This is a genomic window from Nocardiopsis deserti (assembly GCF_008638355.1).
Classification (GTDB): Bacteria; Actinomycetota; Actinomycetes; order Streptosporangiales; family Streptosporangiaceae; genus Nocardiopsis; species Nocardiopsis alborubida.
In genome coordinates this window covers 1-55,752 of record NZ_VWVS01000021.1, presented here as the reverse complement: position 1 = coordinate 55,752, position 55,752 = coordinate 1, and the positions used below count along the sequence as shown (strand labels likewise).

The 55,752-nt window shown below is 72.6% G+C and carries 53 protein-coding genes and 1 tRNA gene (1 of these 54 only partly in view); 27 read left to right on the top strand and 27 right to left on the bottom strand.

The window, feature by feature from the left end; translation table 11 throughout:
* The 4 genes from FYW99_RS26050 to FYW99_RS26040 form a co-directional block, all read left to right on the top strand.
* Positions 1-1,626, top strand: partial view of a CRISPR-associated protein gene (locus FYW99_RS26050; protein WP_150254677.1) — the 3' portion only. 684 nt of this gene lie to the left of the window's left edge; only the last 1,626 of its 2,310 coding nucleotides appear in the window; its start codon lies beyond the left edge, outside the window; its stop codon occupies positions 1,624-1,626.
* Between the two features lie 176 nt (positions 1,627-1,802).
* Positions 1,803-3,458: an alpha/beta hydrolase gene (locus FYW99_RS26045; protein WP_150254676.1), complete on the top strand. Its 1,656-nt coding sequence runs from the start codon at positions 1,803-1,805 to the stop codon at positions 3,456-3,458.
* A gap of 69 nt (positions 3,459-3,527) precedes the next feature.
* A complete protein-coding gene (locus FYW99_RS31975) occupies positions 3,528-3,680 on the top strand; it encodes a hypothetical protein (protein ID WP_190394813.1) in 153 nt (50 codons plus the stop codon).
* Positions 3,681-3,927: 247 nt separating this feature from the next.
* Positions 3,928-5,403 carry a UDP-N-acetylmuramoyl-L-alanyl-D-glutamate--2,6-diaminopimelate ligase gene (locus FYW99_RS26040; protein ID WP_150254675.1) on the top strand — a complete coding sequence of 492 codons (1,476 nt, stop codon included), beginning with the start codon at positions 3,928-3,930 and terminating at the stop codon, positions 5,401-5,403.
* A gap of 193 nt (positions 5,404-5,596) precedes the next feature.
* Here FYW99_RS26040 and pgl read toward each other — a convergent pair whose 3' ends face one another.
* The 5 genes from pgl to tkt all read right to left on the bottom strand — a co-directional run bounded on the left by pgl (position 5,597) and on the right by tkt (position 12,281).
* Positions 5,597-6,343: a 6-phosphogluconolactonase gene (gene pgl / locus FYW99_RS26035; protein ID WP_150254674.1), complete on the bottom strand. Its 747-nt coding sequence runs from the start codon at positions 6,341-6,343 to the stop codon at positions 5,597-5,599.
* Entirely contained in the window at positions 6,340-7,266 is a 927-nt protein-coding gene (locus FYW99_RS26030; RefSeq protein WP_150254673.1) for a glucose-6-phosphate dehydrogenase assembly protein OpcA, read from the bottom strand. The genes pgl and FYW99_RS26030 overlap by 4 nt, the downstream gene beginning before the upstream one ends.
* A 28-nt stretch (positions 7,267-7,294) precedes the next feature.
* A complete protein-coding gene (gene zwf / locus FYW99_RS26025) occupies positions 7,295-8,848 on the bottom strand; it encodes a glucose-6-phosphate dehydrogenase (protein WP_150254672.1) in 1,554 nt (517 codons plus the stop codon).
* 133 nt (positions 8,849-8,981) lie between these two features.
* Complete coding sequence (gene tal / locus FYW99_RS26020; protein WP_150254671.1) at positions 8,982-10,088, bottom strand: transaldolase; 1,107 nt, start codon at positions 10,086-10,088, stop codon at positions 8,982-8,984.
* A 99-nt stretch (positions 10,089-10,187) separates the two neighbouring features.
* Entirely contained in the window at positions 10,188-12,281 is a 2,094-nt protein-coding gene (gene tkt / locus FYW99_RS26015) for a transketolase (protein WP_150254670.1), read from the bottom strand.
* Positions 12,282-12,961: 680 nt separating this feature from the next.
* On the opposite strand from tkt, the gene FYW99_RS26010 reads away from it, so the two are divergent.
* The gene (locus FYW99_RS26010; protein WP_017567602.1) at positions 12,962-13,927 is read left to right on the top strand and encodes a heme o synthase; all 966 of its coding nucleotides are present in this window, start codon (positions 12,962-12,964) and stop codon (positions 13,925-13,927) included.
* A 66-nt stretch (positions 13,928-13,993) separates the two neighbouring features.
* On the opposite strand, the gene FYW99_RS26005 is transcribed toward FYW99_RS26010, so the two are convergent.
* Positions 13,994-14,494: a DUF1203 domain-containing protein gene (locus FYW99_RS26005; RefSeq protein WP_150254669.1), complete on the bottom strand. Its 501-nt coding sequence runs from the start codon at positions 14,492-14,494 to the stop codon at positions 13,994-13,996.
* A 410-nt stretch (positions 14,495-14,904) separates the two neighbouring features.
* Positions 14,905-15,303 (bottom strand): hypothetical protein, encoded by a 399-nt coding sequence (locus tag FYW99_RS26000; protein WP_150254668.1) that lies wholly within the window; start codon positions 15,301-15,303, stop codon positions 14,905-14,907.
* A 223-nt stretch (positions 15,304-15,526) separates the two neighbouring features.
* Here FYW99_RS26000 and FYW99_RS25995 point away from each other — a divergent pair, with 223 nt between their 5' ends.
* Complete coding sequence (locus FYW99_RS25995; RefSeq protein WP_150254667.1) at positions 15,527-16,813, top strand: PrsW family intramembrane metalloprotease; 1,287 nt, start codon at positions 15,527-15,529, stop codon at positions 16,811-16,813.
* On the opposite strand, the gene FYW99_RS25990 is transcribed toward FYW99_RS25995, so the two are convergent.
* The 4 genes from FYW99_RS25990 to FYW99_RS25975 all read right to left on the bottom strand — a co-directional run bounded on the left by FYW99_RS25990 (position 16,749) and on the right by FYW99_RS25975 (position 19,789).
* Positions 16,749-17,861, bottom strand: coding sequence for a COX15/CtaA family protein (locus tag FYW99_RS25990; RefSeq protein ID WP_150254666.1), 1,113 nt, complete (start codon positions 17,859-17,861; stop codon positions 16,749-16,751). The genes FYW99_RS25995 and FYW99_RS25990 overlap by 65 nt on opposite strands.
* Before the next feature lie 211 nt (positions 17,862-18,072).
* Complete coding sequence (locus tag FYW99_RS25985; protein ID WP_150254665.1) at positions 18,073-18,267, bottom strand: hypothetical protein; 195 nt, start codon at positions 18,265-18,267, stop codon at positions 18,073-18,075.
* Between the two features lie 169 nt (positions 18,268-18,436).
* Positions 18,437-19,384 (bottom strand): EamA family transporter, encoded by a 948-nt coding sequence (locus tag FYW99_RS25980; RefSeq protein ID WP_150254664.1) that lies wholly within the window; start codon positions 19,382-19,384, stop codon positions 18,437-18,439.
* A 6-nt stretch (positions 19,385-19,390) separates the two neighbouring features.
* Positions 19,391-19,789, bottom strand: a complete 399-nt coding sequence (locus tag FYW99_RS25975) for a hypothetical protein (RefSeq protein ID WP_150254663.1) — start codon at positions 19,787-19,789, stop codon at positions 19,391-19,393.
* 125 nt (positions 19,790-19,914) lie between these two features.
* Between FYW99_RS25975 and FYW99_RS25970 the strand changes: the two genes are divergently transcribed.
* Entirely contained in the window at positions 19,915-20,607 is a 693-nt protein-coding gene (locus tag FYW99_RS25970) for an RICIN domain-containing protein (RefSeq protein ID WP_150254662.1), read from the top strand.
* A 14-nt stretch (positions 20,608-20,621) separates the two neighbouring features.
* Here FYW99_RS25970 and FYW99_RS25965 read toward each other — a convergent pair whose 3' ends face one another.
* Together FYW99_RS25965 and FYW99_RS25960 are read right to left on the bottom strand one after the other, a co-directional pair.
* Complete coding sequence (locus FYW99_RS25965; RefSeq protein WP_150254661.1) at positions 20,622-21,458, bottom strand: ABC transporter permease; 837 nt, start codon at positions 21,456-21,458, stop codon at positions 20,622-20,624.
* The gene (locus FYW99_RS25960) at positions 21,458-22,399 is read right to left on the bottom strand and encodes an ABC transporter ATP-binding protein (RefSeq protein WP_150254660.1); all 942 of its coding nucleotides are present in this window, start codon (positions 22,397-22,399) and stop codon (positions 21,458-21,460) included. The genes FYW99_RS25965 and FYW99_RS25960 overlap by 1 nt, the downstream gene beginning before the upstream one ends.
* Positions 22,400-22,706: 307 nt before the next feature.
* On the opposite strand from FYW99_RS25960, the gene FYW99_RS25955 reads away from it, so the two are divergent.
* Genes FYW99_RS25955 through FYW99_RS25920 form a run of 8 tightly spaced genes read left to right on the top strand, consistent with a single transcriptional unit; the run spans position 22,707 to position 29,352 of the window.
* Positions 22,707-23,483, top strand: coding sequence for a helix-turn-helix transcriptional regulator (locus tag FYW99_RS25955; RefSeq protein ID WP_150254659.1), 777 nt, complete (start codon positions 22,707-22,709; stop codon positions 23,481-23,483).
* 19 nt (positions 23,484-23,502) lie between these two features.
* Entirely contained in the window at positions 23,503-24,915 is a 1,413-nt protein-coding gene (gene sufB, locus FYW99_RS25950; protein ID WP_097634272.1) for a Fe-S cluster assembly protein SufB, read from the top strand.
* 1 nt (position 24,916) lies between these two features.
* On the top strand, positions 24,917-26,077 hold the full coding sequence (gene sufD, locus FYW99_RS25945; protein WP_150254658.1) for a Fe-S cluster assembly protein SufD: 1,161 nt from the start codon (positions 24,917-24,919) through the stop codon (positions 26,075-26,077).
* Positions 26,070-26,405, top strand: a complete 336-nt coding sequence (locus FYW99_RS25940; RefSeq protein ID WP_150254657.1) for a non-heme iron oxygenase ferredoxin subunit — start codon at positions 26,070-26,072, stop codon at positions 26,403-26,405. The genes sufD and FYW99_RS25940 overlap by 8 nt, the downstream gene beginning before the upstream one ends.
* A 7-nt stretch (positions 26,406-26,412) precedes the next feature.
* Entirely contained in the window at positions 26,413-27,174 is a 762-nt protein-coding gene (sufC, locus tag FYW99_RS25935) for a Fe-S cluster assembly ATPase SufC (protein ID WP_150254656.1), read from the top strand.
* 3 nt (positions 27,175-27,177) lie between these two features.
* A complete protein-coding gene (locus FYW99_RS25930; RefSeq protein WP_150254655.1) occupies positions 27,178-28,479 on the top strand; it encodes a cysteine desulfurase in 1,302 nt (433 codons plus the stop codon).
* Between the two features lie 19 nt (positions 28,480-28,498).
* On the top strand, positions 28,499-28,975 hold the full coding sequence (sufU, locus tag FYW99_RS25925) for a Fe-S cluster assembly sulfur transfer protein SufU (RefSeq protein WP_150254654.1): 477 nt from the start codon (positions 28,499-28,501) through the stop codon (positions 28,973-28,975).
* Positions 28,975-29,352 (top strand): metal-sulfur cluster assembly factor, encoded by a 378-nt coding sequence (locus FYW99_RS25920; RefSeq protein WP_150254653.1) that lies wholly within the window; start codon positions 28,975-28,977, stop codon positions 29,350-29,352. The genes sufU and FYW99_RS25920 overlap by 1 nt, the downstream gene beginning before the upstream one ends.
* Positions 29,353-29,502: 150 nt before the next feature.
* On the opposite strand, the gene FYW99_RS25915 is transcribed toward FYW99_RS25920, so the two are convergent.
* Together FYW99_RS25915 and FYW99_RS25910 are read right to left on the bottom strand one after the other, a co-directional pair.
* Positions 29,503-29,877 carry a hypothetical protein gene (locus tag FYW99_RS25915; RefSeq protein ID WP_150254652.1) on the bottom strand — a complete coding sequence of 125 codons (375 nt, stop codon included), beginning with the start codon at positions 29,875-29,877 and terminating at the stop codon, positions 29,503-29,505.
* Positions 29,878-30,258: 381 nt separating this feature from the next.
* Positions 30,259-32,583 carry a hypothetical protein gene (locus FYW99_RS25910; RefSeq protein WP_150254651.1) on the bottom strand — a complete coding sequence of 775 codons (2,325 nt, stop codon included), beginning with the start codon at positions 32,581-32,583 and terminating at the stop codon, positions 30,259-30,261.
* Positions 32,584-33,329: 746 nt separating this feature from the next.
* Here FYW99_RS25910 and FYW99_RS25905 point away from each other — a divergent pair.
* On the top strand, positions 33,330-34,220 hold the full coding sequence (locus tag FYW99_RS25905) for an SGNH/GDSL hydrolase family protein (protein WP_150254650.1): 891 nt from the start codon (positions 33,330-33,332) through the stop codon (positions 34,218-34,220).
* 70 nt (positions 34,221-34,290) lie between these two features.
* Here FYW99_RS25905 and FYW99_RS25900 read toward each other — a convergent pair whose 3' ends face one another.
* The 5 genes from FYW99_RS25900 to FYW99_RS25880 form a co-directional block, all read right to left on the bottom strand.
* Positions 34,291-35,472 carry an EAL domain-containing protein gene (locus tag FYW99_RS25900; protein ID WP_394350378.1) on the bottom strand — a complete coding sequence of 394 codons (1,182 nt, stop codon included), beginning with the start codon at positions 35,470-35,472 and terminating at the stop codon, positions 34,291-34,293.
* Between the two features lie 276 nt (positions 35,473-35,748).
* A complete protein-coding gene (fabF, locus tag FYW99_RS25895) occupies positions 35,749-36,987 on the bottom strand; it encodes a beta-ketoacyl-ACP synthase II (RefSeq protein ID WP_150254648.1) in 1,239 nt (412 codons plus the stop codon).
* Positions 36,988-37,115: 128 nt separating this feature from the next.
* Entirely contained in the window at positions 37,116-37,358 is a 243-nt protein-coding gene (locus tag FYW99_RS25890) for an acyl carrier protein (RefSeq protein WP_017567578.1), read from the bottom strand.
* Between the two features lie 107 nt (positions 37,359-37,465).
* Positions 37,466-38,422, bottom strand: a complete 957-nt coding sequence (locus FYW99_RS25885) for a beta-ketoacyl-ACP synthase III (protein ID WP_150254647.1) — start codon at positions 38,420-38,422, stop codon at positions 37,466-37,468.
* Positions 38,423-38,424: 2 nt separating this feature from the next.
* On the bottom strand, positions 38,425-39,402 hold the full coding sequence (locus FYW99_RS25880; RefSeq protein WP_150254646.1) for an ACP S-malonyltransferase: 978 nt from the start codon (positions 39,400-39,402) through the stop codon (positions 38,425-38,427).
* 242 nt (positions 39,403-39,644) lie between these two features.
* On the opposite strand from FYW99_RS25880, the gene FYW99_RS25875 reads away from it, so the two are divergent.
* Entirely contained in the window at positions 39,645-40,907 is a 1,263-nt protein-coding gene (locus tag FYW99_RS25875) for a PucR family transcriptional regulator (protein WP_150254645.1), read from the top strand.
* A gap of 322 nt (positions 40,908-41,229) precedes the next feature.
* The gene (locus FYW99_RS25870; protein WP_150254644.1) at positions 41,230-42,273 is read left to right on the top strand and encodes a hypothetical protein; all 1,044 of its coding nucleotides are present in this window, start codon (positions 41,230-41,232) and stop codon (positions 42,271-42,273) included.
* Positions 42,274-42,390: 117 nt separating this feature from the next.
* Here FYW99_RS25870 and FYW99_RS25865 read toward each other — a convergent pair whose 3' ends face one another.
* On the bottom strand, positions 42,391-44,043 hold the full coding sequence (locus tag FYW99_RS25865) for an alkaline phosphatase D family protein (RefSeq protein WP_150254643.1): 1,653 nt from the start codon (positions 44,041-44,043) through the stop codon (positions 42,391-42,393).
* Positions 44,044-44,171: 128 nt separating this feature from the next.
* On the opposite strand from FYW99_RS25865, the gene FYW99_RS25860 reads away from it, so the two are divergent.
* The 4 genes from FYW99_RS25860 to FYW99_RS25845 all read left to right on the top strand — a co-directional run bounded on the left by FYW99_RS25860 (position 44,172) and on the right by FYW99_RS25845 (position 45,845).
* Positions 44,172-44,579: a secondary thiamine-phosphate synthase enzyme YjbQ gene (locus FYW99_RS25860; protein WP_150254642.1), complete on the top strand. Its 408-nt coding sequence runs from the start codon at positions 44,172-44,174 to the stop codon at positions 44,577-44,579.
* Between the two features lie 169 nt (positions 44,580-44,748).
* The gene (locus FYW99_RS25855) at positions 44,749-45,174 is read left to right on the top strand and encodes a DUF3052 domain-containing protein (RefSeq protein WP_017567571.1); all 426 of its coding nucleotides are present in this window, start codon (positions 44,749-44,751) and stop codon (positions 45,172-45,174) included.
* Positions 45,175-45,267: 93 nt separating this feature from the next.
* Positions 45,268-45,720: a peroxiredoxin gene (locus tag FYW99_RS25850; protein ID WP_150254641.1), complete on the top strand. Its 453-nt coding sequence runs from the start codon at positions 45,268-45,270 to the stop codon at positions 45,718-45,720.
* 51 nt (positions 45,721-45,771) lie between these two features.
* Positions 45,772-45,845: transfer RNA gene (locus FYW99_RS25845), tRNA-Val, on the top strand.
* Positions 45,846-46,005: 160 nt separating this feature from the next.
* Here FYW99_RS25845 and FYW99_RS25840 read toward each other — a convergent pair.
* Entirely contained in the window at positions 46,006-46,329 is a 324-nt protein-coding gene (locus FYW99_RS25840; protein ID WP_150254640.1) for a winged helix-turn-helix domain-containing protein, read from the bottom strand.
* Positions 46,326-46,757, bottom strand: a complete 432-nt coding sequence (locus FYW99_RS25835) for a hypothetical protein (protein ID WP_150254639.1) — start codon at positions 46,755-46,757, stop codon at positions 46,326-46,328. Before FYW99_RS25835 ends, FYW99_RS25840 begins: the two co-directional genes overlap by 4 nt.
* A 377-nt stretch (positions 46,758-47,134) precedes the next feature.
* Between FYW99_RS25835 and FYW99_RS25830 the strand changes: the two genes are divergently transcribed.
* Entirely contained in the window at positions 47,135-48,715 is a 1,581-nt protein-coding gene (locus tag FYW99_RS25830) for a pectate lyase family protein (protein ID WP_150254638.1), read from the top strand.
* A 135-nt stretch (positions 48,716-48,850) separates the two neighbouring features.
* Here FYW99_RS25830 and FYW99_RS25825 read toward each other — a convergent pair whose 3' ends face one another.
* Both FYW99_RS25825 and FYW99_RS25820 read right to left on the bottom strand, forming a co-directional pair.
* Positions 48,851-49,723, bottom strand: a complete 873-nt coding sequence (locus tag FYW99_RS25825; RefSeq protein ID WP_150254637.1) for an ABC transporter permease — start codon at positions 49,721-49,723, stop codon at positions 48,851-48,853.
* Positions 49,720-50,676: an ATP-binding cassette domain-containing protein gene (locus FYW99_RS25820; protein ID WP_190394812.1), complete on the bottom strand. Its 957-nt coding sequence runs from the start codon at positions 50,674-50,676 to the stop codon at positions 49,720-49,722. The genes FYW99_RS25825 and FYW99_RS25820 overlap by 4 nt, the downstream gene beginning before the upstream one ends.
* A gap of 91 nt (positions 50,677-50,767) precedes the next feature.
* On the opposite strand from FYW99_RS25820, the gene FYW99_RS25815 reads away from it, so the two are divergent.
* From FYW99_RS25815 to FYW99_RS25805, 3 genes are all read left to right on the top strand, one after another.
* Positions 50,768-51,508 (top strand): TetR/AcrR family transcriptional regulator, encoded by a 741-nt coding sequence (locus FYW99_RS25815; protein ID WP_150254635.1) that lies wholly within the window; start codon positions 50,768-50,770, stop codon positions 51,506-51,508.
* Between the two features lie 256 nt (positions 51,509-51,764).
* Positions 51,765-52,283: a 3'-5' exoribonuclease gene (locus FYW99_RS25810; RefSeq protein WP_150254634.1), complete on the top strand. Its 519-nt coding sequence runs from the start codon at positions 51,765-51,767 to the stop codon at positions 52,281-52,283.
* Positions 52,284-52,473: 190 nt separating this feature from the next.
* Positions 52,474-53,556, top strand: a complete 1,083-nt coding sequence (locus FYW99_RS25805) for a TetR/AcrR family transcriptional regulator (protein WP_150254722.1) — start codon at positions 52,474-52,476, stop codon at positions 53,554-53,556.
* Between the two features lie 23 nt (positions 53,557-53,579).
* Here the strand turns inward: FYW99_RS25805 and FYW99_RS25800 are convergent, their stop codons facing one another.
* Positions 53,580-54,350 carry a hypothetical protein gene (locus FYW99_RS25800; RefSeq protein WP_150254633.1) on the bottom strand — a complete coding sequence of 257 codons (771 nt, stop codon included), beginning with the start codon at positions 54,348-54,350 and terminating at the stop codon, positions 53,580-53,582.
* Complete coding sequence (locus FYW99_RS32555; RefSeq protein ID WP_150254632.1) at positions 54,347-55,138, bottom strand: VWA-like domain-containing protein; 792 nt, start codon at positions 55,136-55,138, stop codon at positions 54,347-54,349. Before FYW99_RS32555 ends, FYW99_RS25800 begins: the two co-directional genes overlap by 4 nt.
* Positions 55,139-55,449: 311 nt before the next feature.
* Between FYW99_RS32555 and FYW99_RS25790 the strand changes: the two genes are divergently transcribed.
* A partial coding sequence (locus FYW99_RS25790; protein WP_317847019.1) for a ClpX C4-type zinc finger protein occupies positions 55,450-55,752 on the top strand: 303 nt, incomplete at its 3' end.

Genomic DNA, 55,752 nt, shown 5'->3' with positions numbered 1-55,752 from the left:
GATCCCCGCCACTCCGGGGGTTCCGTCGCCGACTTCGACGCCGTCCTGCGCCACCGCCACCGCGTGCTGTGCGTGGAGGCCAAGACCCGACCCGAGGACGTCGTCGCCCGGGCCGGGTGGACGGTGGCCAAGGCCCGCCGGGTCTTCGGCACCGCCGTCCAGGTGCTGTTCGTCCACTCCGGACCCGCGGTCCCCGGGCTGCGCGAGCGCGTCACCGCCTACAACCCGGCGCTGACCGCCCGCAGCGTGCACGTGTGGAGCCTGGAGGACCTGCTGTCCCGGCTGACGTCGTTCGAGGACATCCGCGGGGCCTTCTTCCCGGGCCTGTCCTCCTCCGGTGCGGGTGGTCCGGAACCGGTCCGCACGCCCGGCCCGACGCCCGGGCCCGGTTCGACCGGTGCCCCGGACCCGACCGGGGAGCCCGGACCGGAACGGCTGCCTGATCCGACCGGGAGGCCCGGACCGAACGGAGCCCCCGCCCCCGGCCCCCTCCCCGCACCGCCGGAGGCCGCCGAGCCTCCGCCGCCCGAGCGCCACCCCGTACCCGGGGACGGCCCCGTCCTGGTCACCTCCCTGGGCGGCAGCCGCCTGGGCACCCTCACCGCCGTGCACGCCCACCGGCCCGCCCGCGCCCTGGTCCTGTCCTCCAGGCAGAGCGTGCGCGACCGGATGCGCGAGTCCGCCGCCCGGACCCTGCACGCCGCCGAGCACCCCGAAGCCCCGCCCGCCGACGCCGCCCTGCTCAAGGAGACCGGATACCGCGACCGGGTCCGCTTCACCCCCGACCCCGTGGACGGGTCCGACGCCGACGCGGTCGCCGCCGCCGCCCACGACTGGATCGTGCGCGAGCAGCGGGCCGACCCGCCGCCCCCGGTCGTCGCCGACATCACGACCGGCACCAAGGCGATGAGCCTGGGACTGGCCCTGGCCGCCCGCCGCACGGGCGCCTGCGCCACCTACCAGTTGGCGCGCAGGCGGACCGTGGTCTGCCTGACCCACGGCGAGCTGCCCCTGCGGGGCCGCGCCAGCGTCGACTGGCACCTGGTCCTGCCCGGGTACACGCCGCTGCCCGGCGACGGTGCGGGGGACGGGAACGGTTCGCTGACCGGGAACGCCTGCCGGGCGGCCCGTACCCAGGTGGACACCGCCCTGCTCGACGCCGCCCGCACCGCACTCGTACGCGCGGCCAGCGGTCCGGTCCAGGTGTGGATGGACTCCTCCCTCACCGACCCCGAGGAGTGCCTGACCGCCCAGGAGCGGTCCAGCCTGGTGCTCACCTTCGAGGACCGGGCGGTGGGCCTGACCGCGCCCGGCTGGCGGCGGCGCCGCGACCCCGGCGGGGAGTCGCGCGAGGTGGGCCGGGGCGCGTGGGCGCAGAGCGTGTTCGCCGCCACCGCCCACCTCAGCACGCGCTGCGACGTGGCGGGGACGGTGGTCGCCCTGACCCGGCCGGGAGGCGACGTCAGCCGCGCGGTCGAACTGGTGGACTGGATCGCCCACGCGGACCCGTCACTGGACGGGGAGCCCGGACGGATCGCGTTCGGCGACCCCCTGCGCCCCCTGGTGGCGGTCGCCTCCCCGGGCGCCCTGCCCGCGCTGTTGGACACCGACGTCAGCCTGCTCTGACGCGCCGGCAGCACCGCCCCGGGCGTTCGGCCTGACCGTCTTTTTGCACGTCGGCGAACCTGTTCCGGAGGTTGCACGCACCCCTTCCGGGCAGGATGGGAGGGCAGGCAGGCCGGGACGCGGGAACGGAGTCAGCGGTGCGGTGCGGGGTACGTGCCCCCGGACTCGGTGGGCTCATGGCGGTGGTGCTGGTCGCCGCCTGCTCTCCTCCCGCCGACGACCCCTTCCTCGGGCAGGACGTCGCCTGGCGGCCCTGTCACGGGGACGCGGAGACCGCCGGACCGGCGGACGGCAACGGCGAACCCTCCGCGCGGGAAGCCCCACCCACCGCACGCGACACCGAACCGGCCGCGCGCGCCACCGGCCCGGCCGACCGGAAATCCGACTCGGAGTGGCTGGAGAGCCTGGAGTGCGGCACGGTCACGGTACCCCTGGACCACGACGAGCCCGGCGGGAGGACCCTCGACATCGCCCTGGTCCGCGCGCCCGCCAGCGGCCCGCCGGAGGAGCGCCTGGGCTCCCTGGTCGTCAACCCGGGCGGCCCCGGCGCCTCCGGAGTCCGAGCCCTGGACTCGCCCCTGTTCGGCGACGACGTCCGCGCCGCCTTCGACCTCGTCTCCTTCGACCCGCGCGGAGTCGGAGGCAGCGGCGGCTTCGCCTGCGGGGACCGGTACGCCCTGGTCGAGGCACGCCAGGACGTGGCCGGTACCGACCCCGGCGACCTGGGCGCCGCCGAGCTCCAACCCCTGGAGGACGCCGCCCGCAGGTACGCCCGGGCCTGCGCGGAGACCGTGGGGGAGGAGTTCCTGACCCGCCTCGGCACCGTCCACGTCGCCCGCGACCTCGACATCGTCCGCGACGCCCTGGGCGAGGAACGGCTGAACTTCGTCGGCCACTCCTACGGCGCCCACCTCGGCGCCCTCTACGCCCACCTGTATCCCGACCGCGTCCGGGCGGTGGTCCTGGACGGCGCCGTGGCGAGCGGAACCTCCAACGCGCGGGCCGCCGTCGACCAGGTCGCCGCCCTCCAGAGCACCTGGAACACGTTCGTGGCCCACTGCGCCCGGGACGCCGCCTGCCCGTTCGCCGGAGCGGACCGCGCACCCGGCTCCGGCGGCTCGGGAACCCTCAGCGAGGCCGACGTCCGGGCGACCGCCCTCCTGCGCGGCCTCGACCGCCTCCCCGCCGAGGCCGAGGGGATTCCGGTGGACGGCCGCACACTGATGACCATGGTCGTCATGGAGCTGTACCGCGAGGACGGCTGGGACCTGCTCGCCGACCTGTTCACCGCCCTCGCCGAGGACGACGCCGAGGGGACCGGGCGCCACCTCGGGATGCTCTACGACCGCACCTTCGGCGCGTACGCGCGGGCGGGCTCCGGCGAGGTCGCCCCGGGAACGGAGCACCAGGACGCGAGCGCGGTGTTCACCGCCGTGAACTGCGCCGACCGCGCCGACCCGGTGACCGTGCAGGCCTACCGCGACGCCGCCGACGAGGCGGCCGACCTCGCCCCGCTGTTCGGACCCGACCCGGTGTGGGACCACCTGCCGTGCGCGTACTGGCCCGAGACGGGAGAGGTCCCCACGGCCACCGCGCCGGACGCGCCGCCGGTCGTGGTCGTGGGCGCCGTCGGCGACCCCGCCACCCCCTACTCCTGGGCCGAGGGCCTGGCCGAACGGATGGAGACGGCCACCCTGGTCACCTACGAGGGCGCGGGGCACACCGTCTACGGAACGGGTCTCAGCCCGTGCGTGGACGACGCGGTGGACGCCTACCTGCTCACCGGCGAGGCGCCCGAACCCGGGTTCACCTGCCCCGGCGCACTCGACTGAGGCGCCCCGGACCGGCGCTCACGCCCGCGCCCGAGCCCGTGTACGCGGCCCGGCGCGTACACTCCAGTCATGGCCTATACGCGCGCGGTGGAGCAGGGTCCGTTCCGGACCGCCCTCGTCCCGGGCTCGGCCGCCGCGGCTCCCCCGACCGTCAGCCTGTCGACCTCCGTCCTCCCGGCGACGCCCCGCACCGGCCTCACGGCCCTGCACGGCCACGGTTAGCGACCTCTCCACGTAGTCCCGGCCGCCCCCGGAGGCGGCCGCGCCCGCGACTTCCAGCGTCCCGCGGCTCGTCACTCTCCGCGCGCACCGCGCGCCTCTCCGCCTCCGTCCGAGCCCCTGCCGGGCTGGACCGGGGCTTTCTCCCCCAGTTCCGCACCACTCTCCACGCCAGTCGGCTCCGTCGGCTGCGTCCGCGGGTGCGGCCGTGCCCACGGTGCCGGCCGCGCCACTTCCGAAGGGACCTCCCATGAAGCTGAGCGAACTGCTGTACGGCCACGACCACCAGGTACTGCACGGGGACCAGGACACACCGATCACCTCGGGGCCGTGCCTGGACGCCGACCGCGTGACTCCCGGTTCGCTCTACATCGCCCTGCCCGGACACCGCGAGGGCGGTCCCGAGGCACTCGGGGAGGCGCTCGCCCGCGGAGCCGCCGCCGTGCTCGTCGAGGGTCCGCTCCCGGCCGTGGACCGGCCGACGGACACCGGCGCGTGCGTGGTCCGGGTGCCGGACGCGCGGATCGCGACAGCACTGGTCTCGGTGCGCTACCACGGTGAACCGGGACGCGCCATGGACGTGGTCGCCGTCACCGGCACCAACGGCAAGACGTCGGTGTCGTCCATGTACGAGTCGCTGCTGACGCTCTCCGAGGGCGCCCGGGTGGGGGTCATCGGGACCTCCGGGGCCCGGGTGGGCGGTGAACCGATCCCCATGCCGAGGTCCGTGCTGAGCACGCCGGAGTCACCGGACCTCCAGTACCTGCTGGCGTGTATGCGCGGCCGGGGCAGCGGCAGCGTCGTGCTGGAGGCGACGTCGATGGGACTGCTCAACCACAGGGTGGACGGTTCCTTCGTCGACGTCGGGGTCTTCACCAACCTGACCCAGGACCACCTGGACGACCACGGCACGATGGAGAGCTACACGAGGGCGAAGATGCTCCTGTTCCAGGGCATGTGCCGACGCGCCGTGGTCAACGCCGACGATCCCGTGGGCGCCGCGATCCCGGCCATGATGCCCGGCGCCGTGACCACCTACGCCATCGAGGCGGACGCGGACTACCGGGCGACCGACCTGGCCGTCGACGCCTCGGGAACGCGGTTCGTCCTGCACCACGACAACCGCAAGTACCCGGCGGCGATCCCCGTCCCGGGCCGCTTCTCGGTGTCCAACGCGCTGGCCGCGGTGGCGGCCTGCCACGTCCTGGGCCACAACCTGGGCGCACTGGTGGACGCCCTCGACCGGATGCCGCAGATCCCGGGCCGGTTCGAGCACTTCGCCACTCCCGAAGGGGTCTCCGTCATCGTGGACTACGCCCACTCGTCCGACTCCCTGGACAAGGTCCTGTGCACGATCCGCGGGTTCGCCCCGCGCCGGGTGCTCACCGTCTTCGGCTGCGGCGGAGACCGGGACACCACCAAGCGCGCCCGGATGGGTGAGATCGCGGGAACCTACTCCGACCTGTGCTTTCTCACCTCGGACAATCCCCGCTACGAGGACCCGGAGGCGATCATGGACCAGGTCGCCCCGGGCATCGAGGCGGCCGGCACACCCTTCGCGCGGGTGGGCGACCGGCGCGGCGCCATCGCCCTCGCCCTGTCCTCGGCCGAGTCGGGCGACGTCGTCCTGGTCGCGGGCAAGGGCAGCGAGACCCACCAGAGCGTCGGCGGCGACCTCATCCCCTTCGACGACATGACGGTCGTGCGCGAGCTCGCCGGCGCCTGAGGGCGCTCCCCTTCCGTGCGGACCTCCCGGAGGGGACGCCGCCCGACGGGGGAACGGGCGCCGCGCGCACGACCGCCCCGACCGGATCCGGCCGGGGCGGTCGTCGGTGTCGACCGGGCTCCTGTCGACTGACGGGAACGCCGCGAGAGTAGTAGCGCTGGGGCGCCGCGCCGCAGGGTGCGTGTGTGCCGGACTAGAGCTCGGAGGCCGCCGCCTCGTCCACCCAGAACACGGTGCGCTCGGAACCGCGCGCACCGGCCACGGGGGCCTCGTCCACGCTGCCCCCGGCCAGGCCCAGCCGCACGGCCTCGGCCTTGCCCTCGCCCGAGGCCAGCACCCACACCTCGCGGGCCGTCCGGATCGACGGCAGCGTCAGGGTGATCCGCTGGGGAGGGGGCTTGGGCGAGTCGTGCACCGCGGCCACCGACGCCTCGTCCTCGCGCACCCCCGGCAGCCCCGGGAAGAGCGAGGCCACGTGCGCGTCCGGACCCACGCCCAGCAGGCACACGTCGAACACGGGGACCGGTCCCTGGGCCCGCGCGGCCACCGCCAGCTCCCGGCCGTAGCGGGTGGCGGCGTGCTCGACGTGGTCGCCGTCCATCCCGTCGGAGGCGGGCATCGGGTGCACGTTGTGCGCGGGCACCGGGACCGCGTCGATCAGCGCCGCGCACGCCTGGGTCTCGTTGCGCTCGGGGTCCTTGTCCGGCAGGAAGCGCTCGTCACCCCACCACAGGTGCACGTGCGACCAGCTGATCCCGGCCTCCCGGGCGTGGTCGCGCACCGCCTCCAGGGTGCGGATGCCGATCCCGCCCCCGGTCAGCACCAGGTGGAAGTCGCGCCTGTCCGCCTCGGCCTGGACGATCATGTTCACCAGCTTCAACGCGACGCTGTCGGCCAGCGCCCCCGCGTCGGAGTGGCGGACGATCTCCGGTTCGCTCATCCTCGTGCTCCGCTTCCGGAGAGCAGCGGCTCCAGGTGCCTGGCCGCGCTCTCGTAGATCTCGTCGGGGTCCAGACGGCGCAGTTCCTCGGCCAGGGCCCCGGAGGCGGCGCGCCGCGCCAGGGCCACCGTCTGGTCGGGCTGCCCGAACCGCGACAGCGTGGCCACCCGGCCGTCCACCCGGGAGATCACGATGTCCCCCTGGTCGGTGGTCAGGCGGACCTCGGTCAGGCCGGGGCCGTGCGAGGTCTCGCGGGCCACCGGCACTTCCAGCCGGTCCGACAGCCACGCCGCCATCAGCTCGGCGCTCGGGTAGTGCGACTCGGCCGTCACGCTGGCCGAGGTCACCCACCCGCAGGGCTGGTCCATGGCGCTGGCCAGCAGCGAGCGCCACGGCGTCAGCCGGGTCCAGGTCAGGTCGGTGTCGCCCGGGCTGTAGTGGGACACCCGTTCCACCAGGTCGCGGACCGGGTCCGGGGCGCGCAGCGCGTCGGTGATCCGGCGCTGGGCCAGGCGGCCGATGGGGTCCGCGACCGGGTTGGCCGGGCCCACACCCGGCCACCACACCACCACCGGTGCCTCGGGCACCAGCAGCGGGGTGACCACCGAGTCCGCGTGCCCGCCCAGCGGCCCGTACAGCCGCAGCAGCACCGCCTCGCCGGGGCCCGAGGTGCCCGGGCGGCGGATCTCGGCGTCGATGGCCGGTTCGGCGTCGGGGTCGCGCCGCACCAGCGCCACCACGCGCGAGGGGTGCTCGCGGCCCGCCTCGGTGGCGGCGCGCACCGCGTCGTAGTGGTCGGCCTCGTCGGTGACGATGACCAGGGTCAGGACCATGTTCATGGCACCGCCGCCCACGCTGAGCCGCTCGGCCATGAGCGCCTCGGTGATCTGCGAGGTCGTGGTGCGCGGCAGGTAGAGCGTCATCGGTTCCTCCAGGCGGGGTCGTGGCTGGTCACGGGCGCCGCCACTGGCGGCCGTCCCTGGAGAGCAGCTGCTCGGCCGACTCCGGGCCCCAGGTGCCCGAGCCGTACTGCTCGGGCTGGCCCGCCTTGGCCCAGTACTCCTCGACCGGATCCAGGATCCGCCAGGACAGCTCGACCTCCTCCTGGCGCGGGAACAGCGGCGGGTCGCCGATGAGCACGTCCAGGATGAGCCGCTCGTAGGCCTCGGGGCTGGCCTCGGTGAAGGACTGCCCGTAGGCGAAGTCCATGCTCACGTCGCGGACCTCCATGCTGGCCCCCGGCACCTTGGAGCCGAAGCGCAGCGTCACGCCCTCGTCGGGCTGGATGCGCAGCACCAGGGCGTTCTGTCCCACCTCGCTGACGTCGGTGCGCGGGAACAGCTGCTGCGGTGCGGCCTGGAACACCAGCGCCACCTCCGTCACCCTGCGGCCCAGCCGCTTGCCGGTGCGCAGGTAGAAGGGCACGCCCGCCCAGCGCCGGGTGTCCACTGACAGCTTCAGCGCCGCGTAGGTCTCGGTCACCGAGTCGGAGGGGATGCCCTCCTCCTCCAGGTAGCCGCGCACCGCCGCGCCGCCCTGCCAGCCCGCCGCGTACTGGCCGCGCGCGGTGCCCGTGGACAGGTCCTCGGGCAGCGACACCGACGCCAGTACCTTCTCCTTCTCCGCGCGCAGCGCGTCCGCGCTGTAGGAGATGGGCTCCTCCATCGCCACCAGGGCCAGCAGCTGGAGGAGGTGGTTCTGGATGACGTCGCGGGCCGCGCCGATCCCGTCGTAGTAGCCCGCCCGGCCGCCCACGCCGATGTCCTCGGCCATGGTGATCTGCACGTGGTCCACGTAGCTGCGGTTCCACAGGGGCTCGAAGAGGGTGTTGGCGAAGCGCAGGGCCAGGATGTTCTGGACCGTCTCCTTGCCCAGGTAGTGGTCGATGCGGAACACCGACGAGGGCGGGAACACGTCGTCCACCACCGCGTTGAGGTCCTGGGCGCTCTCCAGGTCGTGGCCGAAGGGCTTCTCGATCACCACCCGCCGCCACGGCCGGACCCCGCCCGCCTGGACCTGGTCCTCCTCGGGCTCGGCCAGGCCGCACCGCTTGAGCTGCGTGACCACGGTGGGGAACAGCTTGGGCGGCAGCGACAGGTAGAACGCGTAGTTGCCGCCGGTGCCGCGCTCGGAGTCCAGGCTGCGCACGCAGTCGGCCAGGCGGTCGAACGCGTCGTCGTCGTGCAGCTCGCCCTGGACGAACCGGACGCCCTCGCTGAGCTGGCGCCACACGTCCTCGCGGAACGGGGTGCGCGCGTGCTCGCGCACCGCCTGGTAGGCCTCGTCGGCGAAGTCCTGGTCCTCCCAGTCCCGGCGGGCGAACCCCACCAGACCGAAGCCCGGCGGCAGCAGCCCCCGGTTGGCCAGGTCGTAGATGGCCGGCAGGAGCTTCTTGCGTGCCAGGTCGCCCGTGACGCCGAAGAGCACCAGCACGCTGGGTCCGGCGATGCGGGGCAGTCTGCGGTCCAGGGCGTTGCGGAGCGGGTTGGGTACCGCTCCCGGCATCACCGGTTCTTTCACGTTCCCGTCTTTCCTGTCGAGAGTGGCCGGTGGGACGCTGGGCGCCGTCCCCGCCGGGGGCGGGGGCGGGGGACGGGCGGGAGGGGCGGCCGTCCCGTCGCCGGGACGGCCGCGCGGTTCAGGACAGCTTGTCGAGCTTGGCCGAGAGCGCGTTCAGCAGGCTCTCCCAGGACTTGACGAACTTGTCCACGCCCTCGTCCTCCAGCACGGCGAACACGTCGGTCAGGTTGATCCCGGCGTTCTCCAGCGCGGCGAAGTCGGCGCGGGCCTGCTCGTAGGTGCCCAGCACGGTGTTGCCGGTGATCTCGCCGTGGTCGGCGGTGGCCTCCAGCGTGGCCTCCGGCATCGTGTTGACGGTGTCGCGCGCCACCAGCTGGGTGACGTAGAGGGTGTCCTCGTAGGAGGGGTCCTTCACGCCGGTGGACGCCCACAGCGGCCGCTGCGGCGTGGCGCCGTGCTCCTCCAGGGCCTTCCACTCGGGGGAGGAGAAGACCTCCTCGTGGGCCTCGTAGGCCAGGCGCGCGTTGGCCAGGGCGGCGCGGCCCAGCAGGGACAGCGCCTCGTCGGTGCCGATCTCCTTCAGGCGCTTGTCCACCTCGGTGTCCACGCGGCTGACGAAGAACGAGGCCACCGACTGGATGCGGGACAGGTCGTGGCCGTTGGCGCGGGCCAGCTCCATCCCCTCCAGGTAGGCGTCCATCACCTGGCGGTAGCGCTCCAGGGAGAAGATCAGCGTGACGTTGACGCTGATGCCCTGGCCCAGCGTCTGCGTGATCGCGGGCAGGCCCGCGGCCGTCGCCGGGATCTTGACCATCAGGTTGGGCCGGTCCACCATCCACCACAGCGCCTTGGCCTCGGCGGCCGTGCGCTCGGTCTCGTTGGCCAGGCGCGGGTCCACCTCCAGGGAGACGCGGCCGTCCACGCGGCCGGTGGAGTCGTAGACCGGGCGCAGGGTGTCCGCGGCCCAGCGGATGTCGTAGGTGGTGATCATGCGGACCGCCTCCTCCACCGACACGCCCCGCACGGCCAGCTCGTGGACCTGCTGGTCGTAGGCGTCGCCCTCGGAGAGGGCCTTGTCGAAGATGGTGGGGTTGGAGGTGATGCCGACCAGGTTGCGGGTCGACATCAGCTCGGCCAGGTTGCCGGAGCGCAGCCGCTCCCGGCTCAGGTCGTCCAGCCAGACGGACACGCCCGCCTGGGACAGGTCGCGGAGTGCGTTGCTCATGGGTTCTTCCGCCTTCCTGGGGGGCGGAGTGCCGCCCCCGGTCACACACGTCAAAGGAGGACGGGCCCCGCCGGGATCCTCCGGCGGGGCCCGCCGGGGTCAGCCGCCGGCCTTGGCGATGGTCTTGCGGGCCGCCTCGACGACCGCCTCGGTCGTGAAGCCGAACTTCTCGTACAGGACCTGGTACGGGGCGGAGGCTCCGTAGTGCTCCAGGCTCACCGACTCGCCGGCGTCGCCGACGTACTGGCGCCAGCCCAGGGCGATCCCGGCCTCCACCGACACGCGGGCGCGCACGGAGGAGGGCAGCACCTGCTCGCGGTACTCCTCGCTCTGGCGCTCGAACCACTCCACGCACGTCATGGAGACCACGCGGGTGGGCGTGCCCGCCTCCTGGAGCGCCTTGCGGGCGTCCAGGGCGATCTGCACCTCGCTGCCGGTGGCCATGATGATCACCTCGGGGGCGTCCCCGTCGGCCTCGGCCAGCACGTAGCCGCCCTTGACCGCGCCCTCGGCCGAGGCGTACTCCTCGCGGTCCAGGACGGGCAGGTTCTGGCGGGTCAGCGCCAGCGCGGACGGGCGGTCGCCCCGCTCGATGACCGAGCGCCACACCACGGCGGTCTCGTTGGCGTCGGCGGGACGGATCACGTCCAGGCCGTAGATGGCGCGCAGCGCCCACAGGTGCTCGACCGGCTGGTGGGTGGGGCCGTCCTCACCCAGGCCGATGGAGTCGTGCGTCCACACGTAGGTGACCGGCAGCTGCATGATCGCGGCCAGCCGGACCGCGGGGCGCATGTAGTCGCTGAAGACGAGGAACGTGCCGCCGTAGGGCCGGGTGGGGCCGTGCAGGGCCATGCCGTTGAGGATGGAGCCCATGCCGTGCTCGCGCACGCCGAAGTGCAGCACGCGCCCGTAGGGACTGCCCGGGAACGTCTCGCTGGCGCGGTCGAAGGGCAGGAAGGACGGCTCGCCCTTGGGCGTGGTGTTGTTGGACCCGGCCAGGTCGGCCGATCCGCCCCACAGTTCGGGCAGCAGCGGCGCGAGGGCCGAGAGCACCTCGCCGCTGGCCTTGCGGGTGGCTACGCCCTTCTCGCTGGGCTCGAAGGAGGGGATCGCCTTCTCCCAGCCCTCGGGCAGCCTCTTCTCGACCAGGCGGTCGAACAGCTCTGCGTGCTCCCCGGCGCTCTCGTGCCAGGCCCTGAACTCGACCTCCCAGGCGGCGCGGGCCTCGCGGCCCCGGTCCACGGCGCGGCGGGTGTGCTCGATGACCGCGTCCTCGACGCCGAAGGGCTCGTCGGGCAGTCCGAGGATCGCCTTGGTGGCGGAGATCTCGTCCTGGCCGATGGCCGCGCCGTGGATGGCGCCGGTGTTCTGCTTGTTGGGCGCGGGCCAGCCGATGACGGTGCGCAGGCGGATGAAGGTCGGGCGCTCGGTCTCGGCCTTGCCGCGCACGATCGCCTGGAACAGGGCCTCGACGTCCTCGACGTACTCGCCGGTGGCGCTCCAGTCGACCTCCTCCACGTGCCAGCCGTAGGCGCGGTAGCGCTCGGCCACGTCCTCGGAGTGCGCGATGCGGGTGTCGTCCTCGATGGAGATCCGGTTGTCGTCCCAGATCATGATGAGGTTGCCCAGCTGCTGCGTCCCGGCCAGGGCGCTGGCCTCGTGGCTCACGCCCTCCTGGACGTCGCCGTCGGAGCAGAACGCGTAGATGTGGTGGTCGAAGGGGCTGGCGCCCGGACCGGCCTCGGGGTTGAACAGGCCGCGCTCGCGGCGGGCGGCCATGGCCATGCCGACCGCGTTGCCCACGCCCTGGCCCAGCGGGCCGGTGGTGGTCTCCACCCCCGGCGTGTGGCTGAACTCGGGGTGGCCGGGCGTGCGGCTGCCCCACTGACGCAGGCTCTTGAGGTCGTCCAGCTCCAGCCCGTATCCGGCGAGGTAGAGCTGGATGTACAGGGTGAGGCTGGAGTGGCCGATCGACAGCACGAAGCGGTCCCGGCCCGTCCACTCGGGGTCCGAGGGGTCGTGCCGCATGATCTTCTGGAAGAGCAGGTAGGCGGCGGGCGCCAGGCTCATCGCGGTGCCGGGGTGTCCGTTACCCGACTTCTCGACCGCGTCCATCGCCAGCGCCCGGACCGTGTTGACGGCGCGGAGGTCGAGGTCCGACCACTCCAGGGTTTGCGGGGTGTGGGCGTTCACGGACTTTCGTTCTCCTTCTCGGGCACCCCCCGCGCCCGGCGGCCGGAGCGCGGGGTGTGTCGGTTGCGTTCGTTCTCGAACCGCCGCCGGGACCCGGGCGGCCCGCCGTGGGGGCGGGGCCGAGTACTGCGGGAACGCGTACCCGCGGCCGTTCAGGGCGCGGACGCGGCGTCCCCGGGCGACGGCCGCCGCGGGCTGGAGACCACGACGGGTTCGGCCACGATCGAGCCTATCGTCCGCTACCCAGGATGTCGTTGCCCGACACCTCTCATTACCGGCTGGTAGGGGCCTTGGCGCCGCCTCCCGCGCGCACACGGGTGGCTGCGGCCACGGGGGGTGCGCCGCGGGGCGGGTGGTCGCGGGCGGCGCGTGGCGGGCTGGAAGCGCGTCGGAGCGTGTGCGACCCTTCAGAGCACCCGGCGGACCCCCGCCCGCATCCCGGCCCGAGGACCAGCGGTTTTCCTTGTGAGGGGGCTGGTCTCAGGCGCGCGCGAGGAAGTACTACAGTATGTCGTTGACGGGGTTTCCGCCGATCCAGACGCTTTGTCGGTCCGCCGGCCCCCGCGTGGCGAGCAGTGTCGAAACCCCTAGAGTTGTCGAGGTATCCGCGTGTCTGAAACCGAGCCGGTGGCCCCCGGGGGGACGCGAGAGAACCGTCCGGCCGTGAGGACCGGGTACTGATGGCCCTCACCAACCGCGCTCCGCGGACGAATCCGGACGGCGACCGGCCCCAGGCCCCCCGCAGGGCCTCGCTGGGCGCCCACGTCCGCGCCTACGTCGCCCTTTCCAAGCCCCGCGTCATCGAGCTGCTGCTCATCACCACCATCCCGGTGATGTTCGTCGCGGCCGGGGGGGTGCCACCGCTGTGGACCGCGGTCGCCACCCTGGTCTTCGGCACCATGTCGGCGGCCAGCGCGAACGCGATGAACTGCTACATCGACCGCGACATCGACCGTGAGATGCGTCGCACCCGCCAACGCCCCGGCGCGATGGACCTGGTCACCCCGCGCGGAGCCCTCGTCTACGGCCTGGTGCTGGCCGTCGGCTCCACCGTCGGGTTCGCCCTCCTGGTGAACGTGCTCTCGGCCGTGCTGTCGGTCTTCGCGATCCTGTTCTACATCTTCGTGTACACGCTGCTGCTCAAGCGGCGCACCGCGCAGAACGTGGTGTGGGGCGGCATCGCCGGGTGCATGCCGGTGCTCATCGGCTGGGCCGCGGTGACCAACAGCCTGGACTGGGCGCCCTTCGTCCTGTTCCTGGTCGTGTTCTTCTGGACGCCGCCGCACACCTGGACGCTGGCCATGCGCTACAAGGAGGACTACGCGCAGGCCAAGGTGCCGATGCTGCCCGTGGTCGCCACCGACCGCCGGGTGCTGCTGGAGTGCGTGCTCTACAGCTGGGCCACCGCGATCGTGTCGGTGCTGTTCTGGCCGGTGGCGGGCACCACCTGGTTCTACGGCGCGGTCGCCGTCGCCCTGGGCGCGCTGCTGGTGGTCCAGGCGCACCGCCTGCTCAACCGCTCCCGCGCGGGCGTGACCGGCGCGCAGCTCAAGACGATGGGCTTCTTCCACCTGTCCAACGGCTACCTGGCGCTGCTGTTCGTGGCGGTCACCGTCGACCCCCTGATCGCCGGCGTCCTGGGCTGAGCCCGCCCGTACGTCCGCCTGTGGGCGGCGCCCCTCCCGGGGCGCCGCCCACAGGTCTTTCGGCCGTCACCGGCGGCGGACCTCCACCATGAAGCAGCCGAACTCCACCGCGCGTACGTGCACCAGGGCCACCTCGGGATCGGAGAGGACCTCGCCGAGGATCCCGTCCACCTCCGCCGCACGCGCGTGGGGAAGCTCGACCAGCCTTCCGCCCAGGATGCGGCCCCGGGAGTCGTAGGCGCGCAGGACCCGGCGGGGGCCGTGCAGCGCGACCGGATAGCCGGTCGCGTGGGAGGGTCCCCCGCACTCCCCGGCGTGGACGAAGACCGGTCCGCACTCGTCGTAGGGGCCGGGGTCCGCGCCGGTCCGCTCCGCCCATCGGCGCAGCGGCGCGTAGGAGACGAGCACGATCCGTTCGCCGGGCTCACTGGGGCGCAGGCAGCAGCGCAGCGGGGAACCGCCCTCGTGGTCGGTGCGGGGTGTGCGGGCCAGCCCGGCGTCGTCCTGTTCGCGCAACCGCCCCAGGACGTGCGCTTCGATGGGCCGGGCTTCGTGTGTCGTGGTCATGACACCAACCTCCACCATCCGGTCCCGGTGCGCTGGCGGTGAACGGACATCACGTTCGCGTACCGACCGGCCGGGGCGGAGAGGCGGCTCCGACGGACCCCGCCCGGCACCCGCCCTCGCCGACGCCGGCACGGGACGCCGCGCCCGCAGCGAGATCGGTTCCCTGCGGCTGTACGGGTTGTACGGGTTGTACGGGCTGGGCGGCGAGCGCGTCGCCACGGCCTCGGGGGAGGCGGATGTGGTCGCCCAGCGGGTGAGCGCCAGCGCGGCCGAGACGGGGGAGCGACGGCCCTGGAACGCGCCACAGCGCGTCCGCTCCCCGAGTGCCCGCGGACCCTGGCACCCGGCACGGGTCCTGCGCCCGGCCCGGCCGCCCGGACCTCTGCTGCGCCCGGACGGCGGCTCCGCCGTCAGGGCCTGCGCCAGGCCAGCACCGCGGACCACACCGCGACCCCGGTCAGGGCCAGGGCCAGGGGGACGTGTGCCTGGATCAGCCCGTAGCTGCCCAGCGCCGCCTGCGCGAAGCCGAGCGCCAGGGCCAGCAGGCTGATCAGCAGGACCAGCCCCGGCGTACCCGCGGCGCGGCCCGAACGCCGCCAGTACCAGAACGCGGCCACCGCCTGGAGCCCCGCCGCCACGTGCGTTCCGAGGGCGCCGTAGTAGTGCAGCGGCAGCGCGTCCGTGTCGAACGTCACCAGCTGCCCTGCCGTCGAGCCCTCCCACAGCAGGGCCGCCAGGTGCAGGAGTACGGCCACACGCAGGGCCCGCAGCGGGCCGGTGGTGTCGGGGGCCGTGGTCGACCGGTCCATGTGCGGCTCACCTTCGGTTCGGGGTCGGGGGCGGCTTCGGTCCCCCGATCCTCGCGCATGCCGGGCGCGGAGCACCACCGGAGGCCCGACGTGGGGCCCCTTCCCGGCCCGTCCACCCCCACAGCCCTCCCCACGGCCCGCCGATCCTCCCCCTCCGGCCCTCCCCGCGGTCGGCCGGGGGCGAAAGCCGTGGTCGGACCGGTTCCCGCTACGATCGGTGCCCATGCCCCGTCTCGACAGCAAGGCCATCCTCCAGGGCCGACGCTCGCGCTACTCGATGACCCTCATCCTGGGCACCACCGTCAGCGTGGTCTGCATGCTCGGGATGCTGGTCTACCTGTGGCTGCTCGCCCTGGCCGGGGGAGCGGCCGCCGGGATCGACGGAGGGCTCGGCTTCGCCGTCAGCCTCGTCGCCGCGGTCATCCCCGTGTGCATCCTCGTGCCGCTCATCCTCATGCTCGACCGGATCGAGCCCGAGCCCGGCTGGGTCCTGTTCTTCGCCTTCGCCTGGGGCGCGGGCGTGGCCGTGGTGGCCTCCCTGCTGCTCAACAGCTGGGGCCTGGCCCACGTCACGGTGCCGCTGTTCGGCCGGGACCTGGGCGACTTCCTGGGCACGTCGGCGGTGGCGCCGCTGGTGGAGGAGAGCGCCAAGGGCGTGGTGCTGCTGATCCTGCTCTGGCGGCGCCGCCACGAGCTGGACACCTTCACCGACGGGGTGATCTACGCGGGGATGGTCGCCACCGGCTTCGCCTTCACCGAGAACATCCTGTACTTCCTCAGCGCGTTCTTCGACGGCACCCTGGTGGCCACCTTCGCCATCCGCGGACTGATCGCCCCGTTCGGGCACCCGGTCTACACCGCGATGATCGGCATCGGCGTGGCCTACGCCGCCATGCGTTCCGGAGCACTGCGCCTGCTGGCCCCCGTCGCCGGGTGGGCCGCGGCGGTGCTGCTGCACGGCATGTGGAACGGGTCCACCTACTTCGGCTGGTCCGGCCTGGCCGTCGCCTACATGGTGCTCTTCGGCGTGCTCATGGCGATCCTGGCGCTGGCCGCCCGCGACCGCCACCGCCAGGTCGGCGCGATCGCCCGCCACCTGCCGCCCTACGTCTCCACCGGACTGGTCACCCAGGCCGACATCGCCATGCTCAGCTCCCTGCAGGGGCGCCGCCGGGCCCGCGAGTGGGCGGCGCGCAACGCCGGTCGCAGGGGCCGCGAGGCGATGCGTGAGTACCAGCTCGCCGCCACCGAGCTCGCACTGCTGCACCGCAGGCTGGACGCCGGACTGCCAGCTCCCGACTGGAAGGTGCACCGGGACTCGTTCCTGGCGCTGATGCACGTGGCCCGGGACACCTTCCTGGGACGGATGCCCCAGCCGGTCGCCCCGGGCTGGGCGGAGAACCCCACCGACTCCGGCTTCCTGCGCCGAGCCGACTTCGCCCACGTCATCGCCCAGACGCGGGCCCAACAGGACTACGTTCCCCGTCACGGTCAGCAGGGTCCTCGCTGAGCTCCTGCCCCGGCGGCACCAGACGCGTGGTGGAGAAGTACAGGCGGCAGATCGCGACCCAGGTCAGGGCCGAGCCGAGGACGTGCAGGACCACCAGGGCCTCGGGCAGTTCCAGGGCGTACTGGGTGTAGCCCAGGGCGCCCTGGAGGATGACGGTGACCAGCAGGAACAGGCTGCTCCTGCGGACCGGCCGCCGGGTGCCGCTCCGGAAGGCGATGACGGCGGCCAGCAGGGCCCCGGCCGTGGTGAGCCAGGCCAGCGCGGAGTGCAGGCGCGTGACCGCAGCCAGGTCGAACCCCCAGCGGGGGGCCGCGGCGTCGCCGCCGTGCGGGCCGGTGCCGGTGACGACGGTCCCGGCGACCAGCAGCACGAAGCCGACCACGACCAGCCCGATGCTCAGGGCGTGCAGCATCGGGCCCACGGACACCTGCGGCTTGCCCTCGGGCTCCTGGCAGCGCACGTACAGGGCGACCGTGATGAAGACCATCACCATGGACAGCAGGAAGTGCGCGGCCACCGAGGCGGGGTGCAGGTCGGTCCACACGGTGATGCCGCCGACCACGCCCTGTCCCAGGACGCCGAACGGCACGATGGCGGCCAGCCGGACCAGGTCGCGGCGGCGCGGGCCCATCCGCATGACCGCGACGAAGGTGATGACGGCGACCGCCAGCACGACGAAGGTGAGCGTCCGGTTGCCGAACTCGATGGCGGCGTTGAGCGCGGCGTGCCCGGTGTCGATGGGCACGAAGCTCTCCGGCGTGCACCTGGGCCACTCCGAGCAGCCCAGGCCCGAGGAGGTGACGCGCACGGTGGCGCCGGTGACGGCGATCCCGGCGTTGACGACGATGTTGCCGAGCGCCCAGGCCCGCAGCGACCGCTGGGTGGGCGTCCAGATCGTGCGCGCGAGCAGGACCAGCGCGAGCACTCCGGCGGTCGCGACCGCGATCTGCCAGCCCCAGAGGGGGAAACCGAGAAGGGAGATGTCCTCCGCCGCGAGCGGGGGGACCGAGTTCGCGGCCAGCACCGCGGAGGCCGGGGAAACAGACATACGACAGACTGTAGTACACCGCTCCGGGAGCCGGTGCCCACCCCCTGCGCAGTCTCCCACCTGCGCCGACGCCGTCGCTTCGGCACAGGGGGAGGGGGCGCCCACGCGTGGGCGCCCCCTCCGCGACGGTGGGACCCGTTCTCCCGATCGGTCCGATCCCGGGGATCGTCGGTTCGGGAGGGTCCGCCGTGCTCGACCGGTCGGCGCGGCCCTAGCCGGCGTGGTTGGAAATGCACTGGTTGAGCAGGTCCAGGTCCAGGTTGAGCAGACCGAGGAAGCCCTGCTCCTGCACGCACGCCTGGTAGGCGTCCGTGTCGTTCTCACCCGCGGAGGCGGTCCCGAGCCCCATGCCGAGCAGGCCGGCGGTGAACAGGGCGGTCATCATCATCTTGGCGGTGGTGCGCATGGCTTTCCCTTCGAGTGCGAGTGGTCGAGCCGTTTGGCTGACCCACCAGGACAGATAACCATTTGTATCCATTCGGAAACTCTGAGTAGCAAAACTCCTGCTCTCGACCTTCCGGACAGGCCGCCCCAACGGCCCCGCTTCGGACACGGCGGTTCCGGCCCTCGCCCGCCTACCGCTCCCCGGGACTCTCCCGCGGCGGTCCGGTGGGCGCGCCGTCGGCCTTGCGGCCGCCCTCGCCGTCGCGGGCCGAGGTGCGCGTGGAACCCGCGCTGGCCGCGATCACACAGGCCACCGCGAACCACTGCCACACGGTCAGCAGCTCACCCAGCACCACCAGGCCCACGAGCGCCGCGGCGGCGGGTTGGAGGCTCATCAGCACCCCGAAGACGCGCGGCGGCATCCGGCGCAGCGCGCTCAGCTCCAGCGTGTAGGGCACCACCGAGGACAGCACGCCGACCACCAGGCCGAACAGCAGCAGGCGCCAGTCCAGCAGGGCCGCGCCCCCCTCGTACACGCCGATCGGCGCCATGACGACCACGCCGACCACGCTGGCGATCGCCAGTCCGGACGCGCCGCTGAACCGCTGGCCCGTCGACGCGCTGAGCAGGATGTAGCCCGCCCACGCGACCGCCGCCAGTACGGCGAACAGGATGCCCAGCGGGTCCATCGAGCCCGACTCCAGCCCCAGCGCGACCACGCCCAGCCCGGCCATGCCCGCCCACAGCAGGTCGATCCGGCGCCGCGATCCCAGGATCGCGATGGTCAGCGGCCCCAGGTACTCGATGGTGACCGCGATCCCCAGCGGGATGCGGGCGAAGGCCTGGTAGATGAGGAAGTTCATCATCGCCAGCGCGACGCCGTAGCCGACCACCACCAGCCAGTCGCCGCGCGAGCGCGCCCTGAGCACCGGCCGCGCCACCAGGACCAGGAGCACCGCCGAGGTCAGCAGCCGCAGCCACACGACCGCGGCCGGGGGCAGCACGTCGAAGAGGTTCTTGGCCACCCCGGCGCCGGTCTGCACCGAGACGATGCCGACCATCACCAGCCAGACCGGTGGTACCGCCTCCACCGCGCGGAGCGGGGAGAACGCTGCCTGAGGGCGGGACGGAGTGCTCATGGGCATTCATCCTACGTTTTCGGGGGTCCTCTCCGTCTCCCCGGCCCGCGTCCGGCCCCGGTTCTCCCGCCTCCGGTTCCGGTCCTCCCGGTTCCGCGCCGTCCCCGGAGCCCGGGCCACGACCGCGGCCAGCAGCAGTCCCCAGGCCGCCATCGCCACCGCGGGCTGCGCCAGGGTCATGACCAGCCCGTGCACCGTCTGGTCCGCCCGACCGGTCAGGAGCTGCACCCCGATCCACAGGAACGGCAGCGCCGCCGCGAGCAGGTTCACCAGCAGCGCGGCCCACACCAGCCCGGGCCGCGCGGGCCGCCGCCACACCACCAGCGCGCCGCCCGCGACGAGCAGGAACAACGGCGGACCGAGGTAGCGGACCGCGATGAACCAGGGGACTCCGAACGCTTCCATGCCCGGACCCTATCGAGCCCGCGCCAGTGGCGGGCGAACGTGCACCAAACCGGCAAAGTGGTGTGAAATGGTCCGGGTCGCGGATCGACGCGGCCCCCCGCCCGCAGCCCGCTGGAGTGTCCTCGATGTCCCGACGCCGTGCCCGTTCCCCCCGTGCCCACGAACGGTACGTCCCCCGCTGGCCGCTTCTGGCCGGAGCCCTGGCACTGCTGTTGGTGGCCCTCGTCGGCGGCTACACCGGGGGCCTGCTCGTGTCCGGCGGCGACCAGTCCGAGGGGCCGGAGATGACCACGGCATCGGGCATCCTGGTCCAGCCGTCCGGCGCTCCCGAGGCCGAGGAGCCCGCGGAGGAGCCGTCGGAGGAGGAGGTCGTCCACCCCGCGGGTCTGGACCCCGCGCTCGTCTACGCGCTCCAGAACGTCCACGGCGGCCGCGTCATGGACGTCGCGGGCACCTCCACCGCCAACGGCGCGCCCGTCCACCTGTGGGACCGCCACGACCAGACCAACCAGCAGTGGCGCCTCATCCCCGTGGACGGGGGCTTCTACGAGATCGAGGGCGTGGGCAGCGGCAAGCTCCTGGAGATCCCCGCCGACCCGGCCGCCCAGCCCGGCGCCGCGCTGCTCACCCGCACCGGCTCGCCCAACCAGCACTGGTCGCTCATCGAGGTGGGGCCGGGCGTGGTCCGCCTGGTCAACCGGGCCACCGGCCAGGCCCTGGAGGCGCAGGGCGGCGCCCCCGACAACGGCACCAGGGTCGCCCAGGCGCCCGACGGCGGCCACGCACACCAGCAGTGGCGCCTGCTGCCCGTGGGCTGACCCCCGGCCGGGGCCTACTCCCAGCGGAAGAGGCGGCTGGCCAGGACGCCGCAGACCAGCGCCCACACAGCCAGCACGGCGAAGGCGCCCAGGCCCGGCAGGGAGCCGTCGGCGGCCGTCCGCAGCCCCGAGCTGAGCGCGGTGATCGGCAGCGCCGACGCCGCCTGCTCCAGCGGGCCGGGGAAGCTGCTGGTCGGGAAGAGCACCCCGCCCAGGCCCAGCAGCAGCACGTACACCAGGTTGGCCCCGGCCAGGGTCGCCTCGGCCCGCAGCGTGCCCGCCATCAGCAGGGCCAGCGAACTGAACGCGGCGGTGGCCATCAGCACCAGCGCCACGGCCGCCAGCACGCCCGCCGGGCTCACCGCGGGCGACCAGCCCAGCACCAGCGCCACCGAGCACAGCACCACCGCCTGGATCGCCTGCACGCCCAGCACGGCCAGGGTCTTGGCGGCCAGCAGACCGAAGCGCGACAGCGGGGTCGCCCCCAGCCGCTTGAGCACCCCGTAGCGGCGTTCGAAGCCGGTGCCGATGGCCAGGCCCGTGAACGACGTGGACATCACCGCCAGCGCCAGCACGCCGGGCGTGAGCGCGTCCACCCGCGCCCCCTCGCCCACGTCCAGCACCGAGGTGAGGCTGAAGCCCACCAGCAGCAGCACGGGGATCACCATGGTGAGCAGGAACTGCTCGCCGTGGCGCAGCATGACCCGCAGCTCCATCCCGGCCTGCGCGGCGACCATCCGCCACATCGGCGCGGCCCCGGGTGCGGGGGTGAACAGCGAGGCGTCGTCGCCTCCGGACGCGGGCGCGCCGGCGCTCACCCGTGCGGAGGCGGTGGAGGTGTGCTCGTGCATCAGTCGCGCAGTTCCCTGCCGGTGAGTTCGAGGAAGACGTCTTCGAGGGTACGCCGCCGCACGCGCAGGTCCTCGGCCAGGACTCCGGCCGAGGCGCACCAGGCGGTGACCGTGGCCAGGAACTCCGGCCCGGGCGCGCCCGCGCCGCCGGGGACGACCGCGTACTCGCGGCGGCCTTCGGCGGGCCCCTGGGCCTCCACCCGGCTGCCCTCGGGCAGTGCGGCCTCCAGCAGGGCGGTGTCCACCGGGGCCTCGGTGGAGAAGCAGACCTCGCGGCGCTCCCCGGTCAGCTCGGCGGGGGTGCCCTCGGCGACCACGGCGCCGCGGTCGATGATGACCACGTCGTCGGCCAGCCGCTCGGCCTCCTCCATGTAGTGCGTGGTCAGGATCACCGCCACGCCCGCCTCGCGCAGGGCCGTCACCAGGTCCCAGGTGGCCATGCGCGCCTGCGGGTCCAGGCCCGCGGTCGGCTCGTCCAGGAAGACCAGCTCGGGGCGGCCGACCACGGCGCAGGCCAGGGACAGGCGCTGTTGCTGGCCGCCGGACAGGCGGCGGAAGGGCGTGGTGGCCACCGAGGTCAGGCCCAGCCGCTCCAGCAGCAGGCGGGGCTCGATCGGCCGGGCGTGGAAGGAGGCCATCAGCCGCAGCCACTCGGCGGTGCGGGCGCCGGTGGGCACGCCCCCGGACTGGGGCATCACCCCGACGCGGGGCTTGAGGGCGCCGGAGTCGGCCACGGGGTCCAGCCCCAGTACCCGCACCCGCCCGCCGTCGGCCCGCCGGAAGCCCTCGCAGATCTCGATGGTGCTGGTCTTGCCCGCTCCGTTGGGACCGAGCAGCGCCGTCACCGCGCCCCGGCGCGCGCTGAAGGTGAGGCCGGTGACTGCGGTGGTGGCGCCGTAGCGCTTGACCAGGTCGACGACCTCGACCGCGGCTGTGTCCATGGGCCCTGAGTCTACGTGCGGCCCGGCGGAGGGCTTCACCGCCCCGGCCGGGGCGTCGGCGGCCCGGCGGCGCGCCGAACACCCCTGTCCGTATTCCGGTACGGCGGTCTCGGCATGCGGTCGTCGGGAAGGATCGCGGCCCCGTCCTTGTTCGTGTCCGGAGGGTGGCCGGTGCGTGAACCCCCTGTTAGGCAAGCCTGTCCTTCGTGACCAAGTCCATGGGGTCGGGTTTGCCTCGGCGGACTTATTTACGCCACACTGATGTTGTCAAAACCAGGAGCAGCGTCAGAGAGAGGGAGGGGAGACTGTGTCCGAGGCGTCCAGTGTGTCCCGCCCCCTGGCCGGACCGGAGCGCGGGGCCGAGACCGGCACCCGCGCACGGGTCGCGCGGCTGATCCTGGAGAAGGGCCCGGTCACCGCCTCCGCACTGGGAGAGCGGCTCGGGCTCACCCCGGCGGCCATCCGCCGCCATCTCGACACCCTGACCAGCGAGGGCATGGTCGAGGCCCGCGACGCCCGGCCCCACGGCGGGCGACGCCGCCGGGGCCGTCCGGCGCGCGTCTTCGCCATCACCGAGGCCGGACGCGACGCCTTCGTCCACGCCTACGACGACCTCGCCACCAGCGCGCTCCGCTTCCTGGCCGACACGGCCGGTCCCGGAGCCGTCGGCGAGTTCGCCCGCAGTCAGGTCGCCGACCTGGAGCGGCGCTACAAGCCCCTGCTGGACGCTGTTCCCGCGAAACAACGCGTCCGGTTGCTGGCCGAGGCCCTCTCCAACGACGGCTACGCCGCCACCGCGGGCCAGGCGCCCGCACCCGGCGGCGGTGATCAGCTGTGCCAGCACCACTGCCCCGTCGCGCACGTGGCCGCCGAGTTCCCGCAACTCTGTGAGGCCGAGATCGAGGCCTTCGCGCGGCTGCTGGGCACCCCGGTGCGCAGGCTGGCCACCATCGCCCACGGCGACGGTGTGTGCACCACCCACGTCACCCCCCGGGGCGACGTGGCGAGCGGGGAGGACGGCACCCCCGCGTCCAAGGCCATCCGCCAGGCGGCGGGCGGCCCAGTTCACCACAAGGACGTCTGAGTCCAGGAGGAGTCCGCGCATGACGTCTATCGCGCATCCCGAGCTCGAGGGGATCGGAACATACGAGTACGGCTGGGCCGACTCCGACGCGGCCGGGTCTTCGGCCCGCCGCGGTCTGAACGAAGAGGTCGTCCGCGACATCTCCGCCAAGAAGGACGAGCCGGAGTGGATGACCAAGCTCCGGCTCAAGTCCCTTCGGCTCTTCGACAAGAAGCCCATGCCCAACTGGGGCGCGGACCTGTCCAAGATCGACTTCGACAACATCAAGTACTTCGTGCGGTCCACGGAGAAGCAGGCCACCTCCTGGGAGGAACTGCCCGAGGACATCAAGAACACCTACGACAGGCTGGGCATCCCCGAGGCGGAGAAGCAGCGCCTGGTCGCCGGTGTCGCCGCGCAGTACGAGTCCGAGGTCGTCTACCACCAGATCCGCGAGGACCTGGAGGAGCAGGGTGTCATCTTCCTGGACACCGACACCGCCCTCAAGGAGCACCCGGAGATCTTCGAGGAGTACTTCGGCTCCGTGATCCCGGCCGGCGACAACAAGTTCGCCGCGCTCAACACCGCCGTGTGGAGCGGCGGGTCGTTCATCTACGTGCCCAAGAACGTGCACGTGGAGATCCCGCTCCAGGCCTACTTCCGGATCAACACCGAGAACATGGGCCAGTTCGAGCGGACCCTGATCATCGTCGACGAGGGCGCCTACGTCCACTACGTCGAGGGCTGCACCGCGCCGATCTACAAGTCGGACTCGCTGCACTCCGCGGTCGTGGAGATCATCGTCAAGAAGAACGCCCGCTGCCGTTACACGACCATCCAGAACTGGTCGAACAACGTCTTCAACCTGGTCACCAAGCGCGCCGTGGCCGAAGAGGGCGCGACCATGGAGTGGATCGACGGCAACATCGGCTCCCAGGTCACCATGAAGTACCCGGCCGTCTACCTGATGGGCGAGCACGCCAAGGGCGAGACCCTGTCCATCGCCTTCGCGGGCGAGGGCCAGCACCAGGACACCGGGTCCAAGATGGTGCACTGCGCGCCCAACACCTCCTCCACCATCATCTCCAAGTCGGTGGCACGCGGCGGGGGCCGCGCCTCCTACCGGGGACTGGTGCAGGTGCAGGAGGGCGCCGACCACGCCAAGTCCTCGGTCAAGTGCGACGCGCTGCTGATCGACACCATCAGCCGTTCCGACACCTACCCCTACAACGACCTGCGCGAGGACGACGCCGAACTCGCGCACGAGGCGACCGTCTCCAAGGTCAGCGAGGACCAGCTCTTCTACCTGATGAGCCGGGGTATGGACGAGGACGAGGCCATGGCCATGATCGTGCGCGGGTTCGTCGAGCCCATCGCGCGCGAGCTGCCCATGGAGTACGCGCTGGAACTGAACCGGCTGATCGAGCTTCAGATGGAAGGAGCGGTTGGTTAAGTTGACCAGCCCCAGCACCGAACCCAAGGCCCACAGCCACGGCCTCGGGGAGATCCCGTTCTCCAAGTTGGCCACCCACGGGTCCTTCGACGTGAACGACTTCCCCGTCCCGGGCGGCCGCGAGGAGGAGTGGCGCTTCACTCCGATCCGCCGCCTCAAGGGCCTGCACGACGGCAGCGCCGTCGCCGACGGCACCGACAAGCTCGACGTGGACGCCCCCGAGGGCGCCACCGTCGAGACGGTCGGCCGCGGCGACGCGCGGCTCGGCACCGCCGGGTTCCCCGCCGACCGCGTCACCGCCCAGGCCTACACCTCCTTCGAGGAGGCCACGGTCATCACGGTCGCGCAGGGCGCGGCCCTGGAGCGGCCGGTCGTCGTCAACCGCCAGGCCCAGGGCGGCACGCGCTACGACCAGTTCGTCCTGGACGTCAAGCCGCTGGCCGAGGCGGTCGTGGTCCTCAACCAGACCGGCACGGGCGTGCGCGCGGGCAGCGTGGACATCCACGTCGGCGAGGGCGCGCGCCTGACGCTGATCAGCGTCCAGGACTGGGACGGCGACGCCGTCGACGTCTCGCAGCACAACGCCCAGGTGGCCAAGGACGCCACGTTCAAGTCGATCGTGATCACCCTGGGCGGCGACCTGGTCCGGCTCTCCCCGAAGGTGGCCTACAAGGGGCGCGGCGCCAACGCCGAGCTCCACGGGCTGTACTTCACCGGCGACGGCCAGCACCACGAGCACCGCTCGCTCATCGACCACAACATGTCCAACACCCGCTCGCGGGTGGAGTACAAGGGCGCGCTGAGCGGCAAGGACGCCCACGGTGTGTGGATCGGCGACGTGATCATCGGTGAGGGCACCACCGGCACCGACTCCTACGAGCACAACCGCAACCTCCAGCTCACCGACGACACCCGCGTGGACTCGGTGCCCAACCTGGAGATCTTCACCGGTGAGGTGGAGGGCGCCGGACACGCCGCCGCCAGCGGACGCCTGGACGACATCCACCTGTTCTACCTGCGCTCCCGGGGCATCCCGGAGGACGAGGCCCGGCGCCTGGTCATCCGCGGCTACTTCCTGGAGCTCATCAACCGGATCCCGGTCGAGGAGCTGCGTGAGGAGATCATGGCCAAGGTCGAGCGCAAGCTGGCCGCCCATGAGTGAGGCCGGACGCTGGGTGAAGGTCGCCGAGCTCGCCGAGATCCCCGAGGAGGGGGCCCTCGGGATCGAGACCGACGACGAGACGCCCATCGCCCTGGTCCGCAGCGAGGGCGAGGTGTACGCCGTGCGGGACGTGTGCTCGCACGCCGAGGTCCGTCTGTCCGAGGGCGAGGTCGAGGACGGCACCATCGAGTGCTGGCTGCACGGCTCCTGCTTCGACCTGCGTTCGGGGGCGCCGATCAACCCGCCCGCGACCCAGGCGGTCCCCACCTACGACGTGAAGATCGACGGCGACGACGTGCTCGTCTCGCTGGATGAGAAGAATTCCTGAGGCTGAAATGACCAAGTTCGAAATCCGCGGCCTGCGCGCCGACGTCCTCATCGGCGAGGGCGAGCGGCAGGAGATCCTCAAGGGCGTTGACCTGACCGTCAACTCCGGTGAGACCCACGCCATCATGGGCCCCAACGGCTCGGGCAAGTCCACCCTCGCCTACGCGATCGCCGGCCACCCGCGCTACGAGATCACCGAGGGCGAGGTCCTCGTCGACGGCGAGAACATCCTGGAGATGAGCGTCGACGAGCGCGCCCGCGCCGGCGTGTTCCTGGCCATGCAGTACCCGGTCGAGGTCCCCGGCGTGTCCATGTCCAACTTCCTGCGCAGCTCCGTCACCGCGGTGCGCGGCGAGGCCCCCAAGCTCCGCCAGTTCTCCAAGGAGCTCCAGGGGGCGATGAAGGACCTGTCCATCGACTCGGCCTTCGCCGCCCGCGGCGTCAACGAGGGTTTCTCCGGCGGTGAGAAGAAGCGCCACGAGATCCTCCAGCTGGAGCTGCTCAAGCCCAAGGTCGCCATCCTGGACGAGACCGACTCCGGCCTGGACGTCGACGCGCTCAAGGTCGTCTCCGAGGGCGTCAACCGCGCCAAGGCCGGTGGCGAGATGGGCGTCATGCTCATCACGCACTACACCCGGATCCTCAACTACGTGAAGCCCGACTTCGTGCACGTGTTCGCGGGCGGCCGCGTCGCCGAGTCCGGCGGCCCGGAGCTGGCCGACGTGCTGGAGGCCGAGGGCTACGAGCGTTTCGTGAAGGCGGGCGCGTAACCCATGACCACAGTCCGCGAGTTCGGTCGGGCCGGGGCGGCCCCGCTCGACGTCGCGGCGATCCGGGAGGACTTCCCGATCCTCTCCCGGACCGTCCGCGACGGGCGGCCACTGGTGTACCTCGACTCCGGGGCCACTTCGCAGAAGCCCCGTCAGGTGCTCGACGCCGAACGTGAGTTCTACGAACGCCACAACGCGGCGGTGCACCGTGGCGCGCACCAGCTCGCGGAGGAGGCGACCGACGCCTACGAGGCGGCCCGGGAGACCATCGCCCGGTTCATCGGGGCCGACGCCGGTGAGGTGGTGTTCACCAAGAACGCCACCGAGGGCGTCAACCTGGTGGCCTACGCGCTGAGCAACTCCGCGACCGCCGACGAGGAGCTGCGCCGCTTCCAGGTCGGGCCCGGCGACGAGGTCGTGGTGACCGAGATGGAGCACCACGCCAACCTGGTGCCCTGGCAGCAGCTGTGCCAGCGCACCGGGGCGACGCTGCGCTGGTTCCCGGTGACCGACGAGGGCCGCCTGGACCTGTCGGGGATCGCCGACCTGGTCAACGAGCGCACCAAGGTGGTGGCGTTCAGCCACCAGTCCAACGTGCTGGGCACCGTGAACCCGGTCGGGGAGATCGTCGCCCGGGCCCGCGAGGTCGGTGCGCTGACCGTGCTGGACGCCTGCCAGTCGGTCCCGCACATGCCGGTCGACGTGACCGCGCTGGGCGTGGACTTCCTGGTCTTCTCCGGGCACAAGATGCTCGGTCCCAACGGGATCGGCGTGCTCTGGGGACGCCGGGAGCTGCTGGAGGCCATCCCGCCGTTCATCACCGGCGGCTCCATGATCGGCGTGGTCCACATGGAGTACTCCACCTGGGCTGACCCGCCCCAGCGCTTCGAGGCCGGTGTGCCGATGGCCCCGCAGGCCGTCGGCCTGGCCGCGGCCTGCGACTACCTGTCCCGCGTGGGCATGGAGCGGGTCGCCGAGCACGAGCACGCGCTCACCGAGTACGCGCTGGAGCGGATCGGCGCCCTGGAGGGCGTGCGGATCATCGGCCCCACCGAGGCGGTGGACCGCGGCGGCGCCGTGTCCTTCGCCGTGGACGACATCCACCCGCACGACGTGGGCCAGGTCCTCGACGACCTGGGGGTGGAGGTCCGGGTGGGCCACCACTGCGCCTGGCCGCTGCACCGCAGGCTGGGCGTCGTCGCGACCACGCGCGCGTCCTTCTACCTCTACAACACGTCGGAGGACGTGGACGCGCTCGTGGAGGCCGTCAGGGCCGCGCAGAAGTTCTTCGGAACCCGGCCCTAGAGCGAGGAACAGCCTGATCATGCAGTTGGACGCGATGTACCAGGAGATCATCCTGGACCACTACCGCAACCCGCACCACAAGGGCCTGCGCGATCCGCACAACGCGGAGGCGCACCACATCAACCCCACCTGCGGGGACGAGGTGACGCTCCGGGTGGCGCTCACCCCCGCCGAGGGCTCCGACGCGCTCGACGGCGAGGCCGTCGTCAGCGACGTCTCCTACGACGGGATGGGCTGCTCGATCAGCCAGGCCAGCACCTCCGTGCTGACCGACCTGCTCATCGGCCGCACCGTCGCCGAGGGCATGACCACCCTGGACGCCTTCACCGAGCTGATGCAGTCCAAGGGCAAGGGTGAGCCCGACGAGGACGTGCTGGAGGACGCCGTGGCGTTCGTCGGCGTGTCCAAGTACCCCGCGCGGATCAAGTGCGCCCTGCTGGGGTGGATGGCCTGGAAGGACGCCGTGTCGCAGTCCCTGGAGAAGGAAGCCGCCTGATGAGCGAGAACGAGACGACAACGACCGAGGCCGCCGAGGCCACCGAGGGCGCTCCCCTCTCCCCGGAGGCGGAGGCGCTGGTCGAGGAGATCAGCGAGGCGCTCAAGGACGTGATCGACCCCGAGCTGGGCGTGAACGTCGTCGACCTGGGCCTGCTGTACGGGGTGAACGCCGAGGAGCAGGTGATCACCCTGGACATGACCCTGACCAGCGCGGCGTGCCCCCTGACCGACGTGATCGAGGACCAGGCCGTCTCGGCCCTGGACGAGTTCGGCCGCGAGGTCAAGATCAACTGGGTCTGGATGCCGCCGTGGGGTCCGGACAAGATCACCGACGACGGGCGCGACCAGCTGCGCATGCTGGGCTTCAACGTCTGACCCGCGCCGTCGCGCGGAACGGGCCGGTACCCCTCGGGGACCGGCCCGTTCGCGTGCGCGGGGGCCGTACCGTGCGGTGAACGGCCCCCGCGCGGTCAGGCGCGGGAGCCGCGGAGCTTCAGGGCCTTCAGGCGCTGGTGCCCGGGTCCGTCAGTAGACGAGGGGGGTGAACTGGGGAGCGTTGAAGCTGCCGCCGGCGTGGAAGTCGACGCTGCGGCCGGAGGGGATCCGGTACTGCGTGGTGGTCTTGGACTGGGAGTTGGCCCAGGTTCCCCGGATCGTCACGGAGTAGGAGGTGTCGGAGGAGTTGAGACCGGTGCTGGTGCACTGGCCGGGGTTGACCACGAAGGTGGTGAAGTTGCCGAAGTCGGCGTAGGCCGTGTAGTTGGAGGACACGTTGCACAGGCGGAAGGTGCCCGCGGCCGCGGCGGGGGCGGCGGTGCCCACCGTGAGACCGAGGGAGAGCAGTAGGCCCAGGGCCAGGGTGAGGGCGAGCGACTTGCCTCGTGAGAGCGCGGCGGACATGGAACTCCTCAGTGTGGTCGTGGATCAGGGGTAGGACCGCACCCGGAAGGGGGGCGGTGCGTAGTCAACCACACGCGGAAGGCCACTTCTAGGGTTTGTGTGCTTTTGCTCCTGCCTTTGTGTGTGTTCATGGGGACTTCGTGTGACTTTGGCGGCTGGTAACGCTCCGTTCGCACAGGAAACAGGGCATCGCTGTCGCGCTCCGCGGTGTCGCATAGGCGGCGGAGGCGGGGGGAGCGTACGTGGAGAAGGCCCCGGTGCCCCGAAGCCGACGCCACCGGTGCTCGGGAGGGGAAGGGTTCGACGGCCGGGGGTGAACGGGCCCGTTCCCGGATGCCGGGCGGGGCCGGGGCCGTGGTGGCCCCGGCCGGAGGAACGTGCCTAGTGCGCGGCGAACATGCCCGCGCGCAGCTCCGCGGCGATGTCGTTGTCGCCGCGCAGGGACAGCAGGTCGATCAGCGACTGGGGGTCGGCGAACGCCTCGTCGTCGCTGTCGGTGATCCGGCGGGAGAGGATCTTCAGGGCGTCCTCGGTGGAGGAGGGCGCGGTGTAGCCGCTCAGGTGCAGCGCCCGTGCCGTGGGGGAGTAGCCGCTCAGGTCGGTGGCGGGCAGCTTGCGCGCGTCCAGGCGGTCGCCCGCCACGGTGATGAAGACGCGGTCGCCGGGCTGGGCGGCCTGGCGGCGCAGCAGGGGGCGCAGGGAGTCGAAGGCCGGCTGGTCGCGCCAGACGAGCACCAGCAGGTCCGCGCCCGGGGCGGTCAGGCACAGCAGCCGTCCGGGCTGGAGCCCCAGGTGGGTGGCGTACCCGGTGGGGACGGCCACGGGCGCGCCGTTGAGGTGGTCGGCGGTGATGTCGATGCGGTGCCACCAGCGCCCGTCGGGGGCGCGGAAGCAGCGGGCCGCCATGGCCGGGTCGCTCGCACCGGGCCGCGAGGGCGGAGCGGGCGGTGCGACCGGGGACGCGGACGGCAGGCCGTGGGCCTGTCCGGGCGCCGGGCCCAGAGGCACGACGCGGTGCGGGTCCAAGGCGGCGGCGCCGAAGGCCGCGGGAGCCTGCTCGGGGCCGGGCCCGTGCTGGTGGGCGGGGGCGGGCTCGGCCGGGGCCGCGGACGGCTGCGCGTCCATGCGCCGCCGGATGGGCAGCCCGTTCTCGGTGGTGGCTCCCGAGTCCTCCGGGGCGGTGTGGCCCGGGTGGTTGGTCGGCATCTCCATGGGCACCGACGGGTCCGTGAACACGTGCCCGTCCCGCAGGCTCACCCCCGGGGTGCTCAACAGCCAGGCGCGCAGCTCCTGCTGGCGGATGCCGATCCGGCTGAGCCGGATCCCGGCCTCGGTCATGCTGGGGGCGTCGTCGAGCAGCTCGCGGGTCTGCCAGCGCAGCCGGTTGGGGTCGTCGGCGATCAGCCAGCCGTTGTGCATGCGCCGGTCGGTGAACAGGGTGATGATCACCCGCCACAGCGGCGTGTTGAGGGTGGGCACGTCCACCGGGTGGTCGGGGTGTGCGTTGATCAGGCGGTCGATGGTGGTCGCCGCGCCCAGCTGCTCGGACAGCTCGCGCAGGTGCTTGGTGACCGCGGCACCCTCGGGGGCGTTGAGCCAGCGCAGCAGGCGCTCCTCCACCTTGCGCTGGGCGGAGCGGATCTCGGTGACGTCCACCGCGATCTGCTCCGAGAGCACGCGGATGCTGATGGGGTCGGTGGCGAACAGGCGCTCGGCGGCCACCGTGCGCTCCAGCTCCGGCCAGGAGCGGAACATCTCCTCGACCAGGTCCACCAGGGGGTGCTGACCCAGCTCGGGGGCGGGGGGACGCTCCTCGGCGTGGTCGGGACGCATGGCCTTGGGCGGACCGAAGCTGGGGCGGCGCAGGGTGCGCCCGGGGCCCAGCAGGGAGCTGCGGAACTGGGAGCGCAGGTCGCCCGCGCCCTCGCTGTGCGCGCCGTCGCCGCCCACGGCCTCGGTGTGCAGGGCGGAGCCGGGGATCATCGCTGCCGAACTGACCATGGCCGTGGCCGCCTGCTCCCGGAGCGGGGCGCCGGAGGGCTCGCCCTCCTCGCCGCGCTGGGCGCGCAGGGCCCGCAGGGTGCGGATCGCGCGGGTCGCCGGGGTCTGCGGCGGCGCCGTGTGCCCGGAGCCCTCGGCCCCCGTCCCGGAGCCCGTGGCGGCGGTGAGGTACTCCAGCGCGCTGTGCACGTGCTCGGGCGCGGAGTCGGGCAGCCAGTGGGCGATGGTGCGCACGGCCTCCATCATCAGGGCGGGGGAGGGAGTGGGCCCTCCGGGAAGCTCGCAGCAGGGCTGTAGCGCCCGCCAGGCCACCGTGCTCAGGATGTCCATGGGGTCGCAGTCGGCGAGCGGCCACGCGCTGATCTCCTGCGGACTCGTGGAGATGAGGCGCTCCCAGTCCCCGGCGGTGGCCACGACCGCGCCGCGCACGGGCTCGGAGAGGTCGGAGCAGTCCACCAGCTGGGTGCGCAGGCTCGGCAGGAACTCGGCCAGCGGCAGGTGCGACCACTGCTCCAGGGCCAGGCGGGCGATGCCGTGTGCGAGCCAGGGCGGTCCCGCGATGTCCAGGACGCGTGCGACGGGCAGCGAGTGCCACCAGCCGTCGATCAGGCGGTCGTGGTGGAGCAGGGGTGCCACGTCCGGCGACCTCGACCACCGCAGTGCGGGCGCGAGGTCGACGAGGCAGATCGGAGAGACGGCGTTCATCCGCTGGGGACCTCGACCTCCTGGTGTCTGCACGTGAATTGGGGAGGAACCGCACGGGCCTTCGGTTCGATGCACCACAGTACGCGCCCCTCACCCGCGTGGAGGCCGGACGGGAGGCCGGTCCGTGTGCCACGGGAGGGCACGGCGAGCCGGGGGACAGGGGTGCCGTGAGCACTTCCCCGAGATCGTACGTCCCCTGAGGCCACATGGGTACCCCCGGGCGTGCCAGGTCCACCGCGACCGGTCCGTGACTGCGCTGTGTGATGACCGTGACGAGGGCGTTCCGGCGTTCGTGTCCGCGCGAACGTGTGAGTTACCTCATAGCAGACCTTGGGTTCCTCCCGGGCCAACCGGCCGTTGGTATTCACGGCGCCTTCACGCGGGTGTCCCCTGCGCGCAACGGGCGCGCGCGACCCCTCCGGGAAGGATGGACCGTGGCGGGGTGTGCCGACACACTCCGTCCCAGGCGCCCTGTCGTCGGCCGCGGGTATGCTGGACGGGCACTGTCCCTCGCCCGGGCGACCTTCCGGCCGGACGGCCGCGCCCGGTGGCCGACAGGGGGCGACGGTGTTCGGACACGGGTGGTGGCCGGACCGCGGCCCGACACCACGATTGCCGTACCCGCGCACCCTCGGCGCGCGCAGGCGTGGGACGGTCGAGCCGGATGATTGGTTGACGTGACAGACCTTGAGACGAATCCCCCAGCGGCCGTTCGGCCCCACAGACCGGACCCCATCCGGTCCTACGTGGCGATCGGCGACAGCATCACCGAGGGGATGGAAGACGACAGCGGCCCGGACGGAGAGTACCGGGGCTTCGCCGACCGACTGGCGGAGCACCTGGCCACGGTGACCCCCGACTTCCGCTACGCCAACCTGGGCGTGCGCGGACGCCGGATGCGCCACATCTTCGGTGAGCAGCTCGACCAGACGCTGGCCTGGAAGCCCGACCTGGTCACCGTCCTGGCCGGGGGCAACGACGTCCTGCGCCCCGGAGGGGACCTCGACCGGCTGGCCGAGCACTTCGAGTGGGGCATCCGCCAGCTGCGCGACGCCGGAATCCGCGTGGTGATCCTGTCCGGCCACGACACCGGGTGGATCCCGGTCCTGCGTTACTACCGAGGCCGCATCGCCGTGTTCAGCATGCACATGCGCGCCGTCGCCGAGCGCACCGGCACCGAGATCGTCGACCTGTGGGCGCTCAACGCCCTGACCGACTCCCGCGCCTGGAGCGAGGACCGCCTGCACCTCAACGGCGCGGGCCACCAGATCGTCGCCGCGCGCGTCGCCGACCTGCTCGGCTTCCCCATGGGACCGCCCGAGTCCTGGACCGACCCGTGGACCACCCCGCCCCGGCAGCTGCCCCGCATCCTGCGCCGCCGCGAGAACCGCCGCTGGGCCCGCCAGTACCTGGTGCCGTGGCTGCGCCGCCGCGCCATGGGCCGCTCCTCCGGGGACGGCCGCCTGCCCAAGCGCCCCGAGCTGGACTACCTGCACGACGAGGACACCCGGTCCCGGATCGCCAGGACCATCGAGGAGGGCAGGACCCGGGAGGGCACCTACAACGGCTTCGACCCCGCTGAGAGCGCGCCCACCAGCAGCCCCTCGGGTACCAAGGGCCCCGACCCGGTGGACTGACCCGCCCGCTCGCCGACATGCGGCGGCGCCCCGTACCGGTCCCGGTACGGGGCGCCGTTCGTTCCACCGCTCAGCTGCGCGACAGGGACTGGATGAGGTCGCTGATGTGCACCACACCCAGGCACTGGCCGTAGGAGTTGGTGGCGATCAGGTCGTCGTAGACCCGCTCGGTGTCCTGGCCCGCCACCCGCAGCGCGGCCAGCGCCGACATCCACGCCGGAACCGTGCGCGGGGGCTCGGCCAGCCGCAGCGCCGGACGCTTGGCGTGCAGGGCGTGCCCGTAGCGGCCCGTCACCGACAACAGGAAGCGCGTGCGGTCGACGACCCCGACCGGGCGGTCCCGGTGGTCGATGAGGATGACGCTGTTCAGCGCCGGGTCCCCAGTGAAGGACTCCAGCACCTGTTCCGCGGTCGCGTCGGAGTCCAGCCCCACGGGCGGCACCATGAACTCGGTGACCCGGGGCCCGGAGTCCTCCTTCCCGTCCTGCCCGGTGCTCGGCTCGGGCACCGGGGTCACCCGCTCGCCGGGCCGCCACGCGTGGTCGGCGAAGAACGGCCCCGTGCCCACGCGTATTCCGCAGCGGCGCAGCCGCACCACGTCCTCGGCGGTGCCCACGCCCGAGGCCAGCGCGTACACGCCGCTGCCCCGGCCGATCCGCGCCAGGCCCTCCACCACGGTGGCGTGCCGCTGGTCCCCGGCCACGCCGGACACGATCGCCGGGTCGATCCGCATCAGGAACGGCGCGGACTCCACCACCAGGTCCGGGCGCACCATCGCCGTTCCGAACCCGCACCGGAAACCCGCCGCGCGCAGTCGGGAGACCCCCGCCACCACGGTCCTGCGCGCCAGCTCGGCCATGTCCGGACTGAGCATGAAGGTGATGTCGCGCGGCCGACGGCCCGCACGGCGCAACAGGCTCTCCACCAGGGGGGCGAACCCCTCCCCGGCCAGGATCCGCGCGGGCAGCGGCAGGACCATCGGCAGCAGGCTCTCGGACACGGCGGTCTCCCGGACCAGGGCCAGGAGCCACTCGGCCACGGCCGACTCCTCCTGGGGGGACACCTCCGCGTAGGAGCCCCGCGCGGTGGGCGGCGGGGAGGCGGTGACCTCCACGGCCACCACGGTCCCCGAGTCCAGGTCGACGACGGGCTGGTACCCGGGGGCACCCGGAGCACGGCGGGCCACCGCACCCGGCCCGCCCGGATGCGCCGTGGGAGTGTGTTGGGGATGCAGCGCAGTCACAGTCCTCATGGTGACCCCGAAACGGTCCCACCTGAAGACTTGTCCTCGGCTGTTCCCCTCACCTTCACCGGGGTGTAGGGAGGGCGGCTCGGCGGTGTTCACATCTGGAGGCAAACGCGTACCGACGGTGAGGGACGCCTTCCCGGACGTGCGCGGACCCGTCCCGGCGCCGTCCATGCTGGTCCGCACGCGGCGTCGCCCGGTGCGCACACGGCACCGCCCGCCGGGACGGGCCCGGCGGGCGGTGCGGGGTTCGCCGACGCGGAGGCCGCGTCCGGCGAGGGGTCAGGCGCGGCGGAAGACCACCGCGATGTTGTGGCCGCCGAACCCGAAGGACTCGTTGATGGCCGCCACGTCGCCCGCGGGCATGTCCCGGGGCTTGTCGCGGACGATGTCCACGGCCACGCCCGGGTCGAGTTCCTCGATGTTGATGGTCGGCGGGATACGCCCGTCGTGCAGCGCCAGGATGGTCGCGATCGACTCCACGGCGCCCGCGCCGCCCAGCAGGTGGCCGGTCATGGACTTGGTGGAGGTCACCGCGACGCGGTCGGCGACGGAGTCGCCCAGCGCGGTGCGGATCGCGCGCGTCTCGCCCACGTCCCCGGCCGGGGTGGAGGTGGCGTGCGCGTTGACGTGCACGACGTCCTCGGGGGTGAGGTCGGCGTCGGTCAGGGCCTGGGTGATGGCACGGGCCTGGCCGGTGCCCTCCGGCTCGGGCTGGACGATGTCGTAGGCGTCGTTGGTGTAGCCCACGCCCGAGGCGTGCGCGTACACGCGGGCGCCCCGGCGGGCGGCGTGCTCGGCCGACTCCAGGATGAGGATGCCCGCACCCTCACCCATGACGAAGCCGTCGCGGTCCTTGTCCCAGGGGCGGGAGGCGTGCTGCGGGTCGTCGTTGCGCGTGGACAGCGCGCGCATGGACGCGAACGAGGCGATGTTGAGCGGGTGGATCGCGGCCTCGGTTCCGCCCGCGATCACCACGTCGGCGCGGCCGGAGCGGATCATGTCCACGCCGTTGGCGATGGCCTCGGCGCTGGAGGCGCAGGCGCTCACCGGCACGTGCGAACCGGCCCGGGCGGTGTACTCCAGGCTGATCGCGGCGGCGGGGCTGTTGGGCATGAGCATGGGCACGGTGAAGGGGGAGACCCGCTTCCAGCCCTTCTCACGGAAGGTGTCGTACTGCTCCAGGATGGTGAGGATGCCGCCGATCCCGCTGGAGACCACCACGCCCAGGCGGATCGGGTCCACCTCGGGGGAGCCGGCGTCCTGCCAGGCCTCCTGCGCGGCGATCAGCGCGAACTGCTGCGTGCGGTCCAGGCGGCGCAGGCGCGGCCTGGGGAGCTTCTCGGAGGGTTCCTGCGCGATCTGGCCGGCGAAGTGCACCGGGAGCTTCTCGTGCCACTCCTCCGGCAGCATGCTGATGCCGGAGCGGCCGTCGAGGAGCGCGGACCATGTGGTCGCGACGTCACCCCCGAGGGGGGTGGTGGCGCCGAGGCCGGTGACGACGACATCGGTCTTGGACATGATCCGATCGCCCTTCTCGTGGGTCGTTCCCGGCTGCGGGGCCGGGGGCGTTGGCGGGTGTGAGGGGAGCCGGTCGTGACGGCGGGCCGGGCGGCGGGACGGGGTGTGTCCCGCCGCCCCGAACGGTTCTACTTCTGGATGAAGTTGATGACGTCCTGGACCGTCTTGAGGTCCTTGAGCTGGTCGTCCGGGATCTCCACGCCGAACTTGTCCTGGGCGGCGACGGCGATCTCCACCATGGACAGCGAGTCGATGTCCAGGTCGTCGACGAAGCTCTTGTCCGGGGTGACCTCGGAGGGCTCGGTCCCGACGATCTCCTCGATGATCTCGCCGAGGCCCTTCAGGATCTCCTGCTCGCTGTGCTGGGCCATGTCGTCTTTCTCCTTGCTCGGTGATTCGTGTCGGCTCAGGGACACCACGTGAGCCGCGGACTCGCGGACCCGACTGGCGTGGTGTGACCGCGGGTTCGGGCGGGTGATCAGGGGATGCGGATCACCTGGGCGGCGTAGACCAGCCCCGCTCCGAAGCCCAGGGTGAGTACGGTGCTCCCCGACGGCAGCTCCCCGCGTCCGATCATCCGCGAGAGCGCGAGAGGGATGGACGCGGAGGAGGTGTTGCCAGCGGTGACGATATCGCGGGCCACGAGTGCCTGGGGCGCGCCCAGCTTCTTGGCGATGGCCTCCACGATACGCAGGTTGGCCTGGTGGGGGACGAAGGCGGTCAGCTCCGAGGGCTCCACACCCGCCCTCTCCATGGCCTCCAGGGCGACCTTGTACAGCTCGGTGGTGGTCCAGCGGAAGACCGCCTGGCCCTCCTGCCACAGGTACCTGCCCTCGCGCAGGTGGATCTTGTCGGCCCGCTCGCCGGAGGAACCCCACACCACGGGGCCGACGCCCTGCTCCTCGGAGGCGGAGACGATCGCGGCCCCGGCGCCGTCGGCGAAGATCACACAGGTGCCGCGGTCGTCCCAGTCCACCCAGTCGCTGAGCTTCTCCGAGCCGATCACCAGCACGTTGCGGGAGCTGCCGCCGCGGACCATGTCCGAGGCCACGCCCAGGGCGTAGCAGAAGCCCGCGCAGGCGGCGTTGAGGTCGAAGGCGCCCGGGGCGGTGATGCCCAACCTGGCGGCGACGGTGGCGGCCGTGTTGGGGATCTGGTCCTGCACGGTGCAGGTGGCCACGATCACCAGGTCGACGTCCTCGGGGGACAGGCCGCCGGCGGCCAGGGCCTTGCCGCCCGCCGCCACGGCCATGCTGGTCACGGTGTCCTCGGGGCCCGCGATGCGCCGCTCGCGGATGCCCACGCGGCTCTGGATCCACTCGTCGCTGGTGTCGACGCGCTCTTCGAGGTCGGCGTTGGTCATGACCCGGGAGGGCTGGTACTCGCCGAAGGCGGTGATCATCGCGCCTCCGGGAGCTCTCGGGGAGCTGAACATGGTTAGCCTTCCTGGTCTGTGGCCGCGGGGTTCCCGGCGTGCTCCTTGACGAGGGCACCGGCGCGGTCGAGGTCGTCGGGGGTCTTGACCGCGAGGAGCTCGACCCCGCGCAGCGCGCGCTTGGCCAGGCCGGTGAGCGTGCCCGCCGGGGTGAGCTCGATCATCGCGGTCACGCCCAGGTCGGCCAGGGTCTGCGTGCACGCGTCCCAGCGGACCGGGGAGGAGACCTGGGTGATGAGGCGCTCCAGGTACTCGGGTCCGCTCTCGACCACGGCGCCGTCGGCGTTGGAGAGCAGACGCACCGTGGGGTCGGAGGGGGACAGGGGGGCCGCGGCCGCCCGCACCCGCTCCACGGCCGGGGCCATGTGCTCGGTGTGGAAGGCGCCCGCGACCGGCAGGGAGCGCAGCCGCGCCCGCTCGGGCGGGTTCTCGGCGAAGGCCGTGAGCTGCGCGGTGGTACCGGCGGCCACGATCTGGCCGGAGCCGTTGTCGTTGGCCGCGGTCAGTCCGGCGGCGGCGATCGCCGCCAGCACCTGCTCGCGGTCGCCGCCGAGCACGGCGGTCATTCCGGTCTCGGTCCGCGCCGCGGCGTCGGCCATGCCCCGGCCGCGTTCGGCGACCAACCCCAGGGCGTCCTTGGGGGACAGGACCCCGGCGATCACGGCGGCCGTGAACTCACCGACGCTGTGACCCGCGACGGCGTCCAGCAGCGCGCCCTCGGCGGGCAGCGCGGGGGAGGGCGCCGACAGGGGGCCGAGCACGGCGGAGGCCGCGATGAGGCCGGCTCCGACCAGCAGGGGTTGGGCGACCGCTGTGTCGCGGATCTCGTCCGCGTCCGCGGTGGTGCCGTAACGCATCAGGTCCAGCCCGGCCACCTCGGACCACGCCTCGACCTGCGCGGAGACACCGGGCAGTTCGAGCCACGGGGAGAGGAAGCCGGGAACCTGGGCGCCTTGGCCGGGAGCAACGATTACAAGCACGACATCAACCTTGCCCTGTAGGAGATCACCGGTCAGAGGGGGAGGAGCACGAACTTACTCGACACCGTTTGTTGGGACTCCACAAAACGGTGCCGAACGTGCGTCCACGGGCCCGGAACCGGTGGGAGAGGTCACTCTTCGACGGTACGCTGCGCGCGCGCCCGGTCACGCCAGCGGTTCTCGTCCGCCGTGGACGCGGGGCGGCCCGTCGGGCGGGCGCCGCGGGATGCGAACCTGGAGAGGTGAACACCGAACCCCACCAGACCCCGGACGACCAGGGCACCGCGGCAGCCCCGGAGGGCGCGGACATGTCCGTCCCCACGGAGCAGGAACGCGTCCGCGCCGAGACCGTGCGCCGCCTGGAGCGCTCCATGGGCGCGCTCGGCACGGCCGCCGTGGCGCGCATGGAACAGCGCCTGGGCTGGTTCCGCCGGATGTCGGCCGAGGACCGCTCGTGGATCGGCCTGGTCGCCCAGTCCGGGGTGGCCGCCTTCGTCGACTGGTTCCGCAACCCGGTGCGCGGCCGCCCGGCCATCACCGTCGAGGTCTTCGGCACCGCGCCGCGCGAGCTCACGCGCTCGGTCTCCCTCCAGCAGACCGTCGACATGATCCGCGTGGTCATCGACGTGGTCGAGGGCCAGGTGGAGGAGCTGGCCGCGCCCGGCGGCGCCCAGCAGCTGCGCGAGGCCGTGCTGCGCTACACGCGCGAGGTGGCCTTCAGCTCCGCGAAGGTCTACGCGCGCGCCGCCGAGGCGCGCGGCGCGTGGGACGCGCGCCTGGAGGCCCTGATCGTTGACGCCCTGCTGCACGGCGACCAGGAGGACGGCCTCCAGACCTGGGGTTCGGCGCTGAGCTGGTCGCACACCCCGGTCGTCGCGGTGGTCGGGGAGGTCGGCGACGACGACGGCGGCAAGGCCCTGGACGACCTGCGCTCGGCCGCGCGCCGCCTCGGCCACGACGTGCTGGCCGGGATGCAGGGCCGCCGCGTGGTCGTGGTGATCGGGGTGGGGGACCGCTACCCGGCGGAGGACCTGCCCGCGGCCGCGGCCGAACCGCTGGCCGGGCTCTTCGGCTCGGGCCCGGTGGTGGTGGGGCCGGCCGTTCCCGACCTGCGGGCCGCGGGGGCCTCGCTGCGCGCCGCGGTCAACGGGCTGCGGGCCGCCGTGGCCTGGCCGGACGCGCCGCGTCCGGTGCTCGCCGACGACCTGCTGCCCGAACGTGCGCTCCAGGGCGAGGCCGAGGCCCGCAGGCAGCTGGTCGAGGAGGTGTACGTGCCCCTGCTGGGCGCGGGGTCGCCGCTGCTGGACACGCTGTCGGTGTACCTGGAGCACGCCTCGTCGCTGGAGGCCACCGCGCGGATGCTGTTCGTGCACCCCAACACGGTCCGCTACCGGCTCAGCCGCATCGCCGAGCTCACCGGGCGCACGCCCTCCGACGGGCGCGGCTCCTTCGTCCTGCGCGTGGCGGTCGCCCTCGGGCGGCTCGCGCGGACCCACGACGCCTGACCTCCGGGCCCGGCCTCCGCGTGCGGGGACGGCCGGTTCCGGTCGCGGCACGGCGGCGGGAACCCGCCGCGTAACCCGATCGTTGCCTGCCATGTCCGTCCCCTTATGGAAGTTTCACCAGAGCCGGGTATGTCGGTAACTGGTTGTGTACGCCCGGGGACCACATGAAAAGGGATAGCTTTGTGGTGGGCGGGTTGCCGACGGGACCGTTGAGGCTGCGTCATCCTCGGGCGGAGGTCCCCGCACCGCCTCGTCACGACGTTCTTGGGGGGTCAACGCTGTGGTCGAGCGACCGAGGATAGGGTCCCGGCTCTTCCGTCCGATGATCGATTACGTTCTCGCGCCCACTCAGGAGGGTGAGCTGCGCAGACGGGCGCTGTTCTGGCTTCCCGCGCCGCTGCCCGTGCTGGTCGTGGTCTACCTGCTGGTGGGCGGCGAACTGGCCGCCTCGGGGTGGACGATACTGCTGGCCGCCAGCGTGGGCGTGGGAACGATGCTGCTCGCGCTGGTCGTGCAGCCCACACCCCTTCCCGAGGGGCTGGTGCCGCAGGTCTCCGCGCGCCGCTCGCTGCACCGCTTCCGCCAGTTCACCGGGCTGCGCATCACGCTGGCCCTGGTCCCGGTGGTGATCGGCGCGGCCGCGTCGGTGATCGGCGGGGGCATGTACCCGCTGTTCGCCGCGTTGGCGCTGGCCTGGCCGCAGCTGCTGCTGGCCCTGCCCACCTTCTTCACCATCACCAAGGCGCGCCGGGCCATGGAGGCGTGGGGCACCACCGCCTACCTGTGGCACGCGCTGTCGCGCCCGGCGAGGGTGACCTGGCCGTTCATCACCCCCGCGGTGCGCAACTGGCGCTCCTGGCGGGCCGAGAACGCACGGCAGGACCGGCGCAAGTCGGAGGAGGAGCGGGCCTGGAAGGAGGCCGTGCGCGAGGAGAACGAGCAGGTGCCCGACGACGCCGCCGATCCGGCCGCCGCGGAACGCACCCGGCCCATCCGGCCGGTGGACCAGGAGGCCACCGATGTGCTCCCGCACCTGGAGCCCGGGCGCACGAAGGCGTCCACGGGCGCCGACGAGGAGAAGCCGACCGAGGTCCTGCCGCACCTGGGCGCCCCGTCGGGGGACGGGGAGTCCGGCAGGGAGGTCCGGCCGACCCGGGCGATGCCCCACCTGGACGGGGACGCCGAGGCAGAGGACGACGGGGATGACGGGGCCAGGGCGGAGGCCGCCCCCGCCCGTACGCCCCGCGGCACGGTGAACCGGGCCCGCCACATCCTGGAGCAGGGCAGCGGAGCCCTCGGGCTCTCGGTGCGCAAGCCCCGGCGCGGCGCCCAGCCCAGCCGGCGCCCGACGCCCAACAAGCCCTGACCCGTTCCGACAGGCCCTGACCCGTCCGGGGGCGCCGCCGGTCAGCCCTGACCCGCAGCGCCCCCGGCGGCGTTGCGCACCCGCTCCGGACGAGGGGCCGGACACGGGGCCAGGGGCTCAGAGGTCCGCGGTCATGCGCACGTCGGGCAGTGCGTCGCCCCCGCCCCGGGCGCAGTGGTACCAGGAGGCCCGCGCCCCGCGCCCGTCGAAGTCGACCTCGCCCAGGGTGTTGCCGAAGTAGGGGGCCGACCCCAGGTCCCAGCTCAGATCGGGCTCGGGGACCCGCGCCAGCCGCGTCAGCAGCCACCCGATCGCGCGCAGCGGGCGGCTCACCGACAGCCGGACCATGCGGCGCATGCTCGCCGGGGCCTGGTTGCACAGCGGGGAGGAGACCAGCTGGGTCACCCGGCTCGTACCGCCCCCGCGGTGACGGGCGCGCGCCAGGTAGGAGAAGTGCACGTCCCCGCCCAGGAACAGCACGGTGGCCGGTTCCGGGCCCCGCTCGCCCCGCGCCAGCTCCCCCACGGCGTCGGACAGGCGGCGGAAGGAGTACTGGAAGGCGGCCCAGTGCTCCAGGTCGATGTCCTGGCGCAGCCGCTCGGCGGGCCCGCTCAGCCACCGCCCCCAGGCGCCCGCGCACACCGCCTCGTTCCAGGCCTCCAGCCGGTGCACGGCCGGGGGCAGCAGCACCGGAACGGTCGAGGCGACCACGACGTGGTCCGGTCCGCCGGTCAGGTGCCCGTCCAGCCAGTCGTGGCCCCGGGGCCCCAGGATCGACCTGGACCCGTCGGAGGGGTCGCCCTCGCCCAGGGCGCGGGAGCAGCGGGTGTCGACCATCACCAGCCGGACCCCGCCGAAGTCGTGGTGGTGCCCCCACTGGTAGCTCGACGGCTCGCTGTGGGCCCGCCAGGCGAAGGCGTCGACCAGGTCCCCGGTGTCGCCGTCGGTGTCGCGCACCCGCTTCCACAGCCGGTCCCCGTCCCTCTCCTGTGCGGAGAGGTTGCCCAGGTGCTGGTACACCCAGTAGGAGCCCAGGCCGCTGGTGATGCGCCTGCGCCACCAGGGCCGCCGGTCCATGGCGCGCCGCCAGGCGGCCGAGGTGTTCCAGTCGTCGCGCACGTCGTGGTCGTCGAAGACCATCAGGGTCGGCACGGTGGACAACAGCCACCGCACCTGCGGGTCGCTCCAGGCCTGCCGGTACAGCTCGGCGTACTCGTCGTAGTGGACGACCTCGTCGTCGGGGTCGTCGTCGGCGCCCCCGCGTGCGCGCCGCTCGCGCAGGAACGCGAGCATCGGCTGCTGCACCTCGTCGGCGTAGACCTGGTCGCCGATGAGCAGCAGCGCCAGATTGCCCCCGACCGGTTCGCGGGCCAGCCGCCGGGCCGTGGCGCGCAGCATGTCGGGGCCGTAGCGGACCACGCCCTCGGGGGAGTCGTGGGTGGGCGTGTGGCAGGACCCGTACAGCAGCCGCGTGGGTGCCTCCGGGTCCACGGTGCGCACGGTGCTGGGCGGGAAGGGGCTGTCCGGCTCCGGCCAGACCCGGTCCCCGTCCAGGAACACCTCGTAGGGCAGGCGCGCGCCCCGGGCCAGCCCCCCGACCGTGCAGACGGCGTAGTGGTGGCCGTGCACGGTGAAGGTCCGCGCGGTCGCCTCGGCGGTGCCGTCGACCACGACACGCACGGCACAGGGGGCGTCCGTCTCCACCCACACCGTGGCGCTGGTCTCCCCCGGGTGCCTGAGCAGGGGCCCCAGAAGCAAAGAAGCAGTCACCGTTTCGCCTCCCTTCGACCAGGTTCGCACATGTGGGGGACGAGTATGGACCCTCGCGGGGCCGAGCGCCATCCACAGCCGGGACCGTGATGGTTGCACGAGCGCCGCGCCTGCGCGAAGGTGGCGCTATGAGGACACAGATCCTGGAGCTGCACACCGGTGGATCGGAGAGCGTCACCGACATCACCCGCCAGTGCGGCGACTTCGTGGCCGAGACCGGAGGGGACGGACTGCTCAACGTCTTCGTCCCGCACGCCACGGCGGGTGTGGCGATCATCGAACTCGGGGCGGGGTCCGACGACGACCTCCTCGCCTCACTGGCCGACCTGCTGCCCGCCGACGACCGGTGGCGGCACAAGCACGGCTCGCGGGGTCACGGCAGGTCGCACGTGATGCCCGCCTTCGTCGCACCCCAGACCACCGTTCCGGTCGTCGGCGGAAGACTCGAGCTGGGCACGTGGCAGTCCATCGCCGTGGTGGACCTCAACGTGGACAACCCCGACCGGAGAGTACGCCTGTCCTACCTCTCGTCCTGACGGCGAAGGTTTGGCAGCGCGTTGACGGAACATGCCGCTAGCGTGTGAACTAGGCCATCAGCGATGGTCAGCGGACCCACGTGACGGGCGCGCAAACAGCCCGGCATCGTTGTGACAACTGCTTCGTGCAGGCAAGATTGAGAAAAACCATCTGTGGAGGAGAACTTTCGTGAGCGCGACCGCGGGCCAGGCACAGAGCGAACGCGGCTTGGCTGACCGACTCGGATTCAAGCCGGGTCAGGTGGTGCAGGAATTCGGCTTCGACGACGACGTCGACGAGAACCTGCGCGCATCCATCACCGAACTCACCGGTGAGGAGCTGGTCGACGAGGACTACGACGGCGACGTCGACGCGGCACTGCTGTGGTGGCGGTCCGACGAGGAGGAGGACCTCACCGACGCGCTGATGGACACGGTGACCACCATCGCCGACGGTGGGACCATCCTGGTGCTCACGCCCAAGGCGGGGCGTGAGCTGCACGTGTCCCCCAACGAGGTCGCCGAGGCCGCGACGACGTCGGGCCTCTCCCAGACCAGCGCAGTCAGCATCGGCGCCGACTGGTCGGGTACGCGCCTGGTCGTTCCCAAGCGGTGACGGACATCACCCGCGAAGGGTGAGGCATCCGGTGCCGCGCGTCCCAGAGGCGGGCGCGCGGCGCTGAGGAGTGCCCGCCGACGAAAGGGAACCATGACCGCCCCCGTGGGCGCTCCCGCGCCCGACTTCACCCTCCAGGACCAGTACGGCCAGGACACCTCCCCGGTGCGGGGCCGCCCCGTCCTGCTGGTGTTCTACCCGCTGGCCTTCTCGGGCGTGTGCTCGGGAGAGCTCGCCGAGCTGAGCGCGCGCCACCCCGAGTTCGCCGGGCTCGGCGCCGAGGTCCTGGCGGTGTCGGTGGACTCCGTCTTCGCCCTGCGCACCTGGTCCGACCGGGAGGGCTTCCCGTTCCCCCTGCTGTCGGACTTCTGGCCGCACGGCGGCGTGGCCCGGGCCTACGGGGTGTTCGACCCCGAGCGGGGCACCGCACGGCGGGGGACCTTCCTGATCGACGCCGGGGGCGTCGTGCGCTGGTCCACCCTTACGGGGTTCTCCGAGCCCCGCGACGTGGACGAGTACCTGCGGCAGCTGCGCGAGCTGGTCTGAGAACCCGGGCGCGGAGATTCCGGCGAAGCGGTATGATCTCGTCCGACGCACGGGCGCGTAGCTCAGTTGGTTAGAGCAATTGCCTTACAAGCAATAGGTCAGGGGTTCGAGTCCCTTCGCGCCCACTCGACTCCGAGACGACCCTGCTCGGGGGCCTTCGGCCGCCTCACCGGGTCGTCTCGTCGTTTCTGCGGGGGAAGACCCCCGACCCCCGAGGTGCCCCCTGTGGCCGGGGCCGCGCAGCCGTGGCCGACGGTGATCGGCGGGGGAGGCCGCGGCACCGGCTCACTCGGAGCGGGAGGCGCCCTGGGGCGGGGTGTAGGAGGCGATCTCGTTCAACAGGGCGAGGTGGCGCTCGAACGCCTGCTTGCCGCTGGGGGTGAGGCTGAGCCAGGTCCTGGCCCGCCGGCCCACCTGTGCCTTCGCCACCTTCATGTACCCGGCCTTCTCCAGGGCCGTCGCGTGTTGCGAGAGCGAGGAGTCGCTGACCTCCACGGTGTCGCGCACGTAGGAGAACTCCGCTCTCTCCAGCGGGACCAGGACGGCGACGATGGAGAACCGTACCGCCGATTGGAGCACCGGATCCAGGTCGCGGCGCGGGTGGTTCATCGCCCGGCCCTCCCCACGAGCAGGGCGGCCACGGCGAAGGGCAGCGACATTGCGGCCGCGGCGAGGGTCCACGCCAGCAGCGAGTCCTGGTACTGCCACCGCACGAGCGGGCCGACGACCAGGAGGTAGGAACCGAACCACACCGAGCTCGCCAGCACCGTCGCCCGGGCGGCGCCCGCAGGGAACACCCGGCGCCGCTGGGCCCACACGGAGGCCAGCATGACGGTCACGAACCATCCGCCGATGGCCAGGTTCCGACCGAAGCCGTCGGGAAAGAGCGCGTCGGTCAGGACGAGCAGCCCCGCCGAGGCCACACCCAGGAACAGCAGGTACCCGCCGTACCAGCGTCCGGCGGCGGTCGCGTGTTCGCGCAGGCGCGTCGCCTCGGTGATGGTCCGCTGGGCCGACTCGCGATCGTGTCCGTCCATGGTTCCCTCTCCTCCGTATCGAAATTCATAAAGCACTTTATGGCTCTTAAAGTGCTTGCGCAAGCATGTAGCCGAGATGGTTCGGTCCGCCACGGGATGGGGGAGCCGTCGGGGTGGTCCGGGCGTCGCTCCGAAGGCGCCCTCCCGTTCCGCGGCGCCGCCGGTGAGGTGCCCCAACCGGTTGCACGCCAAGAGGTACCCGGTTCCGATTTCTCCGTTGGATGACAGTGAACTCGCAGTTCACAGGGGCCTTCGGGTAACCGATGCGTTCGTCCTCCTTGCAAACGGTTGCACTAACCCCCCTTGACATGGAAAGCGCTTTCTCTACTCTCGAGGAAAGCGCGTCAACGCTTGTGCTCTACTACGAAGGGGGAGCAGTGAGACGATCAACCACGCGTCGACTCCTGTCGACGCTGGCCGCCGCGACCGTGGTGGCGGCCGGTCTGGCCCTGCCGATGGCCTCGGCCTCGGCGCAGACCGGCAGCGCCACGGGTTACGCGACCCAGAACGGCGGGACCACCGGCGGCGCGGGCGGACAGACGGTACGGGCCACGAGCGGGACCCAGATCCACGAGGCCCTGTGCAACCGGTCCAGCGCCAGCACCCCGATCATCATCGAGGTCGAGGGAACCATCAACCACGGCAACACCTCCAAGGTGTCGGGCGACAGCTGTGACACCGCCGACGACGTGATCGAGCTCAAGAACATCAGCAACGTCACGATCGTCGGCACCGGCAGCGGAGCCGTGTTCGACCAGCTGGGCATCCACATCCGGGAGTCCAGCAACATCATCATCCAGAACGTGACCGTCCGGAACGTCAAGAAGTCCGGCTCGCCCACGTCCAACGGCGGCGACGCCATCGGGATGGAGAGCGGAGTCCGCAACGTCTGGGTCGACCACGTCACCCTGGAGGCGTCGGGCGGGGAGTCGGAGGGCTACGACGGCCTCTTCGACATGAAGAACAACACCCAGTACGTCACCCTCTCCTACAGCATCCTGCGCAACTCCGGCCGTGGCGGTCTGGTCGGGTCCAGCGAGAGCGACCGCTCGAACGGCTACGTCACGTACCACCACAACCGGTTCGAGAACCTCGACTCGCGCGCGCCTCTGCTGCGCGGCGGCATAGGCCACATGTACAACAACCACTACGCGGAGCTCCACGAGTCCGGGATCAACTCCCGGGCCGGGGCCAGAGCGAAGGTGGAGAACAACTACTTCGAGGACTCCAAGGACGTCCTGGGCACCTTCTACACCGATGAGAGGGGCACCTGGGAGGTCGGCGGCAACATCTTCGACAACGTGACCTGGTCCAGCGAGGGTGACGAGAACTACCCCGCCGGGCCCAACCCCCAGTCCACCACGTCGGTGAGCATCCCCTACTCCTACGAGCTCGACGACGCCGGGTGCGTGCCGGGGATGCTGGGCCAGATCGCGGGCGCGAACACGGGCAACCAGGTCTCGGACGGCAACTGCGAGGCGGAGAACCCGCCGGACCCCGACCCCACCGACCCGCCGGACCCGGACCCGACCGACCCGCCGGACCCGGACCCGACTGACCCGCCCGACCCGGACCCGACCGACCCGCCCGAGGGGACCAACCTCAGCATCGGGGCCGGGGCCGACGGTTCCGGCAAGGCCAGCGGGACCAGCTACGGGAACGTCGTCGACGGCGACATGGGCACCTACTGGTCGCCGAGCAGCTCGACCGGTCGCATCTCGGTCAAGTGGGGATCCGACACCACGGTGTCCACGATCAACATCCGCGAGGCGGCCGGAGCCGAGGGCAACATCGGCTCCTGGCGGGTCGTCGAACACGACACCGGTGACGTCCTGGCCACCGGAAGCGGAGCGGGCGTCATCAACATCGACCCGACGACGCTGCGGAAGATCAACTTCGAGATCACCAGCTCGAACGGCACGCCGCGCGTCGCCGAGTTCGAGACCTACGCCGGCTAGCCGCCGACCCGCAACCGATCCGGCCGAGAGGCCGGAGCCGACCGGACAGCGGCCGGTCCGTCCGGAGGAACCGGACGGACCGGCCGTTCCCGGCGCTGACGCCGGGAGCGGGCCGCGGGCGCCGTCTCGGTGGCACTACCTGCCCAGGTTCCGGAACTGCCGCACCGCCAGCGGGACGAAGACCAGCATGATCACGACCGGCCAGACGAGTGCACCGCCGATCGCGTGCCCGTCGATCCAGTAACTCGTCTCCCCGGCGCCCGCGCCGGGGGTCGCGAAGAGCTCGCGGATCGCGTTCGCCGTCGAGGACACGGGGTTCCACGCCGCGACGGCCCCGAGCCAGCCCGGCATCATCTCCGGGGGCGCGAAGACCGAGGAGATGAAACCGAGTGGGAAGGCGACAGCGAAGAGGGAGCCCGCAACCTCGGTGTTCCTGATCACCAGGCCCAGGTAGACGCCCACGAAGATCAGGGCGAGCCGCAGCCACAGCAGCAGCACGAAGGCGGACAGCGTCTCGACCGGGCTACCGCCCGCACGCCAGCCGATGACCAGCGCCAGTCCCGCGATGACCGCGAGGTCGATCGCCGCCTGGATGATGTCGGCGACCCCGCGGCCGGTCACCACGGCCGACGGGGACATGGGCATGGACCGGAAACGGTCCATGAACCCCTTCTCCTTGTTCAGGGTCACGGAGAACGCCGTGTTCATGAACCCGAAAGCCATGATCATCGCGAACATGCCGGGCATGGCGTAGTCGATGTACCCCTCGCCCGCACCCTGCCCGGTGACGTCCATGGCCGAGCCGAAGACGTAGACGAACATGAGCACCATCACCACCGGCATGCCGAGCTGCCAGGCGAACGTGGAGGGCTGACGTGCCAGGTGGGTGAACTCCTGCACGACGATCGTCCAGCAGTCCCTGACGGCCCAGACGAGACGGGAGGCCGGGGCCGACGGAGGGATCCGGGAGGCCGTGAAGGGCGGGGGCGTCTGGTCGGTGGCGTTCATCGGGCGGTCTCCTCGGCGAGCCGTGCGGTCAGGTGGAGGAAGGCCTCGTCGAGGGTGGGCCGGCGCAGCCCGATGTCCTCGATCTCCAGGCCCCGCTGGCGGACCTCGGCGGCGACCTCGGTCAGCGCGCGGACGCCGTCGGCGACGGGGACGCTGATGCTTCCCTCGGCGAGGGCCACGTCGACGCCGGCCACCCGGCCGACGATCTCGGCGACCTGGGGCAGCGCGTCGGGATCCGCGACGGCGACCTCGAGCCGTTCGTCACCGATCCTCCGCTTCAGCCCGGCCGGGGTGTCGTCGACGAGGTTCCTGCCCCCGTCGACGACGCTGATCCGGTCGCAGAGCTGGTCGGCCTCGTCGAGGTAGTGGGTGGTCAGCAGCACCGTGGTGCCCTGCGCGGCGAGCTCGCGCACCGCCTGCCAGACCTCGCGCCGCCCCGCGGGGTCCAGACCGGTGGTCGGCTCGTCCAGGAAGAGCACATCCGGGGCGAGGATCATGCTGGCGGCAAGGTCCAGCCTGCGGCGCATCCCGCCGGAGAAGGTCCCGGGCGAGCTCTTCGCGGCGTCCGCCAGCCCGAAGAGCTCCAGCAGTTCGTCGGCACGACGGCGGGCCGCCGCCTTGTCCAGCCGGAAGAGCCGTCCGAAGGTGGTGAGGTTCTGCCGGGCGCTGAGGAGGTCGTCGACGGCGGTCTGCTGCCCGACCAGGCCGATGCTCGCGCGGACCTCTCTCGGCTGGGCGCGCACGTCGTAACCGGCGACCGACGCCTTCCCGGCGTCGCCTCTGGTGAGCGTGGCGAGGATGCGTACCGTCGTCGTCTTCCCCGCACCGTTGGGTCCGAGCAGGCCGTGGACCGAGCCGCGCGGCACCGCGAGGTCCACCCCGTCGAGGGCGAGCTTCTCCCCGTACCGCTTGGTCAGACCACTGGTCGTGACCGCTGGTTCCGATGGCCGCACGGGAGCCTCCTGTTTTCTGAGTACAACGTACGCAGCACGGTAGCGTACGCTGTCCGCAGTACGCAACCGCCTCCGCGCCGAGGGAGAGGGCATGACCGAGGAAAACCCGCTCGCCCGGAGCCAACAGCTGCTCTGGGAGGGCCTCCCCGAGTCCCGGAAGGGCCCCAGACCCGCCCTGTCCCTGGAGCGGATCGTGAACACCGGCATCGCCATCGCCGAGGCCGAGGGCATCGAGGCCCTGTCCATGCGCAAGCTGGCCGCGGCGCTCGGGATGGGCACGATGTCCCTGTACCGCTACGTTCCGAACAAGTCCGAGCTGCTCAATCTCATGCTCGACCACGTCAGCGGCACCCAGCTCGGCCGTCTCGACCCGGACGGCGGCTGGCGGGACACGCTCGCCACCGCCGCATGGCGGGGCCGGGAGCTGTACCTGAGGCACCGGTGGCTGCTCCAGGTCAACTGGAGCCGGCCGGTGCTGGGCCCCAACAGCGTCGCGGAGATGGAGGAGACCATGTCCGGCCTGGCGGACCTGCCCTTCAGCGACCAGGAGAAGTTCATGGTGATCTCCCTGCTGGACTCCTACGTCACCGGTTCGGTACGCCAGAGGATCCTGCGCGAGAACGCCACGGTCGAGAGCGGCATGACAGACGAGGAGTTCTGGGGCAACCAGCTCTCGGTACTGGTCAAGGCCATGGAGTCCGGCGACTTCCCCACCATGGCGGCCATGGACGATGAGGCCTTCGACGCCGACTGGGAGGAGACCTTCGCCCTGGGGCTGGGGTTCGTGCTGGACGGAATCGACCGGGAGGTGGCGCGCCGGGCCGCCCGTTGAGCGGGCGTCGGTACGGGGAGAAGGGCCGCCGGGGTGCCGGGCAGCCGCCTCCACGTGCTGCCAGGCGGCGAGCACGACACATCAGCCACCCGTCCTCACCGGCTGGCGCGTTCTCCTGCCAGTGAGCGTGTCGCCGCCGAACGGAAGCGGGAAACCGGCTGACGCGGGGCCCCCGCGTGTGCGACCGTGGCCGACGGGCCGGACTCCACGCGGCGCGGGCGCACCCGCCCGTCCGGCCGCCCGGGGAGGAACGCACATGCGCGTGTACTACGACACCGAGTTCGTCGAGCGGGGGCCGGAGCACCCCCTGGTCCTGGTCAGCATCGGCATGGTGGCCGAGGACGGCCGCGAGCTGTACGCGGTCAGCTCCGAGTTCGACCAGGACCTCGTGCGCTCGCACCCGTGGCTGTCCGAGCACGTCTGGCCGCAGCTGCCGCTGCGCGACGGACCGGAGGGCGCCGTCCTGGACACCGGCCACCCGCACGTGCGCACCCGCGGGGAGATCGCGCGCATGGTGCACGAGTTCCTCCGCGCCACCCCCGAACCGCAGCTGTGGGCATGGTACGGGTCCTACGACCACGTACTGCTGTGCCAGCTGTGGGGGACGCCCCGCGAGATGCCGCGCGAGGTGCCCTTCCTCACCCACGACCTCAAACAGGAGGCGCTCCGGCTCGGGGACCCGAGGCTTCCGCCCCAGAAGTCGGGGCTGCACCACGCCCTCGCCGACGCCCGGCACCTGATGCGGCGCGCACGGTGGCTGGAGGAGCACTCCTGACCTGAGCCTCCCCTGTCAGGGGCCTTCCCGGAGCTCCCGGCCAGCGGCGGCCGGTCCCCGGCGGCGGCCCGACCTCCGAGGCGGTCTCCGTCCGTGTCCGAATACCCGGGGCATCGGGATTTCCCAAGTATCCGGGTGCCCGGGGCATCCCACCGTAGGATGGGTGGACGCCGAAGCGAGGGGAAGCACGATGGTCCGGCTCACCAGGGCGCAGCGCCAGGCCCGCAACCGGGCACGCGTGCTGTCCGCGGCCGGGGACGAGTTCGCCGAGCACGGCTTCCGCGACGCCAAGGTCGACCGTATCGCCGAACGGGTCGACCTCACCCGGGGCGCGGTCTACTCCAACTTCCCCGGCAAGCGCGCCCTGTACCTGTCGGTGCTGGCCGACGCCGCCGAGCGCTCCGCCGAGGCCGCCCGCCCCGAACCCGGGTACACCGCCCGCACGGCACTGGGCGCGCTCGCCCGCGCCTGGGCCTCCCGGCTCCCCACCACCGGCGAGTCCCCCCTGACCGGGACGGCGCTTCCGCCCGAGGTCCTCTCCGACGAACCGGTCCGGACCGCCTTCGCCCAGCTCATGCGGCTGAACGCGCTCCTGCTCGGTCTGTCCCTGGAGGCGCTGGAACCCCCGTCCGACCCCGGTGGGCGCCGGGTGCGCGTGGCCGGGACCGTGCTCACCACCCTGTACGGGACCGGCCAACTGGCCGGGGTCGCGCCCGGCTTCGCGGACCCCTTCGCGGTGGTGCGCGCCTGCGAGCGCCTGGCCGACCTGGACCTGGAGGACGCCTGGCCGCCGCCCCACCTGGCGCACGTGCGCCAGGCCCTGCCCGCCGACGAGGAGTGGTCGCCGCCGGAGGCCTTCGACGCGGTCCGCAGGCGCCCCGTGTCCCTGGCCGAGGACGGGATCGTGGTGGTCCTGGGCACGCAACGCCTCGAAGCGGCGGAGGAGGCGCTGCGTTCAGCGCCCGCGGGGTCCTCGGTGACCGCCGTGGTGGTCACCGAGGACCCGGACGAGCTGATCCCGCTCGCGCGGCTGGCCGTGGCCGACCTGTGCGGCTGCCTGCGCCAGGCCCTCCCCGAACGGGCCTGGCCGCGCCTGCGCGTGGTGTTCGACGCCTCCGGTGAGATCGCCGCCGCGGCGGGCGTGCCCTTGGTCGGCGACGCCACCGAGGCCGCCGTCCGCGTCGCCGACGGCCGGATCACCGCCCGTTCCGACGCCCGCGGCGCGGGTCACGCCGTCGCCGCGGACCTCGGCGCGAAGGCGGGCTGCCGGTAGACGGCCCCGGACAGGAGACCCCGTCACCGGTCGGAGTCCTCCTCCGGTGCCGGGGGCCGACCGCCCAGGGCGCGCAGCACCCGCGCTCCCTCCGGATCGGCGCCCGCGGCGCGGGCACGCGCCGCCTCGGCCGAGCCGAACCCCGCCACCGCCCAGGCCGCGACCTCCCCGCGGGGCACGCCCTCGTCCCACCACTCGCACATGAGCGCCAACGCGTCGCGGCCGTCCCCGGCCAGCGCCGCGCCCTCCCGGGGGGAGAACCCGATCGCCCGGTACACCCGGGCCTGCGCGGGGTCCACCCCCGCGCGGGCCCACGGCACGGCGTCGGTCCCGTCCCAACCCGTGTCCAGGTAGGCGCGCGCTGTCGCCGCGGGTACTCCCGCCGACAGCAGGGCGTCCATGGTCTGGGCCTGCTCCTCGCTCAGGTCCAGGCCGGGGGGCCGCCGCACCGGCAACAGGGCCCCCAGCAGCCGACGCGGCCGGGGACGCTCACCGGCCAGGTGCCGTTCGGCCGCCTCGGCGGGGGAGTAGCCCAGCTCGTGCCAGCGCACGGCGTCCCGAGGGGCCATCCCCGCCCGGAGCATGGGCCGGACCGTGTACGGGCTCAGTCCGGCCGCGCGCCACTCCTGGGCGGGGCCGGGCCGGTACACGCCGCTGCCGCGCCAGCGCTCGGCCTCCGCCAGCCGGAACCCGGCGTCGATCCAGCGGCGGGCGTCCGCCACGGTGAAACCACGCGCGGTCCACAGGTGCAGGTCCTCGGGTTCGGGCTCGTGGTCGTCGAATGCGACGTTCATGGTCTCCTCCGTCCGTCAGGGCCCCCACCGGGGCCCGGGTCAGTGGGCGCCGTGCCGTGGACACCGGCAACCCTTCGTTCGTGTCGTGGGTCGGCGGGCAGGGGCACCACGTGGGCCCAGTCCGGCGGTGGCGGCGGCACGGCCGCCCCGCCGACCAGCCCGACCGCGACCGGCACCGGCGGACGCCCGCCCGGCCAGGGGGTGTGCCCGTCGGTGAGCACCAGCAGCAGGTCCGGCCGGGGACGCGTCGCCACCGCCGCCGCGATCCCCTCGCGCAGGTCGGTGCCCCCGCCTCCGAGCAGCCGGATCTCCCGTGCCCGGCGCACCGTCTGCACGGGGTGGGCGCGCAGGTCGCAGCAGACCACCCGCAGCCGTCGGCCGGGGCCGCAGACCCGCGGGTTGGCCGCGGCGACCACGCGCACCCCCTCGGGCAGGTCGAGGTCTCCCACGGCGCGTTCGAGCACCACGCGCAGCATGGCCGCCTGGACCGCCGGGGGCGCGGTGGTCAGTTCGTCGAGGAAGAGCAGACCCAGGCCCCGTGCGGCCAGGCGCTCGGCCCAGCGCGGTGGAGCGAACCAGGTGCCGTCGTCGCGGACGACGGGCAGCCCGGAGAAGTCGCTGGGTTCGCGGACGGAGCCCACCACCACCTCAACGGGCAGCTCCAGCGCGCGGCCCAGCGCCGCCACCGCGGAGGTCTTGCCGGTCCCCGGCGCGCCCCACAACAGGACGGGCAGGTCGGCGCGGACGGCGAGCGCGAGCGCCGTGCGGACGGCGGAATGGGACGTCATCTGGTCCTCCGGAGGGTGCGTGGGCAGGGCGGAGCGACGGGTGGCACGTGCGTCCCCGCTGGTGGCGGAGGTGTCGCACCTCCATGAGTCAACGTAGGTTGACTCAGGGGAAAAGTCAATCGACGTTGACGGGTGGTGGTGTGTCGGGGAAGGGCTGCGGTCCGCCTCCGGGCGCGGGCGCGACGCGGTCCTGCTTTGCGGCCCGTCCCGGCAGGGGCTACCGTGAGAATCCGGATGTTGAGATCATCTGGCCTCGGGGGGCGACCCCGCCCAACCACCCGGGCGCTGCCCGCGTGAGGAGAACGTTTCTAGTGACACGCACCGGTGCCAGTGGGCCCCTGCTCAAGTGCTCGTTCTGCGGCAAGGACCAGAGCCAGGTCCGCCGCCTCATCGCCGGGCCCGGTCACATCTGTATCTGTGACGAGTGCGTCGGCCTGTGCAACGAGATCATGGAAGAGGAGGAGGGCGTCCTCCCCTCGGAGACCGACTGGGACTCTCTGCCCAAGCCTCGGGAGATCTACGAGTTCCTGGACTCGTATGTGATCGGTCAGGAGCAGGCCAAGAAGGCGTTGTCGGTGGCGGTGTACAACCACTACAAGCGGGTGCGTTCGGAG

What these genes read in the sequence shown, in the direction of transcription:
- FYW99_RS26045 (WP_150254676.1), top strand. Translation starts at nt 1,803, where the DNA reads ATGGCGGTGGTGCTGGTCGCCGCCTGCTCTCCTCCCGCCGACGACCCC.
- FYW99_RS31975 (WP_190394813.1), top strand. Translation starts at nt 3,528, where the DNA reads ATGGCCTATACGCGCGCGGTGGAGCAGGGTCCGTTCCGGACCGCCCTC.
- FYW99_RS26040 (WP_150254675.1), top strand. Translation starts at nt 3,928, where the DNA reads ATGAAGCTGAGCGAACTGCTGTACGGCCACGACCACCAGGTACTGCAC.
- pgl (WP_150254674.1), bottom strand. Translation starts at nt 6,343, where the DNA reads ATGAGCGAACCGGAGATCGTCCGCCACTCCGACGCGGGGGCGCTGGCC.
- FYW99_RS26030 (WP_150254673.1), bottom strand. Translation starts at nt 7,266, where the DNA reads ATGACGCTCTACCTGCCGCGCACCACGACCTCGCAGATCACCGAGGCG.
- zwf (WP_150254672.1), bottom strand. Translation starts at nt 8,848, where the DNA reads ATGCCGGGAGCGGTACCCAACCCGCTCCGCAACGCCCTGGACCGCAGA.
- tal (WP_150254671.1), bottom strand. Translation starts at nt 10,088, where the DNA reads ATGAGCAACGCACTCCGCGACCTGTCCCAGGCGGGCGTGTCCGTCTGG.
- FYW99_RS26010 (WP_017567602.1), top strand. Translation starts at nt 12,962, where the DNA reads ATGGCCCTCACCAACCGCGCTCCGCGGACGAATCCGGACGGCGACCGG.
- FYW99_RS26005 (WP_150254669.1), bottom strand. Translation starts at nt 14,494, where the DNA reads ATGACCACGACACACGAAGCCCGGCCCATCGAAGCGCACGTCCTGGGG.
- FYW99_RS26000 (WP_150254668.1), bottom strand. Translation starts at nt 15,303, where the DNA reads ATGGACCGGTCGACCACGGCCCCCGACACCACCGGCCCGCTGCGGGCC.
- FYW99_RS25995 (WP_150254667.1), top strand. Translation starts at nt 15,527, where the DNA reads ATGCCCCGTCTCGACAGCAAGGCCATCCTCCAGGGCCGACGCTCGCGC.
- FYW99_RS25990 (WP_150254666.1), bottom strand. Translation starts at nt 17,861, where the DNA reads ATGTCTGTTTCCCCGGCCTCCGCGGTGCTGGCCGCGAACTCGGTCCCC.
- FYW99_RS25985 (WP_150254665.1), bottom strand. Translation starts at nt 18,267, where the DNA reads ATGCGCACCACCGCCAAGATGATGATGACCGCCCTGTTCACCGCCGGC.
- FYW99_RS25980 (WP_150254664.1), bottom strand. Translation starts at nt 19,384, where the DNA reads ATGAGCACTCCGTCCCGCCCTCAGGCAGCGTTCTCCCCGCTCCGCGCG.
- FYW99_RS25975 (WP_150254663.1), bottom strand. Translation starts at nt 19,789, where the DNA reads ATGGAAGCGTTCGGAGTCCCCTGGTTCATCGCGGTCCGCTACCTCGGT.
- FYW99_RS25970 (WP_150254662.1), top strand. Translation starts at nt 19,915, where the DNA reads ATGTCCCGACGCCGTGCCCGTTCCCCCCGTGCCCACGAACGGTACGTC.
- FYW99_RS25965 (WP_150254661.1), bottom strand. Translation starts at nt 21,458, where the DNA reads ATGCACGAGCACACCTCCACCGCCTCCGCACGGGTGAGCGCCGGCGCG.
- FYW99_RS25960 (WP_150254660.1), bottom strand. Translation starts at nt 22,399, where the DNA reads ATGGACACAGCCGCGGTCGAGGTCGTCGACCTGGTCAAGCGCTACGGC.
- sufB (WP_097634272.1), top strand. Translation starts at nt 23,503, where the DNA reads ATGACGTCTATCGCGCATCCCGAGCTCGAGGGGATCGGAACATACGAG.
- FYW99_RS25940 (WP_150254657.1), top strand. Translation starts at nt 26,070, where the DNA reads ATGAGTGAGGCCGGACGCTGGGTGAAGGTCGCCGAGCTCGCCGAGATC.
- sufC (WP_150254656.1), top strand. Translation starts at nt 26,413, where the DNA reads ATGACCAAGTTCGAAATCCGCGGCCTGCGCGCCGACGTCCTCATCGGC.
- FYW99_RS25930 (WP_150254655.1), top strand. Translation starts at nt 27,178, where the DNA reads ATGACCACAGTCCGCGAGTTCGGTCGGGCCGGGGCGGCCCCGCTCGAC.
- sufU (WP_150254654.1), top strand. Translation starts at nt 28,499, where the DNA reads ATGCAGTTGGACGCGATGTACCAGGAGATCATCCTGGACCACTACCGC.
- FYW99_RS25920 (WP_150254653.1), top strand. Translation starts at nt 28,975, where the DNA reads ATGAGCGAGAACGAGACGACAACGACCGAGGCCGCCGAGGCCACCGAG.
- FYW99_RS25915 (WP_150254652.1), bottom strand. Translation starts at nt 29,877, where the DNA reads ATGTCCGCCGCGCTCTCACGAGGCAAGTCGCTCGCCCTCACCCTGGCC.
- FYW99_RS25910 (WP_150254651.1), bottom strand. Translation starts at nt 32,583, where the DNA reads ATGAACGCCGTCTCTCCGATCTGCCTCGTCGACCTCGCGCCCGCACTG.
- FYW99_RS25900 (WP_394350378.1), bottom strand. Translation starts at nt 35,472, where the DNA reads ATGAGGACTGTGACTGCGCTGCATCCCCAACACACTCCCACGGCGCAT.
- fabF (WP_150254648.1), bottom strand. Translation starts at nt 36,987, where the DNA reads ATGTCCAAGACCGATGTCGTCGTCACCGGCCTCGGCGCCACCACCCCC.
- FYW99_RS25890 (WP_017567578.1), bottom strand. Translation starts at nt 37,358, where the DNA reads ATGGCCCAGCACAGCGAGCAGGAGATCCTGAAGGGCCTCGGCGAGATC.
- FYW99_RS25885 (WP_150254647.1), bottom strand. Translation starts at nt 38,422, where the DNA reads ATGTTCAGCTCCCCGAGAGCTCCCGGAGGCGCGATGATCACCGCCTTC.
- FYW99_RS25870 (WP_150254644.1), top strand. Translation starts at nt 41,230, where the DNA reads ATGATCGATTACGTTCTCGCGCCCACTCAGGAGGGTGAGCTGCGCAGA.
- FYW99_RS25860 (WP_150254642.1), top strand. Translation starts at nt 44,172, where the DNA reads ATGAGGACACAGATCCTGGAGCTGCACACCGGTGGATCGGAGAGCGTC.
- FYW99_RS25850 (WP_150254641.1), top strand. Translation starts at nt 45,268, where the DNA reads ATGACCGCCCCCGTGGGCGCTCCCGCGCCCGACTTCACCCTCCAGGAC.
- FYW99_RS25840 (WP_150254640.1), bottom strand. Translation starts at nt 46,329, where the DNA reads ATGAACCACCCGCGCCGCGACCTGGATCCGGTGCTCCAATCGGCGGTA.
- FYW99_RS25835 (WP_150254639.1), bottom strand. Translation starts at nt 46,757, where the DNA reads ATGGACGGACACGATCGCGAGTCGGCCCAGCGGACCATCACCGAGGCG.
- FYW99_RS25825 (WP_150254637.1), bottom strand. Translation starts at nt 49,723, where the DNA reads ATGAACGCCACCGACCAGACGCCCCCGCCCTTCACGGCCTCCCGGATC.
- FYW99_RS25815 (WP_150254635.1), top strand. Translation starts at nt 50,768, where the DNA reads ATGACCGAGGAAAACCCGCTCGCCCGGAGCCAACAGCTGCTCTGGGAG.
- FYW99_RS25810 (WP_150254634.1), top strand. Translation starts at nt 51,765, where the DNA reads ATGCGCGTGTACTACGACACCGAGTTCGTCGAGCGGGGGCCGGAGCAC.
- FYW99_RS25805 (WP_150254722.1), top strand. Translation starts at nt 52,474, where the DNA reads ATGGTCCGGCTCACCAGGGCGCAGCGCCAGGCCCGCAACCGGGCACGC.
- FYW99_RS25800 (WP_150254633.1), bottom strand. Translation starts at nt 54,350, where the DNA reads ATGAACGTCGCATTCGACGACCACGAGCCCGAACCCGAGGACCTGCAC.
- FYW99_RS32555 (WP_150254632.1), bottom strand. Translation starts at nt 55,138, where the DNA reads ATGACGTCCCATTCCGCCGTCCGCACGGCGCTCGCGCTCGCCGTCCGC.